46 protein-coding genes and 1 pseudogene (1 of these 47 running past the window's edge) are annotated in these 57671 nt (G+C 59.1%); 31 read left to right on the forward strand and 16 right to left on the reverse strand.

What is annotated here, in order from left to right; genetic code table 11:
• Both IG168_RS20645 and IG168_RS10820 read left to right on the forward strand, forming a co-directional pair.
• Positions 1-299, forward strand: a 299-nt coding sequence (locus IG168_RS20645; protein WP_226876835.1) for a Rossmann-fold NAD(P)-binding domain-containing protein, incomplete at its 5' end; no start/stop codon positions are given.
• A gap of 6 nt (positions 300-305) precedes the next feature.
• Positions 306-560 (forward strand): annotated as a pseudogene (locus IG168_RS10820) (tRNA (uridine(54)-C5)-methyltransferase TrmA); the annotation flags it as partial.
• Positions 561-601: 41 nt separating this feature from the next.
• On the opposite strand, the gene IG168_RS10825 reads toward IG168_RS10820, so the two are convergent.
• The 3 genes from IG168_RS10825 to rmuC are packed head-to-tail and all read right to left on the reverse strand — an operon-like array spanning position 602 to position 3434.
• Positions 602-1066: a DUF2489 domain-containing protein gene (locus tag IG168_RS10825; RefSeq protein WP_193164414.1), complete on the reverse strand. Its 465-nt coding sequence runs from the start codon at positions 1064-1066 to the stop codon at positions 602-604.
• Between the two features lie 7 nt (positions 1067-1073).
• Positions 1074-2009, reverse strand: coding sequence for an AEC family transporter (locus tag IG168_RS10830; RefSeq protein ID WP_193164415.1), 936 nt, complete (start codon positions 2007-2009; stop codon positions 1074-1076).
• A 6-nt stretch (positions 2010-2015) separates the two neighbouring features.
• Positions 2016-3434: a DNA recombination protein RmuC gene (gene rmuC, locus IG168_RS10835; protein ID WP_193164416.1), complete on the reverse strand. Its 1419-nt coding sequence runs from the start codon at positions 3432-3434 to the stop codon at positions 2016-2018.
• A gap of 70 nt (positions 3435-3504) precedes the next feature.
• On the opposite strand from rmuC, the gene murI reads away from it, so the two are divergent.
• The 10 genes from murI to IG168_RS10885 all read left to right on the forward strand — a co-directional run bounded on the left by murI (position 3505) and on the right by IG168_RS10885 (position 17765).
• Entirely contained in the window at positions 3505-4332 is an 828-nt protein-coding gene (gene murI, locus IG168_RS10840; protein ID WP_193164417.1) for a glutamate racemase, read from the forward strand.
• Positions 4333-4420: 88 nt separating this feature from the next.
• Positions 4421-7126, forward strand: coding sequence for a PD-(D/E)XK nuclease family protein (locus IG168_RS10845; protein ID WP_193164418.1), 2706 nt, complete (start codon positions 4421-4423; stop codon positions 7124-7126).
• A gap of 128 nt (positions 7127-7254) precedes the next feature.
• The gene (locus IG168_RS10850) at positions 7255-8259 is read left to right on the forward strand and encodes a lysozyme inhibitor LprI family protein (protein ID WP_193164419.1); all 1005 of its coding nucleotides are present in this window, start codon (positions 7255-7257) and stop codon (positions 8257-8259) included.
• A complete protein-coding gene (locus tag IG168_RS10855; protein ID WP_193164420.1) occupies positions 8256-11732 on the forward strand; it encodes a UvrD-helicase domain-containing protein in 3477 nt (1158 codons plus the stop codon). Before IG168_RS10850 ends, IG168_RS10855 begins: the two co-directional genes overlap by 4 nt.
• A 339-nt stretch (positions 11733-12071) precedes the next feature.
• Entirely contained in the window at positions 12072-13145 is a 1074-nt protein-coding gene (locus tag IG168_RS10860; RefSeq protein ID WP_193164421.1) for a 3-deoxy-7-phosphoheptulonate synthase, read from the forward strand.
• 556 nt (positions 13146-13701) lie between these two features.
• Complete coding sequence (locus IG168_RS10865; RefSeq protein ID WP_193164422.1) at positions 13702-14382, forward strand: hypothetical protein; 681 nt, start codon at positions 13702-13704, stop codon at positions 14380-14382.
• Between the two features lie 292 nt (positions 14383-14674).
• Entirely contained in the window at positions 14675-15214 is a 540-nt protein-coding gene (locus IG168_RS10870) for a demethoxyubiquinone hydroxylase family protein (protein WP_193164423.1), read from the forward strand.
• 126 nt (positions 15215-15340) lie between these two features.
• Complete coding sequence (locus tag IG168_RS10875) at positions 15341-16438, forward strand: serine hydrolase domain-containing protein (protein ID WP_193164424.1); 1098 nt, start codon at positions 15341-15343, stop codon at positions 16436-16438.
• 149 nt (positions 16439-16587) lie between these two features.
• Positions 16588-17055 carry a GFA family protein gene (locus tag IG168_RS10880; RefSeq protein WP_193164425.1) on the forward strand — a complete coding sequence of 156 codons (468 nt, stop codon included), beginning with the start codon at positions 16588-16590 and terminating at the stop codon, positions 17053-17055.
• Between the two features lie 239 nt (positions 17056-17294).
• Entirely contained in the window at positions 17295-17765 is a 471-nt protein-coding gene (locus IG168_RS10885) for a DUF6942 family protein (protein WP_193164426.1), read from the forward strand.
• Between the two features lie 37 nt (positions 17766-17802).
• On the opposite strand, the gene IG168_RS10890 is transcribed toward IG168_RS10885, so the two are convergent.
• The 4 genes from IG168_RS10890 to IG168_RS10905 form a co-directional block, all read right to left on the reverse strand.
• A complete protein-coding gene (locus IG168_RS10890; protein ID WP_226876837.1) occupies positions 17803-18264 on the reverse strand; it encodes a potassium channel family protein in 462 nt (153 codons plus the stop codon).
• Positions 18265-18325: 61 nt separating this feature from the next.
• Complete coding sequence (locus tag IG168_RS10895; protein WP_319024692.1) at positions 18326-19756, reverse strand: TolC family protein; 1431 nt, start codon at positions 19754-19756, stop codon at positions 18326-18328.
• The gene (locus tag IG168_RS10900) at positions 19753-20907 is read right to left on the reverse strand and encodes an HlyD family secretion protein (RefSeq protein ID WP_193164427.1); all 1155 of its coding nucleotides are present in this window, start codon (positions 20905-20907) and stop codon (positions 19753-19755) included. The genes IG168_RS10895 and IG168_RS10900 overlap by 4 nt, the downstream gene beginning before the upstream one ends.
• 12 nt (positions 20908-20919) lie before the next feature.
• Positions 20920-21288 carry a DUF3302 domain-containing protein gene (locus IG168_RS10905; protein WP_226876838.1) on the reverse strand — a complete coding sequence of 123 codons (369 nt, stop codon included), beginning with the start codon at positions 21286-21288 and terminating at the stop codon, positions 20920-20922.
• 242 nt (positions 21289-21530) lie between these two features.
• On the opposite strand from IG168_RS10905, the gene pcp reads away from it, so the two are divergent.
• The 3 genes from pcp to trxC all read left to right on the forward strand — a co-directional run bounded on the left by pcp (position 21531) and on the right by trxC (position 23444).
• Positions 21531-22199: a pyroglutamyl-peptidase I gene (gene pcp, locus IG168_RS10910; protein ID WP_193164428.1), complete on the forward strand. Its 669-nt coding sequence runs from the start codon at positions 21531-21533 to the stop codon at positions 22197-22199.
• Positions 22200-22285: 86 nt separating this feature from the next.
• Positions 22286-22933, forward strand: coding sequence for a thiopurine S-methyltransferase (gene tmpT / locus IG168_RS10915; RefSeq protein ID WP_193164429.1), 648 nt, complete (start codon positions 22286-22288; stop codon positions 22931-22933).
• A 55-nt stretch (positions 22934-22988) separates the two neighbouring features.
• Entirely contained in the window at positions 22989-23444 is a 456-nt protein-coding gene (gene trxC / locus IG168_RS10920; protein ID WP_193164430.1) for a thioredoxin TrxC, read from the forward strand.
• Between the two features lie 53 nt (positions 23445-23497).
• Here the strand turns inward: trxC and IG168_RS10925 are convergent, their stop codons facing one another.
• The 3 genes from IG168_RS10925 to IG168_RS10935 all read right to left on the reverse strand — a co-directional run bounded on the left by IG168_RS10925 (position 23498) and on the right by IG168_RS10935 (position 24996).
• Positions 23498-23641 carry a DUF3096 domain-containing protein gene (locus IG168_RS10925; RefSeq protein ID WP_193164431.1) on the reverse strand — a complete coding sequence of 48 codons (144 nt, stop codon included), beginning with the start codon at positions 23639-23641 and terminating at the stop codon, positions 23498-23500.
• 122 nt (positions 23642-23763) lie between these two features.
• A complete protein-coding gene (locus IG168_RS10930) occupies positions 23764-24513 on the reverse strand; it encodes a siderophore-interacting protein (RefSeq protein WP_193164432.1) in 750 nt (249 codons plus the stop codon).
• Positions 24514-24555: 42 nt separating this feature from the next.
• A complete protein-coding gene (locus IG168_RS10935) occupies positions 24556-24996 on the reverse strand; it encodes a MarR family winged helix-turn-helix transcriptional regulator (protein WP_193164433.1) in 441 nt (146 codons plus the stop codon).
• Positions 24997-25136: 140 nt separating this feature from the next.
• Here IG168_RS10935 and hrpB point away from each other — a divergent pair, with 140 nt between their 5' ends.
• The 4 genes from hrpB to IG168_RS10955 all read left to right on the forward strand — a co-directional run bounded on the left by hrpB (position 25137) and on the right by IG168_RS10955 (position 30082).
• Positions 25137-27692: an ATP-dependent helicase HrpB gene (gene hrpB / locus IG168_RS10940; protein ID WP_193164434.1), complete on the forward strand. Its 2556-nt coding sequence runs from the start codon at positions 25137-25139 to the stop codon at positions 27690-27692.
• Positions 27693-27799: 107 nt separating this feature from the next.
• Positions 27800-28282, forward strand: coding sequence for an HD domain-containing protein (locus IG168_RS10945; RefSeq protein WP_226876840.1), 483 nt, complete (start codon positions 27800-27802; stop codon positions 28280-28282).
• A 13-nt stretch (positions 28283-28295) separates the two neighbouring features.
• The gene (locus IG168_RS10950; RefSeq protein ID WP_193164435.1) at positions 28296-28925 is read left to right on the forward strand and encodes a nucleotidyltransferase domain-containing protein; all 630 of its coding nucleotides are present in this window, start codon (positions 28296-28298) and stop codon (positions 28923-28925) included.
• 155 nt (positions 28926-29080) lie between these two features.
• Positions 29081-30082 carry a hypothetical protein gene (locus IG168_RS10955; RefSeq protein WP_193164436.1) on the forward strand — a complete coding sequence of 334 codons (1002 nt, stop codon included), beginning with the start codon at positions 29081-29083 and terminating at the stop codon, positions 30080-30082.
• Between the two features lie 93 nt (positions 30083-30175).
• Here IG168_RS10955 and nfuA read toward each other — a convergent pair whose 3' ends face one another.
• Positions 30176-30778: a Fe-S biogenesis protein NfuA gene (gene nfuA / locus IG168_RS10960; RefSeq protein WP_193164437.1), complete on the reverse strand. Its 603-nt coding sequence runs from the start codon at positions 30776-30778 to the stop codon at positions 30176-30178.
• A 350-nt stretch (positions 30779-31128) separates the two neighbouring features.
• Between nfuA and metH the strand changes: the two genes are divergently transcribed.
• From metH to IG168_RS10990, 6 genes are all read left to right on the forward strand, one after another.
• Positions 31129-34824, forward strand: a complete 3696-nt coding sequence (gene metH, locus IG168_RS10965) for a methionine synthase (RefSeq protein WP_193164438.1) — start codon at positions 31129-31131, stop codon at positions 34822-34824.
• Positions 34825-34828: 4 nt separating this feature from the next.
• Positions 34829-35056 carry a DUF2970 domain-containing protein gene (locus tag IG168_RS20825; RefSeq protein ID WP_319024693.1) on the forward strand — a complete coding sequence of 76 codons (228 nt, stop codon included), beginning with the start codon at positions 34829-34831 and terminating at the stop codon, positions 35054-35056.
• Between the two features lie 518 nt (positions 35057-35574).
• On the forward strand, positions 35575-37236 hold the full coding sequence (locus tag IG168_RS10975; RefSeq protein WP_193164440.1) for a nitrite/sulfite reductase: 1662 nt from the start codon (positions 35575-35577) through the stop codon (positions 37234-37236).
• Complete coding sequence (locus IG168_RS10980; protein ID WP_193164441.1) at positions 37220-37771, forward strand: DUF934 domain-containing protein; 552 nt, start codon at positions 37220-37222, stop codon at positions 37769-37771. Before IG168_RS10975 ends, IG168_RS10980 begins: the two co-directional genes overlap by 17 nt.
• Before the next feature lie 202 nt (positions 37772-37973).
• The gene (gene asnS, locus IG168_RS10985; protein ID WP_193164442.1) at positions 37974-39374 is read left to right on the forward strand and encodes an asparagine--tRNA ligase; all 1401 of its coding nucleotides are present in this window, start codon (positions 37974-37976) and stop codon (positions 39372-39374) included.
• 383 nt (positions 39375-39757) lie between these two features.
• Positions 39758-42289, forward strand: a complete 2532-nt coding sequence (locus IG168_RS10990; RefSeq protein WP_193164443.1) for an Ig-like domain-containing protein — start codon at positions 39758-39760, stop codon at positions 42287-42289.
• Between the two features lie 203 nt (positions 42290-42492).
• Here IG168_RS10990 and IG168_RS10995 read toward each other — a convergent pair whose 3' ends face one another.
• Positions 42493-43716 (reverse strand): CaiB/BaiF CoA transferase family protein, encoded by a 1224-nt coding sequence (locus IG168_RS10995; protein ID WP_193164444.1) that lies wholly within the window; start codon positions 43714-43716, stop codon positions 42493-42495.
• Positions 43717-43889: 173 nt separating this feature from the next.
• Between IG168_RS10995 and IG168_RS20830 the strand changes: the two genes are divergently transcribed.
• Positions 43890-44216: a DUF962 domain-containing protein gene (locus IG168_RS20830; protein ID WP_319024694.1), complete on the forward strand. Its 327-nt coding sequence runs from the start codon at positions 43890-43892 to the stop codon at positions 44214-44216.
• A 20-nt stretch (positions 44217-44236) separates the two neighbouring features.
• On the opposite strand, the gene IG168_RS11005 is transcribed toward IG168_RS20830, so the two are convergent.
• Positions 44237-45664 carry a TyrR/PhhR family helix-turn-helix DNA-binding protein gene (locus IG168_RS11005; protein ID WP_193164446.1) on the reverse strand — a complete coding sequence of 476 codons (1428 nt, stop codon included), beginning with the start codon at positions 45662-45664 and terminating at the stop codon, positions 44237-44239.
• 245 nt (positions 45665-45909) lie between these two features.
• Here IG168_RS11005 and phhA point away from each other — a divergent pair, with 245 nt between their 5' ends.
• From phhA to IG168_RS11025, 4 genes are all read left to right on the forward strand, one after another.
• On the forward strand, positions 45910-46725 hold the full coding sequence (gene phhA, locus IG168_RS11010) for a phenylalanine 4-monooxygenase (RefSeq protein WP_193164447.1): 816 nt from the start codon (positions 45910-45912) through the stop codon (positions 46723-46725).
• Between the two features lie 337 nt (positions 46726-47062).
• Positions 47063-47539: an Lrp/AsnC family transcriptional regulator gene (locus tag IG168_RS11015; RefSeq protein ID WP_193164448.1), complete on the forward strand. Its 477-nt coding sequence runs from the start codon at positions 47063-47065 to the stop codon at positions 47537-47539.
• Positions 47540-47618: 79 nt separating this feature from the next.
• Positions 47619-49244 (forward strand): aminotransferase class V-fold PLP-dependent enzyme, encoded by a 1626-nt coding sequence (locus IG168_RS11020; RefSeq protein WP_193164449.1) that lies wholly within the window; start codon positions 47619-47621, stop codon positions 49242-49244.
• A 135-nt stretch (positions 49245-49379) separates the two neighbouring features.
• Entirely contained in the window at positions 49380-50582 is a 1203-nt protein-coding gene (locus IG168_RS11025) for a cation:proton antiporter domain-containing protein (RefSeq protein ID WP_193164450.1), read from the forward strand.
• Between the two features lie 79 nt (positions 50583-50661).
• On the opposite strand, the gene IG168_RS11030 is transcribed toward IG168_RS11025, so the two are convergent.
• The 3 genes from IG168_RS11030 to IG168_RS11040 are packed head-to-tail and all read right to left on the reverse strand — an operon-like array spanning position 50662 to position 56506.
• The gene (locus tag IG168_RS11030) at positions 50662-53805 is read right to left on the reverse strand and encodes an efflux RND transporter permease subunit (protein WP_193164451.1); all 3144 of its coding nucleotides are present in this window, start codon (positions 53803-53805) and stop codon (positions 50662-50664) included.
• Entirely contained in the window at positions 53802-55091 is a 1290-nt protein-coding gene (locus tag IG168_RS11035) for an efflux RND transporter periplasmic adaptor subunit (protein ID WP_193164452.1), read from the reverse strand. Before IG168_RS11035 ends, IG168_RS11030 begins: the two co-directional genes overlap by 4 nt.
• Positions 55091-56506 carry an efflux transporter outer membrane subunit gene (locus IG168_RS11040; protein WP_226876841.1) on the reverse strand — a complete coding sequence of 472 codons (1416 nt, stop codon included), beginning with the start codon at positions 56504-56506 and terminating at the stop codon, positions 55091-55093. Before IG168_RS11040 ends, IG168_RS11035 begins: the two co-directional genes overlap by 1 nt.
• A 359-nt stretch (positions 56507-56865) precedes the next feature.
• Between IG168_RS11040 and IG168_RS11045 the strand changes: the two genes are divergently transcribed.
• Positions 56866-57671: the 5' portion of an acyl-CoA dehydrogenase gene (locus IG168_RS11045; protein ID WP_193164454.1), read on the forward strand. Its footprint extends 379 nt past the window's final position; 806 of the gene's 1185 nt are visible here — the first part of the coding sequence; the start codon lies at positions 56866-56868; its stop codon lies beyond the right edge, outside the window.

The raw sequence follows: 57671 nt of genomic DNA on the forward strand, positions 1-57671 counted from the left end.
AACGCTTTATTGCCTCAGCAAATACGGGATCCCCGTTAATCGATCTAGCAAAAACTCTCAAAGATGAGCTCGGTTCACGAGCCTCTAAAGTACCCCGATATCAAATCCCAAACTGGTTACTTACCACCCTATCCGTATTTAACGAGACGCTAAAGGAACCCGCTTCAGAGTCGGGGAAAGTAAAAAACATCGATAACACAAGAGCAAAGAAAATTTTGGGATGGGAGCCACGCTCCGTTAAGGAAACAATTAGAGATAGTGCAGAAAGTTTGTACAAATTCAAACTCGTAAAAGAATAAATACTGGTCAAGGATATCGACCTGGACAGCTATGAGTTTTCCACGGTACTGGTAGACCCGCCCCGCGCCGGCCTCGACGCCGATTCCTGCGCGATGGTCGCGCGCTTCCCGCGCATTCTGTATATCTCCTGCAACCCGGAGACACAGCTGGAAAACCTGGCGGAACTCAGCAAAACCCACCGGGTGGAGCGCTTCGCGCTGTTTGACCAGTTCCCGTATACCGACCATACGGAATCCGGACTGTTACTGGTACGAAAATAGAGTGATCGCAGCCGAGGGCTGCGATCGATCCTTCCCTATTGTTAAAATTCCCGGCCGAGAATCCTTTGCGCCGCGTCCAGCGCAAAATCCTTGTACTCCACCTCGATCTCGGCCATCTCCACTTCAAACTGGAACTGTTTTTTCCGCGGCAGCTTCTTCCATTCCTGCAGGAACGGTATATGGCTGGTCTTGTCGGCAATGGTGTAGAAGGCCACAAACTCCTCGCGCACGCCCTGCTCTACCTGCAGCGCATCCAGCAACACGCGAATGCGAATCGAGGCTTCGGTCAGGCCGATACCGTCGTCAAGCAGTGTTCGAGCGAGAATCTGGATGCTGTCATTAACGCGCTGGCGCTGGTCCTGCGCAGCCTGCTCCAGTTCTCCCAGCTGCCGGGCCTGCTCCTTCTGCGCCAACTGCAGTTTGCGCAGGTAGTAACCGGCAACGACGGCGAGCGCGAAAATGATCAGCGCGGCGACAACCAGCAGCCAGGTGGGAAATACGGTCATGGGACGTCTACCTCTGGAATAGAACTTCAATCATTGCCAGCCCGAGGCTGGCAGTCACAATGGAAAGCAGTGTACTGAGCGCGACGATATTGGCGGCCAGCTGACTGTTGCCGCCGAGCGCGCGCGCCATGATAAAGGAAACCGTGGCGCTGGGCGTGGCTGCGAGCAACAGCAGGATCCCCATGGATTGCGGGGACAGATGCATCATCCAGCCGAAGCCGAGCATGATCGCCGGCACTGCGAGGAGTTTGATCGCCGTCGCGCCGAACGCCGCCAGTGAGCTGCGTTTCAGCAGGCTGAAATCCAAGCTCGCGCCGATACACAACAGGGCCAGCGGTAGAGTAATCGAGGCCAGGTAGTCACCAGTCTGCAGCAGGATGTCTGGCAATTGCAGCCCGATGGCTCTGCCGATCAGTGCGAGCACAATTCCGGCGATCAAAGGATTTTGCGCGATGTCACGGGCGAGCCTGGCCCAGCTGAATTTCACTTCCTGGCTGTAAACCGCGAATAAGGCTACCGCGGCCAGGTTGTACAGAATCGTTACGACAGCCATCAGCAGTGCCGCCTGTGCCAGGCCACTGCTGCCGTAGGCATTGGCCGCCCAGGCGAGCCCGATAATGCCGAGATTGCCGCGGAAAGCGCCCTGGATAAACGCACTGCGATCGCCGCGCACCAGGGGTCTCGCAGCCAGCCAGGCCAGGGGTATCGTCACCAGGGTTCCCAGCAGGCCCGCAGTCAGCAGCGGCAATTGCCGGCCGAGTTCCGCGTCGGCGGTGAAGATCTTGATAAACAGGAGCACCGGCAGCGTGATCATAAACACCAGGCGCGAAGCATCGTCGACAAATGCCTCGCGCAGCAGGCCGATACGTGCCAGCCAGTAGCCGATGATCAGTGTCAGGAAAATCGGGCCGGTGACTGACAGTGCAAAAGCGAAGGTCTCCACGGAAACTTATTCGCCCACATCTTCAGTTTCGGTTTCCGGCTCCCGGTCCGGTTCGGGTAGAGCGGCCTTGCGATCGGAAGCCTCCGCTTTCTCGCGCAGGTCTGCATCGATCTGCTTGCGGGTCTTGGCGCCGAGCTTACGCAGGCTGTCGATCCGCTTCACGGCATTGCCGCGGCCGGTGGCGAGGCGCTTGTAGGTCTGCTGGAATGCGGTATCGGCCTGGCGGATACGATCGCCGAGCTCGTCGAGAGACTCCAGCACCATGGAAAACTGATCGTGCAGCTTGCCCGCCTCAGCGGCGATCTTTTCCGCATTCTTGTTCTGCTTCTCGTAGCGCCAGATATTTTCCACGGTGCGCAGGGTGGCCATCAGGCTCGTAGGGCTGACCAGGACTATCTGCTTCTCATAGGCGAAACGGAACAGCTCCGGATCCGCCTGCATCGCCAGCATATAGGCCGCCTCGATGGGCACGAAGATGAAAACGAAATCCAGCGTGCGCACGCCTTCGAGCTGCTCATAGGCCTTTTTGTTCAGGCCGGTGATATGGGCGCGCAGGGAATTCACGTGCTGTTTCAGTGCCTGGGCGCGCTCCTCGTCGGACTCGGCGGAGTTGTAACGCTCGTAATCGACCAGTGACACTTTCGAGTCGATGATCAGGTCTTTGTTCTCCGGCAACCGCACGATCACATCAGGCTGGCGGCGGCGGCCGTCCGAGGTGATGGTCACCTGGGTCTCATACTCGCGGCCCTTCTGCAGGCCGGACTCCTCCAGCAGCCGCTCCAGGACCACCTCACCCCAGTTACCCTGGATCTTGCGGTCACCCTTGAGCGCCGAGGTCAGGTTCAGGGCTTCATCGCTGATGCGCTGGGTCTGCTCGCGCAGCGCCTTGATCTGCCCCATCAGGCTGTTGCGCTCCGCATTCTCGCGGTCGTAAACGTGCTCGACGCGCTTGCGGAAATCCCCCAGCTGGCGCTCCAGCGGGTCGAGACTCTTGCGCAGGCTGTCCTCGCTGCGGCGCACGAACATCTGCTGTTTTTCTTCGAATATACGGTTGGCGAGGTTCTCGAACTGTTCCGCCATGGCCTTGCGGGTCTGCTCCAGCAACTGGCGCTGTTCCGCCAGTGCCGCCTCGCCCTTTTCCACCAGTACCTGGCTGCGGGTGAGGCGCTGCAGCTTGTCTTCCAGATTGGCCCGCAGGGACTGCACCTCAGCGGCGAGCTGGGTTTCCCGCTCGCGGCTGCTGTCGAGGCGCGCCTCCAGTATCTTCAAATCCGCTCTGGCGGCCTGCAGTTCGCTGCCGGCCCCGTCGAGTTTGCGCCTGGCGCCCGCGCGGGCCAGCCAGAATACGGCCCCGAGGACTATCAGGAGGGAGACGGCGGCCAGGATAGCGTGATCGGCGCTCAGCTGTAGCGGGAACAAGGGCATAGACTCTCAAAAACTCGCTTGGATTTGAGGTATTCTTCTGCAACCAGCAGTCGAATTACCTGAGTTGAACATGCAAACGGAAAGCGCCCATTCTAACAGCTTGCCTCCCAGCGCGCTGATCTTCGATTCCGGCGTGGGCGCCATCAGCATCGCGCGGGAGATTCGCACCCTGTTGCCGGGCCTGACCCTGCATTTCGGTATCGACAATGGCTTCTATCCATACGGCACCAAGACCGAGGGGCAACTGCGGCCGCGTATCGTCGAGCAGGCCACGGCGATGATGGCGGCCACCGCAGCGGATATTCTCGTGGTCGGCTGTAACACTGCCAGCACCCTCGCCCTGCCCCAGCTGCGCGAAGCGCTGACCCAGCCGGTGGTCGGCGTCGTGCCCGCGGTCAAGCCAGCGGCCGCTGCCAGCCGGACCGGCACCATCGCGCTGATCGCCACCGAGGGCACAGTCAACCGCAAGTACACCCGCGAGCTGATCGAACAGTTTGCCGACCGCAGCCGCGTGATCAACGTGCCGGCGCCGGAACTGGTGCGGCTGGCCGAGGCGAAGCTGCGCGGTGAGTCCCTCTCCGCGGCGGATCTGGAACCGGTACTGCACCGTATCTTCGACACTGCCGGCGGCGACAAGGTGGATATCGCGGTGCTCGCCTGTACTCATTTTCCGCTGCTGCGCAACGAGCTGGACCGCTTTGCCCCCAGGTCTATTCAGTGGCTGGATTCCGGCGCCGCCATCGCCCGCCGGGTTCAGTGGTGGCTCGACGAGCTACAGCGCCCGCTGCCCGGCGAGCCCGGCACCAGCCAGCTACTGACCAGTGCGCCCGATACGGACGGGCAGATCGCCCGCGCTTTCGCCGAGTTCGCGCCCAGTATTCGCTGCCTGGCGCCCTGACGACAACCCGCGCAATCCGGTTGACAGTTCCGCCGCAAACCGCGACCGTTAATCCCAATAACCAAGCCCGATTCGGACCCCAGATTTCATGCTGCAACCGGCGTTCCCCGTCCTGGAAATCCTCGCACAGCTCCCTCCGGGAGGCCTGCTGCTGACCCCTAACAACCGCCTGCGCAACCGCTGTCAGCAGGTGTACGCCAGCCAGCAACCCGCCGGCTCCTGCTGGGCACCCCCGCCCGTGGAATCGCTGCAGGGCTGGCTCGACAAACTATGGTTCGGCCTGCAACAGCGCGGCTGGAAACCGGCGCTGAAACAGGTGTTGAACCGCGAGCAGCGCCAGCTGCTGTGGCAGCGTGCCCTCGACGAGGCTCTGGAGCGGGAACTGCTGAACAGCCAGCAGCTGTGCCGCGACGCCGACAGCGCCCTAGCCCAGTTACTGCAATGGCAGCTGGTAACGGATATCGACGACCTCGACAGCGCCATCGAACCGCTGCTGGAACAGTTTGCCCTGACCCTGAACCGGGACGAATATCCGCTGTTTCGCATGATCCGGGCTTTCACCCACCAGTTGCACACGCACAATGCCATCACCCCGGACCAGCGCGACCAGCTGATCCTGCGCGCCCTGCGCGAGGGCGCCATCGATTCCCTGCCGCAGATTGATACCGCCGGCTTCGCCCAGATCTCGCCGCTGGCTGACGCGATCCTGCAGAGCGCAGCTGCCAAGGTCATCGCGCGCCCGGCCACCGGCAACCCTGCGCTCCCGGAGAGTGCGCCCTGCCAGAATCTGGAAGAAGAGCTGTACCAGGCCGCACGCTGGGCCGCCGAAAAGCTGGAGCGCGATCCCCACACCAGTGTCGGTATCGTCGTCAACAACCTGGGGCAGTGCCGCGCACAGGTGGAGTCCATTTTTGCCCGGGTACTGGAACCCCAGTTTCTCGATCCCGGCCAGCACCGCTACACCCTGCCCTTCAACTTTTCTGCCGGTACGCCACTGGCGCAGACACCAGTCGGCGGCGCGGCCCTTCAGCTGCTGGAGCTGCTACAGGAGGAGTGGGACTATTCCCAACTGCGTAACCTGCTGTTCTGTCCTTTCTGGGGCGGCGAGGACGAGATCTGGCTGCGCACTGCCCTGTTCCGTCGCCTGCAGAAAATGGAACTGCGCCGCATCGACGGCGCCACCCTGCGCTACTGGGCCGAACGGACAGCCGAAGGACTGAGCCTGGAGGCACCGCTGCTGCCCCGGCAGCTGGAGCAGATCGGCGATTGGCAGCGGCGCTGGAAACGCGCACCGGCGGAAATCTGGGCCGCGCGCTTTTCCGAAGTGCTGGCGGCCCTGGGCTGGCCCGGCCCGCGCAATCCGGACAGTCAGGAATACCAGCAGTTGATGCACTGGGAGAGCGCGCTGGAAGATCTCGCCGCGCTGTCCGCCTTTGGCGGCAGCCTGACCATCACCCAGGCGTTGCAGCAGCTGCGCCAGATTGCCAGCCGCACGCCCTTCCAGGCCGAGACCCGCGACGGGCCACTGCAGATCCTCGGTGTGCTCGAGGCCGGCGGTCTCGCGTTCGATCACCTGCGCCTGGTCGGTTTCGGCCAGCAGCAGTGGCCCACGGCGCCGGCGCCCAATCCACTGCTGCCGATCCAGTGGCAGAAACACTGGAAAATGCCCCGTGCCAGTGCCGAGCGGGAACTGGAACTGGCGCGCGAGCTGACCGACGACCTGCTCAAAGCCAGCGGCGATATCGTGGTCAGTTACGCGAGCGAGGAAGACGGCGTACAGCAGGGGCTCAGCAACCTGTTCGGCACCCCCGTTCCAGTGGCGCCACTGGAATCCGACGCGCTGCAAGAACACAGTGCGCAGCTCGCCAGCGCCACCCAACTGGAAACCGTTGCCGACAGCCAGTTGCCGCCACTGAAACCTGCAGATTGCGAACGTGTGCGCGGCGGTGCCTCGGTACTGAAGGCGCAGGCGCTGTGTCCATTGAACGCGCAGTTGCGGTACCGGCTCGGCGCCAGCGAATTCATGGCACCCGACATCGGCCTCAGCCCCGCAGAGCGCGGCAATATCGTGCACCAGGTGCTCGCGGAATTCTGGCAACAGTGCGGCGATGTCGCCCATCTGCGAGCCCTCGATGAGAACGCGCGCCGCCAGCAGATCGACGACGCCATTGAAAATTCACTGCGCAACGTGTACAGGAAGCACGCGCACCTGCCCGCCGGATTCTGGGCCATGGAACACCAGCGGTTACTTCGGCTTCTGGACCAGTGGCTCGAGTTGGAAGCGACGCGCCCCGCTTTTGCGGTCGAAAAGATCGAGTGGGAACAACAGGTGGAAATCGGCGGACTGCAGTTCAACCTGCGCCTGGACCGTCTCGACCAGCTCGCCAGCGGAGAGCAACTCGTCATCGACTACAAGACCGGCCAGCCGAGTATCAATGATTGGCTGCAAGACCGCATTCGCGAACCACAACTGCCGCTCTACGCACTCTTCCAGCCCAAGGCCAATGCCATCGCCTTCGGCCAGGTGCGCAACGGCGACTGCAAGTGGCGCGGCTGCGGTGAGCTGGAGCAGCCCATCGACGGCATCAAGGCCGTGACGGACACGCAGAAAGACTCGCCCTTCACCACCTGGCAGGATCTCAGCGATTACTGGCGGCAGGGCCTGCAATTGCTCGCCGAGGAATACCGCACTGGCGTCGCCACACTGAATTTCGACCGCCCACAGGACAACCAGAACCAGAGTGAACTCTGGCCGCTGAATCGCTGGCCGGAGCGGGAGCAGATTCAGGAATGACCTCGGGGATTACGTAGCTGCGACTGCACTGGACAGTGTCAGCCATATTGCGGCGAACAAGTATCAAATTTGAAAACAGGGAACGATCGCTCCGAATAGAGCAGCAGGTCAACGGAATTCAGATAGAGATGAAACAGAAAATCAATATGGTTGCGTCGGCCACAAAATACTTATTTATTATCAGCGCAAGCTTGTTTGCTCACCTGCATGCTCATGCCGTGAGCTTTGACTGCGCGAAGTCATCCACGAACATCGAAAAAGCAATTTGTAGCACGGGATATCTGGGCGAATTGGACGACAAACTCGACCACCTCTACGCCACACTCAGAAACCATCTGGATTCAAACCGTTCAAGTGCGCTCTTAGCAAGCCAGAGGCGCTGGATCAAAGATAGAAATTCACGTTGCGGAGAGGCAAAGGACCAGGCTGTATGTTTAAAAGCTTTATACATGAATCGCATTGACGCTCTGCAAACCCAGATATCAGAGCTTCTCCTGCCACAACAGGTGGTTTTTCTACCACTTTCTGGCAAGAAGAAAGAGGCCATCCTGGCATTACCAAAATCTTACGGGTTTCCACAAGGAGAAGCTGTCCTCAAAAACGCTCTATATTACGAACTTAACGAGAATATAGATCTAATTGACGTTAGCTATGCTCCTCCCATAATCGCGGGCCTATACAAAGTTGACTACAAAATGGGCACCGCCAAGAGAATATCAAGCAACCTCAGTAGCCGGGGAACAGACTCAATTCGACTCGACAAACAAGTGGTGTTCGTAACCGGAAACTCCTTTGTTCGACACGGGCGTGTATCGGAGAGTATTTCATTACTAGTAGTTGGTCCAAACAAGATCTATGAAAGGCTCGTATACTCCGGACAATACATCTACAGTGAAGCCAGCAAAGAGCCACTGTGCACGCGTAAATCAGATCCTGAGATCTCTATAAGCGACAAAATCGCGAAGCAGCTTGTTGACTACAAATTAAGCTCGGACAATGAATTTACTTTTCGCTTAACCTTTGAAGCAACTGACTGTGTCACAGGAAAAACCGAAACAGTAGAGCAGATTCTAAAGAAGTCCGACCTTGATAAGCCTGCATTAAGAGAAGTCCAGAAAACACACCAGTCATGAACGCAGTGCTAGAAAAAACACCCCAACCAGTAGACGCTACCGCGCGCAGCCACGCGCTGGACATCACCCGCAGCTTCGCGGTGTCAGCGCCAGCGGGATCCGGCAAAACCGGCCTGCTCACCCAGCGCGTCCTGAAGCTGCTGGCGAGCTGTCAGCAGCCGGAGGAAGTGCTGGCGATTACCTTTACCCGCAAAGCCGCCGGCGAAATGCGCGAGCGCCTGGTCCACGCGCTGCTATTGGCGCGCGATACCGAGCGCCCGGAAAATCCCCACGACGCCGTGACCTGGGACCTGGCCCGCAAACTGCTCGCCCGCGACCAGGAGCTGAACTGGCAGTTGCTGCAGATGCCGCAGCGCCTGCGTATCCAGACCATCGACGGTCTGTGCCGCAGCCTGGCCAGCCAGCTGCCGATCGAGAGCGGCCTCGGCGCGCCGGGGGAACCGCTGGAGCAGACGCAGGTTGCCTTTGAAATGGCGGTAGTCAATCTGCTCAAGCGTCTCGACGGTGAAACGCCGGACAGCGCCCTGCAGGAATTATTGCTGCACCTGGACAACGACCTGGGCCAGCTCAACAAGCTGCTGCAGATACTGCTGGAAAAACGCGAGCAATGGCTCGGCCCCCTGCTGAGCGTCGGCCAGGAGGGCGCGCAGGACTATTTCCATTTCGCGATCGACGAACTGGTGGCGGAACACCTCGGTGACCTCGCGTCACACCTGCGCGGTTACGCCGGTGAGCTGGTGGAACTGGCCAGCTACGCCGGCCGGAACCTGCAACGGGAAAAACCCGCACACCCGCTGTGCCTCTGCGCTGACATGGACTCCCTGCCAGATCCGGACAACAGCGCCCTGCCCCTTTGGCTCGCGCTGACCGAGCTACTGGTCACCGGCAAGGGGGATATCCGCAAGGCGGTGGACAAGCGCGTGGGCTTTCCGGCCGTCGACAAGAAAGATCCGGAAACGGCGCTGGCCAACGAGTACAAGGCACGGATCAAGGACCTGCTGGCTGAACTCGGCAGCAACGAAGCACTGCTCGCCGCAATCAATGAGGTGCGCAACCTGCCGTCGGGCCTGGCGGAAAGTCAGTGGCAACTGCTGCAGGCGCTGGCACAGGTACTGCCCAATCTGGTCGCCCAATTGAAGCTGGTGTTCCAGCAACTCGGCGCTACCGACTACACCGAGGTTGCCCAGGCCGCCCTGATCGCGCTCGGCAACAGCGATGCACCCACGGATCTGGCGCTTAAACTGGATGTGCAAACCCGACACATTCTCGTCGACGAGTTCCAGGACACGTCGCAGATGCAGCTGCAGTTGCTGGAAAAACTCACTGCCGGCTGGGAGTACGACGATGGCCGCACGCTGTTTATCGTCGGTGACGGTATGCAGTCCTGTTACGGTTTCCGCAATGCCAACGTGGGTATTTTCCTCGATGCCCGCGCCCGCGGTATTGGCCAGGACAACGACAGGGTGCCCCTGCAGCCGCTGGACCTGCAGGTGAACTTCCGCTCGGAGAGCGCTGTGGTCGAATGGGTCAACGAGACCTTCCAGAGCGCTTTCCCGGCCGAGGACAATATCAGTCGCGGGGCCGTGCGCTATCTGCAGTCCCACGCGTTCAAAGGAGACAAGTGGCCCGCCCCGGCGGTGAATTTCTACGGTTGCGTGGATGACGAGGAACGCGATCGCGAAGCCCAGCAGGTGGTGGCCCTGGTAAGGGACCTGCACGCCAAAGATCCCGACGGCCGCATCGCCATTCTGGTGCGCAAGAAAAAACACCTGGGCCGTGTATTGCCGGCCCTCGGCGCCGCCGGCATTCCTTTCCAGGCGCCGGACCTGGCGCCACTGGCCAGCAAAATGGTCGTACTCGACCTGCTCAGCCTGACCCGCGCGCTGCTCGACCCGAGCGATCGCATCAGCTGGCTGGCCCTGCTGCGCGCTCCCTGGTCCGGCCTGCAATTGCCGGATCTGTATACCCTGGCCAATTACGGCAATGGCGACACCGCGCCGACAGATACCAGCGCACGCCCGCTGCTGCTCGCACTCGAAGAAATCGATACGATTCCGCTGCTGAGTGACGACGGCCGCGCCCGACTGCATCGCGCCGCGCAGCCGATCCTGCAGGCCTGGCGGCAGCGCGGACGCAAGCCGCTGCGGGGCTGGATAGAGGGGCTGTGGCTCGCCCTCGGCGGCCCCGCCACCGTCACGCACAAAGGCGAACTCGACAATGTGCAGGATTTCTTCCAGCTCCTGGAAAAATTCGACAGCGGCGGGACCATCGGCGACTGGCAGCAGTTTTACAATGCACTGGAGAAACTGTTCGCCCGGCCCGGCCAGGATACCGGCGTGCAGGTCATGACGATCCACAAATCCAAGGGCCTGGAATTCGAGCATGTGCTGATTCCCGGGCTCGACCAGGGCGGCAAACCCGGTGGCGACCAGCTGCTGCGCTGGGCCGAGTGGTTGAATCACGAGGGTGAAAGCCGCTTCCTGCTCGCGCCGAAGAGCGCCCGCGGTGACAGTGATCCGCTGTTCGATTACCTCAAGCACGACAACAACGAGCGCGAGCGTTTAGAAGGAACGCGCCTGCTCTACGTAGGCTGCACACGCGCCATTCGCTCCCTGCACCTGCTCGCCTGCGTCAAACGGGACGAGAAAAAGCAGACATTGAAATCACCGGGTGCCGCCGCGCTGCTCGCCGGAATCTGGCCGTCGATACTGCAGAATGAAAACAATGAATGGTGTCACTGGCTGGAAGCGCCAGACACTGAATTGGAAGATAGCCAGAACCGCAGCGACAGGGATTACCTGTTGCGCCTGCCGCAGAGCTGGCAGGTGCCTGCCCTGCCGAGACGGGACTGGCTGGCCGAATACCGTACACCGGATTACCAACCGGCGGAATCCGACGAGCCCAATACGCCCCCTAACATTCCTGCAGAGATGGGCCAGGTCGCTCAGCGCTGGCTACGCCACGCCGGTACCGTAGCCCATGAAACCCTCGCAACCATCGCGGAAACCGGCGTGGAGCAGTGGAATTTTGAGCGGGTACAACAACAGCGCCCCCTGTGGCAATTGCGTTTAAGCCAGCTCGGCCTGTATGGAAGTGGCCTGGAAAAAGCCAGGGAGAAAGTCGAGCAGGCGATCACCAATACCCTCGCCAGCAAAGAGGGACGCTGGCTACTCGACGGCAACCACAGCGCATCCGCGTGCGAAATGGAACTGCACAGTGGCGGCCGCCAGCTCCGCCGCTCCATCGTCGACCGGACGTTTATTGACGAAAACGGAGCGCGCTGGATTGTGGACTACAAGACTGCAGAGCCCACAGCAGCGGAAATCGAGGACGAGTTTATCGCCGCCCAGCTGGAGCGCTACCGTGCACAACTGGAGACCTATCGCAAGCTCTTCTATGCCCGCGGTGAGCGCGACATCCGCTGCGCGCTGTATTTCCCGCTGCTACAGAAGCTCGCCGAGCTTCCGCAATAGGGCCGACTTGGGGCGACGGCGGACATCTAACGCCGTCCCCTACCCCGCCCCCTACCCCGCCTCTACCGAAATCGCGCCGGGGCCAAATCGACATTCGTAAGAAGTCACCCGGCGTGCTACTCATCCGCGCCACATTGAAACAGCTCCACATTGGCGAGTGAATTATCCCAAGATTGTGCTCGCCATAGGATGCTTTTGCCCCGCACATCGTAAGGCACTGAATACCAGTTAGTTACAAATGAAACCCTCGCCCTGCCCCAACGGGCTGAGTAGGATAGACGGCCGCCCTGGCGCCAGAGCCACGGCGGCTAAAGGATTACACAGTATTTAGTGAGAGCCATGACCACACAGCAGTTCGACGACCTGAATGTCGTCTCCCAGGAAATCCTGATCAGCCCAGAGCAGCTGAAAGCCGAGCTGCCCGTCAGCGATGCCGCGGAAACCACCGTCGCCGCCGGGCGCGCAGCAGTACGCGATATCCTCGACCGCAAAGACCACCGCTTGATGGTGGTAATCGGCCCCTGCTCCGTACACGATGTCGATGCCGCCATCGACTATGCGCAGCGCCTGAAAAAAGTTGCGGACCAGGTGTCCGACACCCTGCTGATTGTCATGCGCGTCTATTTCGAGAAGCCCCGCACTACCGTGGGCTGGAAAGGCCTGATCAACGACCCCTTCCTGAATGACTCGTTCAAGATTCAGGACGGCCTGCACATCGGTCGCAAACTACTGCTCGATATCGCCGAACTCGGCCTGCCCACGGCCACCGAAGCGCTGGACCCGATTTCGCCACAGTACCTGCAGGACCTGATTTCCTGGTCCGCCATCGGCGCGCGTACCACCGAATCCCAGACCCACCGGGAAATGGCCAGCGGCCTCTCCTCTGCCGTGGGCTTCAAGAACGGCACCGACGGCAGCCTGGATGTGGCGATCAACGCGCTGCAATCCGTCGCCCACCCGCACCGCTTCCTCGGTATCAACAAGGAAGGCCAGGTGGCCATCATCCATACCGCAGGTAACCAGTATGGTCACGTAGTACTGCGCGGCGGCAACGACAAGCCGAACTACGATTCGGTCAGCGTCGCCATGTGCGAGCAGGAACTGCGCAGCGCCGGCATCATGCCGAATATCATGGTTGACTGCAGCCACGCCAACTCCAATAAGAACCACGAGTTACAGCCCCTGGTGGTCGATAACGTTACCCATCAGATTCTGGATGGCAACAAGTCCATTATCGGTATCATGGTGGAAAGCAACCTTAAGGCCGGCAACCAGAAGATTCTGGAAGATCACAGCCAGATGGAATACGGCCTTTCGGTAACGGATAAGTGTATCGACTGGGAAACCACCGAGCAGTTACTGGTGTCGATGGCCGACCAGCTGCGTGATGTACTGAAAACTCGCAATGGCTAACTAAATACACCTGTCCTACTAAAGATAAGGGCCGAGTCATCGGCCTTTATCATCTTTCCGATTCCCGCCCTCCAGCTCACGTCACTTCTTTCTGAATAAAATTGGGAATCTGATAAAAGATTCCTCACTCTGGCGAATATACCGCCATAATCCCGGATCAAGTCGTCCACCCAGGACAAGTACCAGCGCGGCTACAGGTACAATAAGGAAATCCGTCAGGACAAAAGATAAGAATTTGGGTATCAAAGTTTTTGGTGTCGCCTCATGCCACATTAGCGTCAAGGCTCAGATGGCTTAAACGTCAAAACAGGAAAACCGAAATTATTTTGGGAAACTGTTCAACGGATAGGAGAACATTGGTAACGACATGTAAGCTAAAACTGCTTGTGTTCAATAGCCGGCTTTATTTATCTTTATAAAGCGCGCGGCAATATCCAAATGCAACTTAAAGACACCTCCGAATGGCGTTCTTTTAAGAATCAGATTTTTGGCATGGATTTCGACAATCTGATTAATAACCAATGAAATTCGTATAACTTTCAAGGAAGGAAAACTCATGGGGTTTGTAATTCAGGATTCATATACAAAAGGACTTATTGGTACACTTCAAGAAGAAGTGCTCTCCGCGCTATCGGAAGCTGCCAATCGAGTCAGGTCCAGGCAAGCGGACGCTGCCGTAACTCGTTGGTTTGGCGACACATCCGACGCCACGCGAAATCATATTCAAAGATCCCTTTCCAGAATGCGAACCATCCTTAATTGTGAGCAAATCCAATTAGGGTTTACATCACTAAAAAAGGTTACCGCTGGCGGGGCCACCAGCCTGGTCCGGGGTGGAAGTAATGCAGCCGCCCAGCGATCAACCTCCGGTTTGCGACCTCTCAATAGCACCCTTCCTTCCTATGCCGGCGCAGGCTTCCATCAATCTAACATGTGGTTGGACGAGGGATTTAACCGTTTGCCAAAATATCTCCCCTTAGCGGGAGGTGCTATTGACTCGAGTGGCTGGAATCAAAGTAAATTCAATACGATTGTGCATGAGCTTTCACACTTGCTGCTTGGGACCGTAGACTGTGTCGACGGTGCCGGCAATACACAATACGGCGCTCAAAGGGCAGAAGCATTGGCTTTGCACGGAATCACCTACGCTCATTACAACCCGCCCTTTGCAGCGCTCCACAATGCAGAAAACTGGGGTATCTTTGTTGAAGCCGCAGGAAGAAACAAAGGCACCTGAAAGCGATTACGTGTCCAGAGTCAAGCGCTGAAAATAAAACTCCAGAACAATACTTTTCAACTTGTATTTTTCGCACTTTCTCCAGAAGCCGCTGAATTTAAATCATTTCATAGGCGGCTCATAATAATGAGCTGCCTAATGGACGTCGAGATAACAACAAAAGCATCACATTGCGTAAAAAAGGCTTTACGCTCATACCGCAACCTCATTCTCACTGACATACCCCTACGTTTTGCCGAAACAATGTGCAAATATCAATCCACATTCACCGCGATATCCATAGCCAGAAAAGATGGAATACAAAGAAAGCAAAGGCAATGTCGACACTCCCAATAAGATTCTAAAGGTAAATCATGCGGGAGAATTTGGGGCGACAAATATCTATAAGTCTCAGCTGTTTATATCGCAATTTTTCATGAAAGATCTCGTACCTCTTTTAGAATCTTTTTTAGAAGATGAAAAAAGACACCTGAATATTTTCTGGACTGAGATTCGAGCAAGGAACGGTATCAGATGCAAAAGTTACTGGCTTTGCGGCATTGGCGGTTACGTTATGGGCTTTGTTTCATCGATGCTGGGCAGGAAAGGGATAATGGCTTGCACCTGGGCGGTTGAATCCGTCGTAGTTGACCACTTGCAGACACAGCTAAGATATCTGGAACGTAAATCTGACCAACGTGCATACGATACCGTCATTTCAATTCTTGAAGATGAAAAGAATCATAGAGATATAGGCATCGAGCATGGTGGAAGGAATAATATCTGGTACGCTCCCCTGAGATTCTCCATAAAAATGTTTACCGAAGGCGTTATAAGATTCGGAATGCGCTAAACGCTTTTTAAATGCATGCCGAAAATCACAAGCTTCCAAGTAATCAGCATGGCCTATTATCGAGCAACAAACGCCCAGAACTAGCCACAACTGACTGCGGTGCTCAACCGAGGAGATATTGCACCAATGAAGAAACTCATCACTTGTCTGCTTCTACTGACCACACACTCTAGCCTTGCAGCTGAACAGCATCAGCCTTACGCCAGTGCAGAGCCCTATGACATTGCAGCGTTCGTCCAAAAAATAGACGACCTGCGCAAAGATGCCAAGATCCCCGGGCTATCCGTTGCCGTCGTCAAGGATCATGCGATCCTTCTCGCTACGGGATTGGGTTTCGCCGATATGGAACGCAGCATTCCTGCCACCGCCGAGACGCCCTACGATATTGCATCCGTGGCAAAACCGCTCTCTGCCGCTGTTGCTCTGCGGCTCGTCGAGGAGGGACTGCTGGATCTCGATGAACCTCTCGTTAATTACAGCGAATGGAAAGAGTTCTGCAACGGGTTCAGTCAGCAGCCGACGATTCTCGCCAAGGGGCTCCACTGCCAATCTTCAGCCCACACACTGAGACACTTACTGTCCCACACCGCGACGGGCACCCCCGGCACCCACTTCTCGTACAATCCCGTCCTCTATTCCTGGGCATCTCGCCCTATCATGGCCGTCGCTGACGGTTCTTTCTCATCGCTCGTCAAACAGTACGACTTTGCTCCAGCCGATATGACAATGTCGGCACGTAAGTATCGTGATTTGCCGCTACGGGAAGACTTGGCCAAGCAACAAGCCCAGCCCTATCGTATCGACAGTACCGGCACAGCTTTACCCGCAGCCCCGCGCCGCCCGCAGGGCGATGGCGCTGCTGGCGGTGTCGTTTCCACAGTAATAGATCTTGCCAAATTCGATATTGCTCTTGATCAGGGAAAGTTAATCTCAGCAAAGTCACGAAAGGAAATGATGACACCGACGCGACTGCGCGACGGGAAAAAAGCTCCCTATGGATTGGGCTGGTTTATCCAGGAATACAAGGGCAATAAGCTCGTCTGGCACTCGGGATGGTGGGATGACGCCTACTCCGCGCTATATCTCAAGGTTCCCAAGAAGAATCTCAGTTTTATCATCCTGGCGAACAGTGAAGGGGTCTGGTGGGACAATCCGCCAGAACGTGCAGAAGTAGAGCGCTCTCTGTTTGCTCAGGCTTTTCTTTCCGCCTTTGTTGATCGCTAGCTCTGGCCGCATAATAGCCGTCACCGCAAAGGCTAATTCCAGGATGCGGAGAGGGCTCGAAACGCCCATCGATCTGTATGGCCACGTCCTCATCCAGTGCGCAATTTCGACCATAGTCTGCCAACTGAAAATGGCTCAGGAGATAAGCTGTGAAACACCCCCTTCTCGGTGGCTGCGCCTGCAGCAAGGTCCGCTACGAATGCCTGGAAGGGCCACTGGTACAGCTGATCTGCCATTGCCGCGATTGCCAGCAGGCCAGCGGCGGTGCATTTTCAGCCTTTGTTATTGTGCCGCGCGACCGATTGGCCTATAGCGCCGGCAGCTTGCGCTACCATGACGTGACGGCGGAAAGTGGCCGGCTCTTGCGGCGACAGTTTTGCTGCGAGTGTGGATCTCCGGTTTCCGCCCACTGGCCAGACTTCAATAGTGTTGAGCTCCTCACTGTGGCCAGTCTCGACGAGCAGAGTGTCTTCAAGCCAACCCATGAATTATGGGTTTCCCGCGCCGAGGCCTGGCACCCGTTTCACCCGGATACGATTAAGGTACAAGACGGCCCGGGAAGTGAAGTGGTGCGGGATCCGCTGCGGGCCTACTTTGCCGCACGCCGGAACCGATAATTTTGACTTGCGGTAAAGCGCGATTGGGAACAAGCTCCCCGGTTGTTTGCTATCGAGTAACCCTAGGGCCTGTTCACACTAAATTCGCTAGCCGCGTTGCCGCCCCAAAACCGGGCCAGGCAAGGCGCGAGGAGCATGGTTTAGCGAGCTAAATGAGCGACGAGCAACGCTGCATGGCCCGTTTTGGGGCGCAACCCGAAGGGACGCGGCCATCAAATTTAGTGTGAACAGGCCCTAGTATGTCCCTACCCGATTTAATTGGCGCAGTCCAGCCACGCATCGCGCTGTATCTGCCCCACCGCCCGCATGGAATGGAAGAACTGGTGATGGCTCCCAGTGCGCGGACGCTGGTCGCAGCCAATTCCAATCACTGGCGCAAGATCGTCACTTTGCTGGCGAAGGTCGCAAGCCCGGAAGCCGATGACTGGCGGCGCTTCCGGGATGAGGAGCTGTTCCAGCAGACAGCTCTTTGTTTTGCGCCGCAGCTGATCAAATCCCTGTGCTGGCACTGGATCGGCGGCAAAGAAAACCTGCAACGTTTTGGGCACTTGCAACATAGCGCGGTGCCGCTGGCAGGATGCCAGGAAATACTTATTGACCCCGACAAACGTCTACTACTGACGCCCTACCTCGATTACCGGCAACTCAGCAATGCACTGGTCAGTGAGATTCGCTCTGCGCTGTCCGCGCACGGCTTTTACTGCGGCTAGATTGCCACCAAATTCAAGGGCATTCGCCCGAACTTGCCTAAAAGTACTCCCACACCTTCTGCAATACCAGAAACAGAAATGCGGTAGAGCAACCAAACATCAACAAGCCGTTGATGGCCACCAGAGCACCGAGCATTCGCCACGGCGATCTGAGCACGACGTCGCCATAACCCAGCGCGGTGATGGAAGTCGCGGAAAAATAGATGCTCTCAGTCAGGGTCGGCAGTAACCCCTTGCGCCACAAGAAAAGTCCCCAAACTATCGCTTCGATAACATGGGTAATGAAAAGCATCAAAAAACACGCAGGTACCAGGATCCTACCGGCATTATCCGGCCCGAAGTGCTGCAAAAGCCATGCGTGGGCCATGGTCAGCTGGCGGGCAACTTCCAGTAACACAATCGTGTGAAACTCGAAGACAATGGCGGCCAACGCCAGGGCAAGGCCAAACACCCGGCGCCGGTACCGCTTATCCATTACATGGTCGGTTGCCGTCGACATCCCTGCGCCTCAACCGGTTGCAGTTGTTGCAGTTGTTGCAGTTGTTGCAGTTGCAGAAGGATCATTTGCGACTCACCGTTTCGACAACGGCCGGTGCGGCTTCAAAACTGCCGCCGAGCGCAAGATGCAATCGGATCCGGTTGGCGATCTGCGCGTTGCGCAGTTTGATTACATTCGCCTCCACCAGCAATTGTTCCGCCTGCAGCTGCTCGACCCAGAGCAAATCCCTTTTCCCGGCACGGTACTGCTCCGCGGCTATCTTCACTGCTCGGGATCGGTCCGCCAGTGAGCGCTCCGCATACCGCAATTGATTTGCCAGTAGTGTTTCGCTGGCAAGCACATTCTCGACTTCGCGAAATGCATTGAGTACAACGCTGCCATAGTAGGAGACGGCCTGCGCCTGTTGCGCGGTGGCAATTTTAAGGGCGGCACAAAGGGCACCGCCCTCGTAAATGGGAATGGTGGTTCCTATCTGCGCTGAAACAAGCTTCGGACTGAGACCCAGCTGGCTTAGCAGATGATCGCCCACCCGCTCCGCAGTAAGCGCCATGGAAAAAGATGGTAACAGTGCAAGCCGCGCCGCTTCCTGCTGATGGAAGGCCGCCAGCACCTGATATTCTGCGGCCAGAATATCGGGCCGCTGAATCAGCAAATCGACCGGCACCCCAGAGGCGACTGGTGGCGGCAACCGCGGATAGGCCGGGGAAGCGGCGATTTCCGCCGCAGGATAGCGCCCGAGCAGCACTTCCAGGCTGCGCAGAGCATGCCCGTAACTGATACGCGCTTCTTCCTGCGCAGCCTGGGCGGACTCCTGCCGGGCGCGGGCGTCGACAACATCCAGCTCCGAACTCTTGCCGCTGGTGTGGCGTATCCTGGCCAGATCCAGCAGTCGACCGTAGATGCCGACGGCCCGCTCAGCGAGCTGAAGTATCTGCCGCGCCTCTGTGGTGACATACCAGTTCAGTGCAACCGTTGCCGCCAGCGATTGACGCGCGTATGCGAAATCCAGCGTACTGGCTTCGAAATTGTCCGCTGCGGCGGCACGCTGGGCCCGCAGTCGCCCCCAGATGTCCAGCTCCCAGGTCATACTCAGCGCGGCCACCGTGTGATTGAAGGTGTGTTTGAAGTCTTCCTCGTCCCCGAAATCGTGGGTCCGCTTGCCGCTGATCTGCCCGCCCAATTGCGGCAGCAACTGAGCGCCTACCACGGTCACGGTCTGCCGGGCCACTTCCACGCTATCCGCCGCCTGACGTAAATCGAGATTATTGGCCAGCGCCTCGCTGACCAGGGAATCCAATACCGGATCGTTGAAAGTCTGCAGCCAGTTATTGGCCACCGCCGCGGGGTTACCCCCGGCGATCCATTCCGGAGGAATAGCCGTTTCCACAGGCAGGGACTGATCGAATATTTCCATTTGTGTCGGCGGCGCCCGCAGCGCACAGGCGCCCAGGAAAAGGGAGAGAACGATTAGAGCCCCGTTGCCACGCATCATCCGGCGAAGGGATAGAGCCAGTTGGCCCAGGAATAGACCCGGATCCCGACCTTGCGCAGCACCACGAAACCGCTCGAAGGATTTGTGTAGATGGCAGCGCGGCCCTGGGTGCCGATGGGAAATTTTGACTGGTCATCGCCATCGAGACGGATCGCCACGACAAATTGTCCCTGGGGTAACTCCTCTGGCTTGTAGACGAATCTGGGTAATCTGCCGCTGGGCAGCATCTGTCCACGACCACTGCCCTGCCAGATTGCTTCGACCTTGCCAGTGAAAATCTGGCCCGGGTAGAGGTCCAGCGCGATTTCAGCCTCCTGCCCCGGCTTCACATATTTGAGGTTTTCCTGGAAGTAATTGGCCAGTAGATAGCGATCGGAATCGCAAATGAAGGTCGCGATGGCACCAATACGCAACGCGCCGGCGACCATACCCGGGCGCACCTGCAGATTGATGACATAGCCATCTTCCGGCGCGACCATCAGGGTATTGTCGAGATAAAAGCGGGCCAGATCGAGTTTCGCCTGGATGGTGGCGACCGTGGTGTTAATACCGCCGATCTGCGAGTTGTATTCAAGCTCGGCCCGGTCAACCTCCGCTTCCGCCTCGCGAATACTCGCCTCATTGGCCGCGACCCGCGCAGCCCACTTCTGTGCATCCTCCTCAGGACCGGCACCTTTACCCGCCAGACTGGCAGAGAGCTTCTGTTCGTAGCGGGCGTAGACCAGTTCGCTCTCCAGCTGTATGACCTTCTGCGTCGCCACATCAATATCGGCCTTCAGCACCCGCACATTCTGCTTTGCCTTGGCGAGTTCTGCCTCGAGTTCCTTGACCTTGAGTTCGTATGGCCGGCGGTCGAACTGGAACAGAGGCTGCCCCTTCTTAACCGGCGCATTGGGTTCCACCAATACCTGTGTTACCAGCGTCGGTTCATTCAGGCGCGGCGTTAATTGAATGGTGTGTTGAATCAACCTGGCGTCGGTGGAATAAGGCGTAACAAAGCGGAGTCCGATCAGAAAGATGATCAACAGGTGAAGTCCAACGGAGACCGAAACAATGCCCCAGACGATATTGAACTTCATCCATTTGAATTTGAAAAACGTGAGCCAGACGGCGACGATATAGACGAACAGCAGCACAAACCCCAAGAGCATGCGATCGTCTCCTCACTCCTTGGTATTGTCGCCCGGCGGATTTTTCCCGTGTGGCGGGGGCTTGCTTCGCTTTGCCTCGTCCTCCCCACTCAGGCGGGCAATCGACTCTTCCAACGCCCGCGCCTCTTCCGCAGGAAGACGACGGATATCCACGGTATCGGTTGGTTTAAACGCCCAGATAAAAGCGTTGATCCAGGGCACGACCGCCAGAAAACCAGCGTACCCCATAATTTTTACCGCCTCCGCATCCGGGTGCTTGCGCGAAATCGCAATCTTGCCTGGCAGCCCAGCAATCCAGAGCAAGATGATAAGTATTGAAATACCCGCGGCGATGACCGCCAGAAAGGTCAGATAGTCCCAGCCGTTCAGTTTAAAGCCCATCGGCGTACCTCTTCGAACTGCGTGCCTGCCCGCACACAACGAAAAATTCTTTTGCCAACGGGTGATATAGTTCAGTCGCTGGAACACCGCAACGCCGCTGGCGTCGATTTCTGTCAGCCGCGCCGGGCTATATTCTTCTTGCCGATGGTACAGGCTGCTACGCTGATTGCCGGCAACCAGTTTCTACGCCGCTGCCTGGTTTCCGATTCGGACGAACCAGCTGACCGTAATTGCGAGAGACAATGAAAAGGGTCCTAACGACAGGTTTCGAGGCTTTCGGCAATACGCCAATCAATCCCGCAGAGTCCGTTATGCGGGCGCTTGACGGAAGTCAGATCGCTGGCGCGGACATCACCGGAATTGTGGTTCCGAATAATTTTTTTGAGTGCATCGACGTCGTGCGTAGCAGCATCGAGGATATCCGCCCGGAATTAGTCGTGATGATGGGCGAGTACGGCGGCCGGGCCACTATTACAGTCGAACGTATCGCCCAAAATTTCAACGATTCGACGCGTTATCAATTGCGAGACAATCGCGGCGTAGCACTACAGGGCGAACCAACGGTGCCCGGCGGGCCCACAGCCTATCGCAGCACACTCCCCTTGCGTGCGATGGTCCAGGCCATGCGCGCCGCCGGCGTTCCCGCCGATATCTCGGACACAGCCGCCACCTTCTGCTGCAACCACCTGATGTACGGTATCCTGCATTACATCGACAGCAATAGACTGGATATCCGCGCCGGCTGGATTCACCTGCCCCATTTACCCGAGGTCGCCGCCCTCCAGGAGAACCTGGGCGCACCCAGTATGTCCGTCGCCACCGCGGTTCAGGGTGTGACAGCCGCCATAGGTGCCGCACTGCAGCACGCGACGGATATCGACGAACCCAGTTTCTCGCGACTCCAGATTTAGGTAATCTCTGTCAGGCTCAGCGGTAGTGTCTCGCCTGGAGGCCACCACTTTGCCCGTCTGTCAGTATTTTTTTGGAAAAGCGCACTATGGAACACGAATTCTGGAACCAGCGGTGGGAAAACAATGAGATCGGCTTTCACGAGCGGGAGGCCAACCCGGCGCTCGTACAGCATTTCCATGCGCTGGCACTGGCCGAAGAGAGCCGCATATTTTTGCCGCTGTGTGGCAAGACCCTGGATATCGGGTGGCTACTCGAAATGGGCTATCGCGTTGCCGGCGCAGAATTGAGTGAAATTGCGATCAAGCAGTTATTTGAAGAGCTGAGTGTCACACCGGAAGTTTCCGATATCGGTGAGCTAAAGCACTATAGCGCCAGCAATATCGATATATACGGCGGCGATATTTTTAATCTCTCCGCGGAGATACTGGGCCCGGTAGACGCCATCTATGACCGTGCGGCGCTGGTCGCTTTACCGGAGCCAATGCGAACCCGCTACACCACGCACCTGATGGAGATTACCCGGCAGGCACCGCAGCTACTGATTGCCTTTGTTTACGATCAAAGCCTGCTCCCGGGGCCTCCTTTTTCAGTGACCGAGGCGGATGTAAAACGCTATTACGACGATAGCTATCAACTGAACCTTCTGGAGAGCAAAGCGGTTCACGGTGGACTCAAGGGTAAATGCCCTGCAGAGGAGTGCATCTGGCTGCTCAACCGTGAGGAACAGGTTTGATACTCCGCCCAGTGCCGGCATCATCCACACACCATCAAGCTTCTGGGAATATGCCATGACAGAACTGTCCCCACTACAGATCGTTTGCCCAGCCTGCACGGCCGTCAACCGTGTTCCGCCGCACAAGCTCGGCGACAAACCGCTTTGCGGCAAGTGCCGGACCGGGCTGATCTCCGGACAGCCGATCAATGCCAGCGATCAGAATTTCCGCAGATATATCGAAAAGTCTGACCTGCCGCTGGTAGTGGACTTCTGGGCTACATGGTGTGGTCCCTGCCAGCAGTTCGCCCCGGTATTCAGTCAGGTCGCTGCTGAGATGGCAACCCGGGCGATCTTCCTGAAACTCGATACCGAAGCCAACCAGACCACAGCGGCGAACTATCAGATCCGGTCGATACCGACATTGATGATGTTCCACCGCGGACAGGAAGTGGCGCGCCTTTCCGGTGCATTACCAAAAGCACAGTTCCAGCAGTGGCTCAACCAGCAGCTTTCGACTTTGCCCCGGTAAAGCACTGGAAATAGCAAGGTTGCGGATAGCGGTCACAAGGACCGCTTCCCCGACTAGAGATGAATATTCAATATCTGGATCAGGCCGATGGCGATCAGGTAAAACGCCACGATATAGTTCAGCAGCTTCGGCTTGATCAGGATCGCGATACCCGCGATAACGGCCAGCAGCGGTAAAAGCTCCAGGTGCAGAGTCATTCAGTTTCACCTTATATTATCTGGTTAAAAGACAGCAATGACTTTACTGAGACCTCTCGCCTGGCGCAACGAACGGGCTCGAGAAATCAAATCTGATTCTCGGGCCGAATCTCCTGAAACCGTCAGCTCACCTCGCTCACTTCGGCATCCTGCCGCTTCACCTGTTTGTGCTGGTCTTCACTGAGCCCTTTTTTCCAGTAACTGGATACATAGCGATGGCTATTCGGCACAGCCCATTGCTGGCGGAAATACTGGCGCAGTTGCTGCATTTCGCTGAATTCACAGGCAGCCCATACCGAAGGCTGTCCCGACGGGCAAGACAGTGTCTCGATATGCTCTAGCAGGGCCGACTCCCCCTCCTCCTCGGTGGGACAGACAATCCAGTGAATGTCCACTCCTTGTGGATGCGGCAACACTTGTATGTCCGACTCGTCCACGACCGTAATAACCGCGTAACCGCGGGCCGACTCCGGTAACAGGTCTAGATTCACACTGATGGCGGGGAGCGCCGTCATATCCCCCGCGAGCAGAAACCAGTCTGCATCGGGATTGATCAGCTTTCTAGCCCCGGGGCCGCCAACGAGTATGCGATCTCCCGGTTGCGCAGCCCGTGCCCAGGCAGAAGCGGGCCCTGCATGTTCATGGATAACAAAATCAACGTCGATCTCATTGTCACGCTGGTGACGGATCGTGTAGGTACGCATCAGAGGGCGCGCCCCTTCCGGCTGTGGGAACAGTAACTTTACGTAGGCACTTTCCTGTTCCGGGGGAAACGCCAGCATGGCCTCGCCACCCAGGGTAACGCGCAGCATGTGCGGGGTGACATAGACAGAGCGAATGACTTCGAACTCTTTCGGAGTGGGCTTGGGCATTGTATCTACCTCCTATCCCGATGCATTCATCGGGATTCTCGTCTATTGGGTAGCCGAATCACCTGTCAGGTTTTCGGCCATGGCCGCGGCAATACGAACGAAAGCGTCAATTTCTTCCTGACTCAGATTCCGGGTCATGTCCGCGGCGGTTTCCTGCTCCATGCTGCGCAATTCGCGCATGATGTCCCTGCCCTTTGGTGTCGGGTACAGCAACTGGCTGCGTCGGTCAGCGGGGTTGTCCCGCTTCTCAATGAGTTCTTCTTTCAATAGATCGTTCAGCACCCGCGTAATCTGTGCTTTATCGCGTTGCATGCGCTTGGCAATGGAGTGCGCGGTACATTCGGGATTACTGCAGACACCTTTAAGGGCCCGAATATGGGTGATCGGCAGATCGATCTGCCTATCCGCCACTGCCTGGCGCATCGCGGATTTGTAGGCGTGCATCAGGCGATGCAGTGCTTCGCTGATGGATGAGGCCGTCATGGCGACACTCCGCTAAAGTTGACAATATCAACCTTAATCAAACTTGTTGATAATGTCAACAATGCTGGAGATACCCCTTCCGGACTATCGGTCATCTGCTGCCTCGCGGCGCGGCTCGGCAAACCGTTATAATCGCGCCCATGCCAGATTTACCCATTCATGCCGCCCTCCCCGAGTTGCTCGACGCGCTCAGCCAGCACAACAATGCCGTACTCCAGGCGCCACCCGGTGCCGGCAAAACCACCATGGTGCCGCTGGCACTATTGCGCTGCGACTGGCTCGGCGACAGGAACATCATCATGCTGGAGCCGCGGCGCCTGGCCGCTCGGAGTGCAGCTGCACGAATGGCGGATCTATTGGGAGAGACGGTTGGCGAAACGGTCGGCTACCAGATCCGGGGCGAGCGCAAGACGAGCAACAGAACCCGGATTCTTGTCGTTACCGAGGGTATCCTGACCCGGTTGCTGCAATCAGATCCCGAGCTGGCGCGCACCGCGCTGGTCATTTTCGACGAATTTCACGAGCGAAATCTGCAGGGCGATCTCTCCCTGGCCCTGTGCCTGCAATCCCAGGAATACCTGCGCGATGACCTGAAACTACTGGTGATGTCCGCCACGCTGGAAACAGAGGCCGTGGCCGCCCTGCTTGATGATGCACCGGTGATTACCAGTGAGGGCCGCAGCTTTCCTGTAACGATGCACTATCTGCCGCACCAGCAGGTGCCGCAGGACAGCCGCCAATTGCCCGGTGTAATGGCTCGCAAGATCACCGCCTGGATGGATGAAGAGCACGGCAGCCTGCTGGCCTTTTTGCCGGGTGTCGGCGAGATCAGGCAGGTAGAAACGATGCTGCAGGAATCCTTGGGGGACCGTGAAGATGTCACCATTGCCCCGCTCTATGGCGACCTGAGCAAACAACAGCAGGACAGTGCCATCGCACCCTCGCCGCCCGGCAGACGCAAGGTCGTACTCGCCACCAATGTCGCCGAGACCAGCCTGACTATCGACGGGATCCGCATGGTGGTGGACTCGGGCCAGATGCGAGAATCCCGCTTCGATCCAAATACCGGTATGAATCGCCTGGTAACTACGCAGATATCCCAGGCCTCTGCCACCCAGCGCTGCGGACGCGCCGGGCGACTGAGCTCAGGTCTGTGCCTGCGCCTGTGGAGCGAATCACGTCAGCAGGGGCTTGCCCAAAAAAACACACCCGAAATCCTGCAGAGCGATCTGGCCCCTCTTATGCTGGAACTCGCACAGTGGGGTGTGCAGGATGTCGACGAACTGCGCTGGCTCGACCTGCCACCGCCGGGACCGGTGGCACAAGCACAGGATCTACTGCAGCAACTGGGCGCTATCGACGCGCAGCGGCGCATTACCGCTCACGGCAACGCCATGCTCGCACTCGGCACCCATCCGCGCCTCGCCCATATGATGATTCACAGCGTCGACTGGCACCTGACCGGGGAAGCCTGCCTGCTGGCGGCGCTGTTGTCGGAACGGGATATTTTTCGTGGGGAGGCCCGCTGGGATCGGGATATCCAGAAGCGAATTGACGTACTCGAGGGGCGGGCAAGAAACTCAAGCGCCGACCGGGGCGCCATGCAGCGCATCCGGCAGCAGGCGAAAACCTGGCAGAACCAACTGGCAAAAATGGGGCCAAACAAGGCAACCCAGGAAGCGGCAATCGAGGAGCGAGATCGCGTCGGTGCCCTGCTGGGACTCGCCTACCCCGACCGCATTGCGCAAAGCCGGCGCGACCGCGAACGGCGCTTTCTCCTCGCCAGTGGACGCGGTGCGCATTTTTCCCATGACGATGAGCTGGCACAGGAAAATTACCTGGTCATCGCCGAACTGGATGGCCAGGGTCGAGACGCGCGCATCCAACTGGGCGCGCGCATTTCCGAGCCGGCCCTGCGCGAATATTTTTCCGACCTGATCGTCGAGGAGAACTCGGTGCGCTGGGATGACAAGGCCGGCCGCGCCGTGGCCAGCGAGCGCACCCTGCTTGGGCGCATCGTGCTGGACGAGCGGCAGACCCAGGACGCTTCACCGGAGATGCTGAGCCGCGCCCTGCTGGATGCAGTCCGGCAGCGCGGCCTACAGTCCCTGCCCTGGAGCAAAGAAGCGGAAGCCCTGCGTACGCGAGTGCAGTTCCTGCACCGCAACCGGGAGACCTTTCCGCAGCTACTGGAAGAGCTGGCACTGCCAGACTGGACCGATGACGCACTGCTCGCCTCACTCGACAACTGGCTGCTGCCGCACCTGGCGGGCTTGAGCAAGCTCGACCAGTTGAAGCAACTCAACATGCAGTCGATACTGCAAAGCCAGCTGGACTGGAGTATCCAGCAACGACTCGAAGAACTGGTACCCGGTCATTTCGTCGCACCCAGCGGTTCGCGGATCCCGATCAATTACGCGGAAGACGAACCCGTACTCGCGGTACGCCTGCAGGAAATGTTTGGCCTCGGCCAAACGCCGACTATTCTCAACGGCCGATACCCACTGATGGTTCACCTGCTCTCACCCGCGCAGCGCCCGGTACAGGTAACCCGAGACCTGGCCAGCTTCTGGGCCAATACCTACCAGGACGTAAAAAAGGAACTGCGAATCAAGTACCAGAAACACTTCTGGCCGGACGACCCACTGACCGCGCAGGCAACTAGCAAGACGAAAAAACGCATGGGATCGCCGTAATCCCCGCGGTGCATTTGGGCGTCAGTCACTGTGCTATCGATAACGGCAAGATTGAGGGAGCGAGCCCAGTGGACTAAACTGTTTCTGTACTGCGCAATGCAGGCAAATTGAAAAAATCCGGACAGCCAGCTCAGACTGGTTTTTCATTGTACGATTATCTTAGCAGCCTGCTTTACGACCTCGACGGCGTGAAGCAGAGTCCCAAATACCATCCCGAGGGCGATGCCCTCTTCCACTCCCTGCAAGTATTCCAGTTGGCCCGAGAGGCGAGCGACGATCCAATTCTCTGGGCCGCAGCTCTGTTTCACGATGTCGGCAAGGCGGTCGACAGCAAACACCATGCGCGTATCGGTGGTGAGATGCTGAGCGGCGTCTTGAACCCGCAGGTAACCTGGCTGGTAGAACACCACCTGGATCTGATGCATAGCCCGAGGAAAACCCGGAAAAAATATGGCGCCCAACCGCGTTTCGCCCAACTACAGAAATTGCGACGATTCGACGTGAATGGGCGCGATCCGGCAGCACAGGTAATCAGCGTCGCGGCCGCAATCGAGTCTCTGCAACTCCATCACGATCTGATTTCGGCCTGAAGCCGACCGCAGCATGAACAAGCAACAACGAATCCGGCTACTGATTACCCGCGAAGCCGCGCGACTGATGTATGAGGAAGGTGTAAAGCAGTACCTGCACGCCAAACGGACAGCCGCCAAGCGGATTATCGGCAACCAGTACAAATACTCCCCCAAATATCTGCCCTCCAACGGCGAAATATCTGACGCGGTATACGCCCTGAGCCAGCTGAAGGATCCCGATACCCACGAAGAACAGCTTTTCCGAATGCGCTGCCGCGCCGTGGAAATCATGGAAAAGCTGGAGCCCTTCAGTCCCCGCCTGATCGGATCGGTCAGCACCGGGCGCATCCGCGCCGGCAGCGATATTGACCTGCACGTTTTCTGTGACGATATAGAAGAACCGGAAGTCTACCTGGAATCACTGGGGTGGCGCTTCGAGCGGGAAAAGACATCGATCAATGTCAATGGCAAGATCGTGGACTACCAGCATATCCATCTGGATTTCGATTTTCCAGTCGAGCTGTCGGTATACCCACTGCGCGAACTGAGGGTTGTGACCCGCTCAAGCACTGACGGCAAACCGATCAATCGCCTGACTGTCAGCAAAGTGCGCCAGCTGATTATCGATGAACACTGGGCGCTCTATCTTCAATCGGAATAGCAACGGGGACATGATCGGAAAAGGAGACAAACCTGCACGAGTGACGGCGCAGCGCTCTACCGCAAATATGGATGCTCATATCTATAGTCAGTTGCCGGCATTATCCAAGCCTGCTAACGTCGACGGCGTTGTTTATTCGGTCTCGGAGAAGGAATTTGAAACGACCAATTGCAGTTTTCCTGTTGCCCCTGCTGTTTGCAGGATGCGATTTCAACGACGTCCCCTCGTTTGTGCCAGAAAATGGTTCCACCGATTACCCGCAGGAAATGCGCGACCTGGTCGGGGAAGCCGGTAGTTATGCGCGGGGGCTGGACTCCAATTTCATCGTGATCGCCCACGGCGGTATCGAACTCGCCAGCACCACGGAGGGAACCGGCGGCGCTGCCGACAGCGCATACCTGAACAGCATCGACGGTCTCAGCCAGGACTCCGTCTTCTATGGTTACGATGGCATCGACATCGCCACGCCGGCCACCGAACGGCGGCGGCTGCGTACCTATCTGGATCTTGCGCTGGATAACGGCAACACCACGATCATGGTCACGGATTTCGCCTTCAGTCAGGCGAAGATTGACGATTCCTATGAGTTGAACGCCGAAGCCGGCTACATCTCTTATGCCGCCGACCACAACGAGCTGGACAATATTCCCGACTACCCCCTGGAGCCGTTTGACGTCAACCGGCGCGATGTCGACGAATTGTTCGAGGCGGAGAATTTCCTGGTGCTAACCGATACGCGCCTCTACTCCACCCGCCAGGAACTGGCGGATGCGATCGCGGCGACGGATTATGACCTGGTCGTCCTCGACTTTTTCTTTAACGGTCAGGAATATACCGCCGACCAGATCCGGGAGATGCAATTCAAGGCCAATGGCGGCCGGCGCCTGCTGATTGCGACAGTGAACATCGGGGAGGCCGAAGACTTCCGCTATTACTGGCAGAGCCACTGGGTATCCAACCCGCCGGACTGGCTGGATGAGGCGGTGCCCGGAGAAACCGGACACTACTACGTCGACTACTGGCGGCAGGCCTGGCAGAACATCCTCTACGGCAACAACGACTCCTACCTGTACAGGATCGTCAATGCGGGTTTCGATGGCGCCTACCTGTACGGGATCGATGCCTTCGATTATTTCGAGCAGCGAGATACCCTTTAATTCGGATGCGTTTGTCGCGCTAATGGACAATAAAAAAGGGCGAACCGAAATGGCTCGCCCTTTTTTATGATCGCAGCGCGCTTACCCTCGATATCAATAGTAAGCCTGCGACTTGTCGGTATGGTCGGTGATGTCTTTCACCCCGGCCAGTTCCGGCACTTTTTCTTTCAGGGTTTTTTCCACACCCTCTTTCAGCGTCATGTCCACCATGCCGCAGCCCTGGCAGCCGCCGCCAAACTTGAGTACCGCGTAGTGGTCGTCAGTCACTTCCACCAGGCTCACCTGGCCGCCGTGAGCGGCGAGGCCCGGGTTCACCTCGTTGTAGAGCACATAGTTGATGCGGTCTTCAATCGGGCTGTCGTCGGTAATCTTGGGCATGCGCGAGTTGGGCGCGCGGATGGTGAGCTGGCCGCCCATCTTGTCGGACGCGTAGTCGACGCGGGCCTCATCCAGGTACGGAATACTGCGGCCCTCGAAATAGGCCTTGAGGCCATCCATTTCCAGCATCACGTCGCCCTCCTGCTCTTCGCCGGGGCGGCAGTATGCGATGCAAGTCTCCGCATTCGGCGTACCGGGGCTGGAGACGAACATGCGGATGGCGATGCCTTCACAGTCCTGTTTCGCCAGCAGATCGCGCAGGTACTCCTTAGCGGATTCGGTGATGGTGACGTTCAGGTCTGACGGTTGTTGTGACATAGGAACTTCTCAAATAACCGAGTTTCTTTGTCGGGTATTTTACTCCCACTGCCCGACAAATTAAACCGTCGTTCGCGACAGCCTCCGAAGCGGAGGATTCTGCGGGCGAATTCGGGTCGAAAGACACGCACGAATGTGCCGCCACAGGGATACCGGAAGGTCACTATTGCGCCAACCGCCGTATTGGCGGCCATTGATTGCTCGAAAACCGCTAAATAGTGGTTGGCTATACGCCGAAAATGCCCAATAGCAACGCCCTCTCCCGCCCGCCCATGAGGCCGCGGGGAGTGGTAACATAGCCGCCCTTTTTTGACCCATAGACCGACTTCAACTGGCTTAAGGAATCGCCCATGTCCCAGCAGTCCCGCAGCGACCGCCTCCAGCAACTCCACGCCGCGCTCGCCGAGCGCATCCTGATCCTGGACGGCGCCATGGGCACGATGATCCAGCAGGAGAAGCTGGATGAGCGCCAGTACCGGGGCGAACGCTTTGCGGACTTCCACCAGGACCTGAAGGGCAATAACGACCTGCTGAGCCTGACCCAGCCGGAACTGATCGAGCGCCTGCACCGGGAATACATGGAAGCCGGGGCCGATATCATCGAGACCAACACCTTCAACTCGACCCGTCTGTCCCAGGCGGACTACGACATGGAGGATCTGGTACCGGAGCTCAACCGCGCCGCCGCCGAAGTGGCCCGTCGCGCCGCCGACGCCATGGCCACGCCGGACAAGCCGCGCTGGGTGGCCGGCGTTATCGGCCCGACCTCGCGCACTGCCAGTATCTCCCCGGATGTGAACGATCCCGGCGCACGCAACGTAACCTTCCAGCAACTGGTCGACAACTACGTCGAAGCCGCACGCGCCCTGATCGAAGGCGGCAGCGACCTGATCATGATCGAGACCATTTTCGACACGCTGAATGCCAAGGCTGCCATCTATGCGCTGCACCAGCTGTTCGAGGAGCTCGGTTTCGAACTGCCAGTCATGATTTCCGGCACCATTACCGACGCCTCCGGCCGCACCCTGTCCGGCCAGACCACCGAGGCCTTCTACTATTCGGTGGCCCACGCCAAACCACTCTCTGTCGGCCTCAACTGCGCCCTCGGCGCCACCGAGCTGCGCCCCTATGTCGAGGCTTTGTCCGGCGTCTGCGCCGAGTATGTTTCCGCGCACCCGAATGCCGGCCTGCCAAACGAATTCGGCGAGTACGACGAAACGCCGGAGCAAACCGCGGCGATCGTCGCCGAGTTCGCACGCAGCGGCTTCCTCAATATTCTCGGCGGCTGCTGTGGCACCACACCGCAGCACATCCGTGCGATAGCCGATGCAGTAGCCGATATCCCGCCGCGCAAGCTGCCGGAACTGAAGCCGGCCCTGCGCCTGTCTGGCCTGGAGCCCTTTGTCGTCGATGAAAGTTCCCTGTTCGTCAACGTCGGCGAGCGCTGCAACGTGACCGGTTCAGCGGCCTTCAAGCGGCTGATCATGAACGAGGATTACGACACCGCCCTGCAGGTTGCCGCCGCCCAGGTGGAAGACGGCGCGCAGGTGATCGACTTCAACATGGACGAGGCGATGCTGGATTCCGTCGCCGCCATGCGCCGCTTCCTCAACCTGGCCGCCACGGAGCCAGATATCGCCAAAGTGCCGTTTATGGTGGACTCCTCCAAGTGGGAGGTGATCGAGGCCGGGCTGCAGTGCATCCAGGGCAAACCCATCGTCAACTCCATCAGCCTGAAAGAAGGCGAAGAAGATTTTGTCGAGAAGGCGCGCCTGTGCCTGCGCTACGGTGCCGCGGTGGTCGTCATGGCCTTCGACGAACAGGGCCAGGCGGACACTTTCGAGCGCAAGACAGAGATCTGCAAGCGCAGCTACGACGTGCTCGTCGACAAGGTCGGGTTCGCACCGAGCGACATCATCTTTGACCCGAATATCTTTGCCGTCGCCACCGGTATTGAAGAGCACAACAACTACGCGGTGGACTTTATCGAAGCCACGCGCTGGATTCGCCAGAACCTGCCCGGCGCCAATGTCTCCGGCGGTGTATCCAATGTGTCCTTCTCGTTCCGGGGCAATAACCCCGTGCGCGAGGCAATCCACTCGGTCTTCCTGTTCCACGCCATCAAGGCGGGCCTGAATATGGGTATCGTCAACGCCGGCATGCTGGCGGTGTACGACGACCTGCCCGAGGAACTGCGCGAGAAAGTCGAGGACGTGATCCTGAACCGCAATCCGGACGGGACCGAAGCCTTGCTGGAAATCGCGGAAAAATACCGCGGCGACGGCGGCGGCCAGGCGCGCAAGGAAGATCTGTCCTGGCGCGAACTGCCGGTCAACAAGCGCCTCGAGCACGCGCTGGTCAAGGGCATCAACAACTATATCGTCGAGGATACCGAAGCCGCCCGCGCCGCCGCCAAACGACCACTTGATGTCATCGAGGGGCCGCTGATGGATGGCATGAACGTGGTCGGTGATCTCTTCGGCGCCGGCAAGATGTTCCTGCCCCAGGTGGTGAAATCCGCGCGGGTCATGAAACAGGCGGTGGCCTATCTGCAGCCGTATATCGAGGCGGAAAAAACCGAGGACAGCAAGCCCAACGGCCGCATCCTGATGGCCACCGTAAAAGGCGATGTGCACGATATCGGCAAGAACATCGTCGGTGTGGTATTGGCCTGCAACAACTACGAGGTGATCGACCTGGGTGTGATGGTGCCGGCGGAGACCATCCTGCAAACCGCAAAGGAAAAGCAGTGCGACATCATCGGCCTGTCCGGGCTGATTACGCCGTCCCTGGACGAAATGGTCCACGTGGCCGCAGAGATGGAACGCCAGGGTTTCGACATTCCGCTGTTGATCGGCGGCGCCACGACATCCAAGGCGCACACCGCGGTGAAAATCGATCCGCAGTACCACCGCAACCAGACCGTATACGTAGCCGATGCCTCCCGCGCAGTGGGCGTGGCCAGCAACCTGATCTCCGATGAGCTGCGTCCCGCCTTCGTCAAAGGCGTACAGGAAGAGTACGAGAAGGTCCGCCACCGCACCGCCAACCGCCGCCGCAACGACACCCGCCTCAGTTACGAGCAGGCACTGGAGGCCGCACCGCAGTTTGACTGGCAGACATACAATGCGGCGGTCCCGAATAAACTCGGCGTGACCGTAATCGACGATTTCCCGCTGGAAAACCTCGTTGACACCATCGACTGGACGCCCTTCTTCATTTCCTGGGATCTGGCCGGCAAGTATCCGGCCATCCTCAACGACGAGGTCGTCGGTGAAGCGGCGACGGACCTGTTCAAGAATGCGCAGGTAGTGCTGCAGCAGATCATCGACAGGAAACTGCTGCGCGCCAGCGCCGTCTTCGGCCTCTGGCCAGCCAACAGCGAAGGCGACGATGTGATCGTCTACAGGGACGAGAACCGCACCGAGGAACTCGCCCGCCTGCACCATATGCGCCAGCAGGTACAGAAACACGGCGGCGACGGCCTCTGCCGCTCACTCGCCGACTTCGTTGCCCCGGTCGGATCCGGCGTAGCGGACTATGTAGGCGGATTCGCGGTTACCGCTGGCATCGGTGCCGACGAGCTGGCGGCGGAGTATGAAGCCAAGCACGACGATTACAATGCAATCATGGTCAAGGCGCTGGCAGATCGTCTGGCGGAATCCCTTGCCGAAACCCTGCACAAGCAGGTGCGCAAGGAGTACTGGGGTTATGCACCGCACGAGTCCCTGAGCAATGAAGAGCTGATCAAAGAGGCCTACAGCGGTATTCGCCCTGCCCCGGGCTATCCTGCCTGTCCCGACCACTCAGAGAAAAGCACCCTGTTCAAATTACTCGAAGCGGAGCAGAATGCAGGTGTGAGCCTGACGGAACACTTCGCCATGCTGCCGGCGGCTTCCGTCAGCGGCTGGTACTTCGCCCACCCGGAAGCCAAGTACTTCAATGTGGGCAAGATCGGTCGCGATCAGCTCGCAAGCCTTGCCGAGCGCAAGGGTATCAGCGAACAGGAACTGGAGCGCTGGCTGCGTCCCAATCTGGAGGATTAAATCGGTGAATTCTGAGCCGGAAGACAACAACAATAAAAAGCGGCCGTCGTTCGGCCAGGTCGTGCTCAGCACCCTGGCCGCAGCCGTCGGTGTGCAAAGCAATAAAAACCGCGAACGGGATTTCCAGGGCGGTAGCATCAAGACCTATATTGCCGCCGGGATTATCTTTACCACGCTATTCGTATTGACGCTGGTGCTGGTGGTGAAAACGGTGCTCGGCAATATGGGCTGAGAGCCCTTCCCAGTTAACCGCTGTCGGCCAAATTCTGGCGCAACGCCATTCGACGCATGTATTCCAGCGCTGGGGATATAGGGAGGGAATCGGGCCCGGCACCACTCTGCTCCGGGCAACGTTATCGGCTAGGCTAGTGAGAAGCGACCCAGAAAATGCAGGTCGCGACGAAGATTGCCACCAGGGCCACTGCGGCGATGGCATCCACCGCATTATCGCTGTCGTTGGAAACAACTACTTCTTCACTCATCGAAAGACTCCGATTTTGCTGATTATTGTTATTCAAGGTAGCTGCACCGCTTGGGAACGGTAAGTCAAGTAGAGCAAATCCCCGTCTGTGGCGCAAGCGAGCCCACATCTGCAATTCCTCCACCCTTATAACCATTTGTTACTGAGCTAGCGAAAAATATTGTTATTTATCGCATAAGGCCGCTGGTATGTTATGCGCCATCGGAGAATCCGCGGAGCTAATCCCCATTCTCCCTGACCAGCGCAAATGGCAATGGAATCAAGCTGTTATGTATCGATACGACGACCGGGACCGCACCATTATCGGTGAACGCGTCGCCCAGTTTCGCGGCCAGACCGAGCGGTATCTCGCCGGCGAACTGAGCGAGGAACAATTTCTGCCCCTGCGGTTGCAGAACGGCCTCTATATCCAGCGCCTGGCGCCAATGCTGCGTATCGCCGTGCCCTACGGCCTGCTCAACAGCACCCAGCTGCGTCGCCTCGCCCGTGTCAGCCGCGACTACGACAAGGGCTATGCCCACTTCACCACGCGCCAGAACCTGCAGTTCAACTGGCCGGAACTGGAAGACGTGCCGGACATTCTCGCCGAGCTGGCCGAAGTAGAAATGCACGCCGTTCAGACCAGCGGCAACTGCATTCGCAATACCACATCGGATCCCTACGCCGGCGTGGCCCGGGACGAAATCGCCGACCCGCGACCCTACTGCGAGCTGATCCGCCAGTGGTCCACCTTCCACCCGGAATTCGCCTTCCTGCCGCGCAAATTCAAGATCGCCGTCAACGGGGCGACCGCGGACCGCGCCGCCATCCGCGTGCACGACATCGGCGTGCAGATTGTCGAGCGCGACGGGGAAATCGGCTTCCAGGTCTTTGTCGGTGGCGGTCAGGGCCGCACGCCGGTGATCGCCGAGCTGATCCGCGACTTCCTGCCGGAGCGCCACCTGCTCTCCTACCTGGAAGCCATCGTGCGGATCTACAACCAGCTGGGCCGCCGCGACAACAAATACAAGGCGCGCATCAAGATTCTGGTCAAGGCGATGGGCGCCGAGGAATTCGGCCGCCGCGTGGAGCAGGAGTGGCAGCGGATTAAAGACGGCGCCGAAGAACTGACGCCAGAGGCTCTCGCCTGGGCCAAGTCCTTCTTTACCGACCACGCCTATCGCAGCATTGACGCGGTCGCCAGCGAAGGCGCCGTCGAAAAACAGGCGGAGAGCGACAAGGCATTTGCCCGCTGGCTGGAGCGCAACACCTTCGACCACCGCGTGCCCGGCTATCGCGCCGTGCGCCTGTCCACCAAGCCCACAGGCGTACCGCCGGGCGACGTCACCGACCGACAGCTGGAAGCCATCGCCGACCTGGCGGACGAGTTCAGCTTCGGCGAGGCCCGGGTGACCCACGACCAGAATGTCGTGCTGGCCGACGTGGAACAGGAAAAACTGTTCGAATTCTGGCAGGCCGCGCGCAAGCACGGCTTTGCCACGCCGAATATCGGCACCCTGACCGATATGATCTGCTGTCCCGGCGGCGACTACTGCTCGCTGGCCAATGCCAAGTCGATCCCGGTCGCCGAGGCGATCCAGCGTCGCTTCGACGATATGGACTACCTCTACGACCTGGGCGACCTGAACCTGAATATCTCCGGCTGCATGAACGCCTGTGGCCACCACCATGTGGGTCATATCGGCATTCTCGGCGTTGACAAGAAAGGGGAAGAGTTTTACCAGATCCAGCTCGGCGGCAGCTCCTCGGAGAGGGCGAGCCTGGCCAAAGTGCTGGGACCGAGTTTCTCGCGCGCCGAAGTCCCGGACATCATCGGCAAGATCCTCGACGTCTATGTGAATCAGCGCCAGCCGGAAGAGCTGTTTATCGACACCTACAACCGCATCGGCCTGCAGCCCTTCAAGGAGAGTGTTTATGCCAAAGCCAGCTGAACTCGGCCCGCAGCCCGCAAACCCTGAACAGTTAATCGTTGATGGTGCCGTCGCCGACAACGAATGGCGGCTTCTGCCCCGGAGTGACGACGACGCCACAATCAGTGCCGATACCCTCGCCACCGGAAAGGTCATCCTGCCCTACAGTCTCTGGAGCGACCTGCGGGAAGATCTGGCAGGGCGCAAGAACGAAATCGGTGTATGGCTCGACAGTGACGAATCCGCCGACCTGATCGGCGATGCCGCTGCCGAGCTGCCGCTGATCGCCGTCCACTTTCCGGCCTTTGCCGATGGGCGCGGATTCACCGCCGGTCGGCTGCTGCGCGAGCGTTACGGATTTACGGGCGAACTGCGCGCCGTCGGCGCCTATATGCGCGATCAACTGACTTACCTGCACCGCTGTGGATTCAACGCCTTTGCCTATGAGGGCGAACAGCCACTGGCTGGCCTGCTGGATTCCCTCCAGGATTTCAGCGAGTCCTACCAGGCTGCCGTGGACCAGAAACTGCCTCTGTTCCGGCGCCGCGCCCAGTAGCCACCAAGATCGGGGCCGGCCATGCCGGCCCTATGCCTCCCCCCCCCGATTCTCCTCCCCAACCTGACGGCAAATACCCGCTATCCGCGCCGCTGGGGCTGGATTTCCACCCGGCAAAACGTCAATATGCCCGCCGACATTCATCGACCGCGGATTGGCGATTATTTGTGCAATTCGCCGTGAGCTCAGGTAAGCGAGAACAATGCAAGTTGAGTCTGTAGATACCCTTTTGAAATCCAGTGGCCGCGAAGGCAGTGAGACCCGCGTCCAGGGCTGGATCCGTACCCGCCGCGACTCCAAGGCCGGCCTATCTTTCCTGGCCGTACACGACGGTAGCTGTTTCGACCCTATCCAGGTAGTGGTCGAGTCCGGCCTCCACAATTACGAATCCGAAGTGCTGCGCCTGACCACCGGCTGCGCCGTGGATATCACCGGCACCATCAAGGCCTCCGAGGGCAAGGGCCAGTCCATCGAACTGCTGGCCAGCGAAGTGCACGTGGTCGGCTGGGTCGAGGATCCGGACACCTACCCCATGTCACCCAAGCGCCACACCATGGAGCACCTGCGCGAACACGCCCACCTGCGCCCGCGCACCAATGTAAGCGGAGCCGTCGCCCGCGTGCGCAACTGCATCGCCCATGCGATCCACCGCTTCTACTACGAGCGCGGTTTCAACTATGTGCACACGCCGATCATCACCGCCTCCGACTGTGAGGGCGCCGGCGAGATGTTCCGCGTCAGCACCCTGGACCAGGCCAACCTGCCGCTGACCGACAAGGGAGCCGTGGACTACTCCAAGGACTTCTTCGGCGAGGAGAGCTACCTGACCGTATCCGGCCAGCTGAACCTGGAGGCCTACTGCCTGGCGCTGTCCAAGGTGTACACCTTCGGCCCGACATTCCGCGCGGAAAACTCCAACACCACCCGCCACCTGGCGGAGTTCTGGATGGTGGAACCGGAAATCGCCTTTGCCGACCTGGCGGATATCGCCGACCTGTCCGAAGAAATGCTGAAGTATGTCTTCAAGGCAGTGCTGGAAGAGCGCGCCGACGATATGGCCTTCTTCGCCCAGCGTATCGACAAAGAAGCCATCTCTCGCCTGGAAAACATCATCGAGAACGACTTCGCCCGCATCAACTATTCAGAGGCGATCGAAATCCTCGAGAAGTGCAAAGAGAAGTTCGAGTTCCCGGTTTCCTGGGGCATCGACCTGGCCTCCGAGCACGAGCGCTACCTGGCCGAGCAGCACTTCAAGAAGCCGGTTATCGTCATGAACTACCCGAAGGACATCAAGGCCTTCTACATGCGCATGAACGACGACGGCAAAACCGTGGCGGCGATGGACGTACTGGCCCCGGGTATCGGTGAGATCATCGGTGGCGCCCAGCGCGAAGAGCGCCTGGAGAAACTCGACGAGCGCATGGACGAAATGGAAATTTCCAAGGAACACCTCGACTGGTACCGCGACCTGCGCCGCTACGGCACAGTCCCGCACGCCGGCTTCGGCCTGGGCTTCGATCGCATCGTTTCCTATGTCACCGGCATGGGCAATATCCGCGATGTGATTCCCTTCCCGCGTACGCCGAAAAATATTGCCTTCTAAAAAACGAAGCCCCGCATTGCGGGGCTTTTTTTTGAGGTTTTCTGCTCTGTAATACTCTCGCTCTTCCGGCACAGGGACCATCAGCAATTTCCGGATTCCGCTGCGCTACATCCAGGCTACTCCACAACTATTCCCTCGTCATTCCGGCGCAGGCCAGAACCCAGGCACCACAGAGCAGCATCCCCGCCCGCGTAAAAACAACTGGTACGGATATTCCCGTGCTTCCGCAGCGCTCCATCCGGGCTACTCCGCTAATGAATTAAACCGCCCTTCCTGCGTCACACCGCGCCAGCCATTACACGCCATTACATATAGCGCATATTCGACCTTATCTGTGAGCCAGATCACATTTCGATCTTTGTTAGGTTAAAAACCGGCCTGCTATGATGCGGCGGCTTTTTGCAGGCGGCGTATGGACTTCGCGCCCCTTAAATGGATTTATGTACAAGGATCAACTTATGCCCCCTAGATTCCTCGTCCCCGTATTTCTCACATCCTCTCTACTCGCCGCCTGTGGTGGTGGCGGCGGTGGCAGTAGTGACGGAGGAAGTAATAGCGGCGGCACCGCCAACCAGCTCCCTTCATTCACCTCCGGTACTTCCGCTACCACAGCGGAAAACAATACCGATACCGGTTACATCGCAACAGCCTCTGATGCCGACGGCGATACCCTGACTTTCACCCTGTCGGGGGCTGACCAAGCCCTCTTTAAGATTGAAAGTGGTAACGGCGCACTCTCCTTTGTATCAGCCCCGGATTTTGAAAAGCCAGCCGATGTAAACGGGGACAATGACTACGAAGTGGAGATCGAAGTTTCCGATGGAAAGGGCGGCACCGACCAGCGAGCTGTAGTTGTTTCGGTTACCGATCAGACAAAGATCGTCGCCAAGGTCTCCTACCCGACGCCCAACGCCAATCTCGGCGAATCTATCAACAAAACCAGCGTTACCGGTATTCTGATCGACGAAGAGGACAATCAGGTACTGGCCAGCGACGTAAGTACCCTGTCCGTCAACGATATCTTCGCCACCTTCGATGTGAAAGAACCTCATCGATGGCGCACCCAGATTTCTGTCGATCCACGGCTCAGTTCTGAAGAACTCAAGATCGTTTGGGAGGATGCATCGGGAAATACCGGGCAGATTTTACACCAGATTAATTATCAGCCTTTTCTAGAAGACCCATATGACATCGCGCTGGATAGTGACAATAACCGCGCGCTGGTTATAAATAATCAGCTGGCAACACTGGTGGCTGTCGACTTGGATTCTGGCCGACGCACCACCCTCTCCGGCGGCGGTATCGGCGATGGTGCGGCCTTTGACGATCCTCAGGCTGTAGCATTGGACATTGGGAATAACCGGGCGCTGATTGTTGACGCTGGTCTGGACGCTCTGGTAGCAGTGAATCTCGCCAGCGGTGATCGCACCATTCTATCCGACGACAGCACCGGTGCCGGCACGACATTCAGTGTCCCCAACGACCTTGTGCTGGACAGCGCCAATAACCGGGCGCTGGTTATCGACTCTGGATTGGACGCTCTCATGGTAGTCAACCTCGCCAGCGGTGACCGCACCGCTCTATCCAGCGATAGCACTGGCGCCGGCACAGCATTCATTGCCCCCAATGACCTTGCTCTCGACAGCACTAACAATCGAGTGCTAGTTATCGATACCGACCTCGATGCCCTGGTGGCGGTGGACCTAAATACCGGCGACCGTACTATCCTCTCTGACGACAGCACCGGCAGCGGTTCCGGCTTTGATTCCCCCTGGGGTCTGGCACTAGACGGCGCCAATAACCGAGTCCTTGTCCCCGAGTACTATTACGGCAACGGCAGATTAACCGCTGTCGATCTTGCCACCGGCGACCGAGCCATTCTCTCCGACAATGGGACCGGTACCGGTGCGGCGCTTACAAGACCCGTCGCCATAGCATTGGATGCCGCCAACAGCCGCGCGCTGGTTACCGATATCGATAGTGGGCTACTCCTATCGATCAATCTAGATACCGGCAACCGTATTGCTCTCCCTGACGGCAGCGCAGGCAACGGCGCGGCTTTTGAATCCCCGCTCGGGGTTGCTATCGACAGCAGCAATAACCGCGCCCTGGTCACCGGTCAAAAGATCGATGGGGTCGTGACTGTCGATCTCGGCAGCGGTGACCGCAGCCTCTTTTCCGCTGCCAACACTGGATCGACCCCTACGGCCATCAGCAATGTCGCGGTAGACAGTGATAGAAATCGCGTACTGGCTCTCGAGCCCGATTCGAAGGCGCTTCTGATAATAGATTTCGCAACCGGCGACCGCACGATTCTTTCAGATGAAAACACCGGTACCGGGCCAAGATTCAATCTCCCTCTCTTTCTTGCTCTTGACAACGACAACAATCGTGCGCTGGTAACTGATGCCCAGTTGGGCGCACTGGTCTCGGTAGATCTCGCCACCGGTAACCGTACAATCCTCTCTGACAGTAGTAGCGGCTCCGGTGAGGCTTTTAGCACCCCGCTTGGCCTTGCCTTGGACAGCGCCAACAACCGGGTACTGGTTGCCGATAATGAGCTTGACGCACTGATAGCGGTGGATCTCGATACCGGCGACCGCACCATTCTCTCGGGCAAAAGTTCCGGTAGCGGCTCGGCTTTGATCGCCCCCGTCGACGTTGCCCTGGACACCACCAATAACCGGGCGCTGGTCTCTGACAAAGAGCTGCGCGCTCTGGTGGCAGTGGATCTGGACAGCGGCAACCGTACCATTCTCTCCGGCAAAGGCACTAGCACCGGCCCAGACTTCGGAATTCCCTGGGGCTTTGCGCTGGACAACGCTAACAACCGGGTATTGGTCGCCGACGCCGAGCTGAGCGCACTTGTCATCGTTGAACTGCAAACGGGAGAGCGGGCAATCAGCTCCCGATAATCTCCGAGTCTGTGCGAGCACCCTGCCCGCGCATATCAAAATGAACGTCCTATAAAAATGCCCCGCAACGCGGGGCATTTTTATAGCTGACTATGGGCCCAATCAATCAAATAAGTGCCCGAATCCTCGCAAAGAGTTTTCGGATGAAAGTGAAAGTGAAAGTGAAAGTGAAAGTAGCAGAATCCAGGGGCAGCTCTTTTTCATCAAACAATGCCGCCTTGCTTGAGTGCGGCGATATCGTCCGGGCTTTTGTGCAGCAGCTCGCGCAGAACCTCTTCGGTGTGTTCACCCAGCACCGGCGGCCCCTGTTCGTACTCCAGCGCTGATTCAGAAAACAGCACCGGGTTGCGCACGGTTTTGACAGTACCGGCCTGCGGGTGGGGCTGCTCCAGTACCATGCCCCGGGCCTGGACCTGCGGATCGGCGAAGACCTGGTCGAGCGTATTGATCGGGCCGCAGGGCACATGGGCATCGCTCAGCTTTTCCAGCCACCAGGCCGAGTCGTGCCGGCGCGTGGCCTCTTCGACCAGCGGCACCAGCTGGTCCCGCGCCAGTACGCGGGCCGAATTGGTCGCATATGCCGACTGTTCGGCAATACCGTCGAGACCGGCAATGTGGCAGAAGCGCTTGAACTGTTCGTCGTTACCCACTGCCAGCATGAAGTAACCGTCTCTCGAGGGTACCGCCTGGTAGGGGACGATATTCGGGTGGCCGGTACCCTGGCGCTGGGGGCTCTTGCCGGACTGAAGGTAGTTCTGGGCCTGGTTGGCGAGCCAGGCCACCTGGGTATCCAGCAGCGCCAGGTCGATATGTTGCCCCTTGCCGGTTTCATTGCGGTAAACCACTGCAGCCAGCACCGCGGAGACCGCGTACATGCCGGTCATCAGGTCCGCCACCGCCACACCCACTTTCTGCGGCCCTGCGCCCGGCTGTCCTTCAGGCACTCCGGTGATACTCATCAGGCCGCCCATGCCCTGGATCATCGCATCGTAGCCCGCCCGCCTGGCGTAGGGACCCGTCTGGCCGAAACCGGTGATGGAGCAGTAAATGATGCCGGGATTGATCGCCTTGAGGGATTCATAGTCGAGGGCATATTTTTTAAGGCCGCCGACCTTGTAGTTCTCCAGCACGATATCGCACTGGGTCGCCAGCTTGTGAATCAGCGCCTGGCCCTCGGGCCGGGTAATATCGATCGTGATGGATTTTTTGCCGCGATTGGCGCTGAGATAATAGGCGGCATCCGCCGTGTCAGCCCCCTGCTGGTCTTTCAGGTAGGGAGGGCCCCAGTGGCGCGTATCGTCTCCGCGCTCGGGCCGCTCGACCTTGATCACCTCGGCGCCAAAGTCGGCAAATACCTGACTCGCCCAGGGACCGGCGAGAATTCGGCTTAGATCGAGAACCTTCAGATGGGATAGCGGACCTGCCATAACTTCCTCAGCTGTTATCCGGAAAATTTTTGCCGCAGCCTACCAGATTCACACACGCCGCGCCGCACTTGGAGCCCCACGGCTTTCGCCATAGAATGTCCGCAAACAATAACAAGGATCCCAGCATGTCAGCGACGTCCACCGAGCGCGCGAGTGAAAACACCGGAGCCACCGTGAGCAATAAACAAAAGGGAACTGAAAAGCGATTTCACTCCTTCAGCGAGTTTTATCCCTTTTACCTCGAAGAGCACAGCAACCTGACCTGTCGCCGGTTGCACTTTGTCGGCACCACACTGGTGATCGCCTTTATCATCACCGCCCTGATCAGCGGCAACGCTCTCTGGTTCGCGGCGGTACCGTTTGCCGGTTATGGGTTCGCCTGGGTAGGCCACTTTTTTTTCGAGCACAATAGACCCGCCACCTTCAAAAACCCCATATACAGCCTCTGGGGTGACTTCGTGATGTTCAAGGATATGTTGCTCGGCCGCATCAATCGCTGACACTGGCATACCCGCGCCGCTCACTGCGGCACCGGATCTTCTCGGTTTCCCTTCGCCGCGCTCGTCAGGCCGTACTTGCGCAATTTATTCGCCACCGCGGTATGGGAAATCCCCAACCGCTTGGCCAGGGCCCGGGTCGACAGTTGTTCCTCAAGCAGCTCTTCCAGCAGCGCCCGCTCTACCCGCTCCATCACCTCACGGTAACTGAGCCCGCGACTCCATTCCCGCCACGGCAACAGCGAACGTGACTCCAGCGCCGGTAGATCCGCCAGGCCGATCGCACTGCCACCGCGACGATGGCAGCGATCTGCCGCCGCACTTAGGAAGTCGACAAAACCGATGAAATTATCCGGCCAGTCGTGCAGTGCCAGAGCCGCGGCCGCCTCTGCGTCCACTCCGAGAGTCTCCCCATCTTTCGCGCGCTCGCGCAGAACCGCCCCGGCAAAACGCGCCAGTGCTGGTCGCATTGTGCGCAGCGGCGGCAGGTTGAGGACAAGGCTAGAAAAATACTGGGCCAGTGCCGGCGCCAGTTCGGCGCGCTGCTCACAGGTTGCCACCGGCCGCAATTGCGCCGGCAGTGTCTGCAGCCGCCCGGCCAGTTGCTGCTGGGCCTCCGGCCGCAATCGATGCAGATCGTCCAGAACCACGGTACCGCGCTCCGGCCACCGATCCGGCAGCGCCAGCGCGCCGCGGCCGTCTGCCACCGGAAAATGGTAGCAATCCCCACCGACGGCCAGCGGCGAAAGGTAGTGCAATGCGCTGGCGAAGGTACTTTTCCCACTGCCCCGCTCCCCGCGAATCAGCAAAGGCGACTGCAGCGCCGCCATGTCCTGCAACTGCAGGCAGCAGTCGCGCCGGCGATCGAAATCCCACAGAGCCTTGATTGTGGGCGGTTCACTCAACGCCGTCGGTGCATCCGAGGGTTGCATGGTCAGCACGGCCCCGGCCAATGACTCGACCCCGGCAGTGCCCGCCGCTCCAGCGCCCCCCTCCGTCAGTGCGATTGGCAACCATTCGAGCTGGTAGGCCCGCCCGCGCACTGTCACCGGCATGCCGTAGCGCGGCACGGCGAAGTCCCGCAGCAGTTCCGCCACCTGTAACAGCGGTAGAAAGCGCTGCAACTGCAGACCCGGCACACGATCCAGGCTGACGCCAAAGGCGCGAGCGGCGGCAAGGTTGGCAGCGACCACCCGCCCCTCCCGGTCCACCGACAACACCGGCTCGGCCACATGCCGCAACAAGGTATCCAGCTCGAAGTGACGCCGTTCCGACGGAATCAGCGCAATCCGTCGGACCCGCCGGACGCCCGGGACGCGCGCGAGAGACTTTTCGATGGCCCGATATTGGGTGTCCAGCATTGAGGGGGCAGACAGATAGACCTTATCGCCGCTATCACCACCGAGCTCTCCCGAGGTCACGTTTATGCGGTAATCGCCGAAGATCTGCATGATTTCCGAAAGGATGCCAACACGATTAGCGCAAGTAATCTCAACTCTCACAGGCCACCTGTAAACATTTATTTACAGAAAGTGTAGCGCTGGCGCGATACCGAGCTCAAGAGTGCAGTCGGAGCCCTCCCTTTCCGGGCGCCCCCGGCCTAAAAATAGGGAAGCTATAACAACAAATGACGAGGCGAGTCCCCCTCCCCCACGCAATCGCGAGCGAGCGGCGGCACTGCCAGGAGTAGAGTCCTATGAAAAGCGAAACGTCAAAAGGCGGCAAGAAACCCAGCAAATACGTGGCCCGTGAGCCAGATGCCAGCGGCTTTATCGAATACAGCGATATCGAGCACCAGACCTGGCAACGCCTGATCGAGCGCCAACTCGACGTTGTTCCGGGGCGCGCCTGCGACGAGTACCTGAACGGCCTCGAGCTTCTCGACCTGCCCCGGGATCGAATCCCCCAACTGGAAGAAATCAGTGCTGTGCTGCGCCGTGAAACCGGCTGGGAAGTAGCCCGGGTGCCGGCACTGATCGGGTTTGAAACTTTTTTCGGACTGCTGGCAGACCGCAAATTTCCGGTAGCGACGTTTATCCGCACCCCGGAAGAGTTCGACTACCTGCAGGAGCCGGATATCTTCCACGAGATTTTCGGCCATTGCGCCATGCTCACCAACCCCGCCTTCGCCAACTTTACCGAGAAATACGGCCAGCTGGGCCTCAGCGCCAGCCCCAAGGAGCGCGCCTACCTGGCCCGCCTCTACTGGTTTACAGTTGAGTTTGGTCTGCTGCAGACCAGCGATGGCCTGCGCATCTATGGCGGTGGCATTCTGTCCTCGCCCAAGGAAACTCTCTATGCGCTGAGCGGCGAACCGTCGCGCTACGATTTTGATGCGCTGGATGCGCTGCGCACGCCCTACCGGATCGACATAGTCCAGCCGATTTACTATGTGCTGAACGATCTGCAGCAGTTGCAGGAATTGACGGAAATCGACCTGATGGCGAAAGTCCACCAGGCGATGGAACTCGGACTGTTCGAACCGCGCTTCCCCCCGAAAGACGCGGCATAGCGGCATAAAAGCTGTGGCGCCCGCGCGAATCCCGCGGGCGCCCGGTTTCAGCCTCCCCACCACAACCGCGAACTCCCCCACCTTCCCATCAACCCGACCCGCCACTGTCGGTGGAAAATTCCACTACCAGCGCCTGCATTCGGAGCCTATCGTTACATTGGCGTGTGGAGTGGGAGCCCAACTATCCCGCAAGACCCGACAATACAGGGTCTGCGTCGAGGCAAAGTCGGATTACCGCACTCCGCTGAAATCGACAGGGGTATTTTGTTGCCAGTGAAGGCGCCAAATCGTCGCCCAGGGATACACGGCCCCGCATTTTAGGGAGCTTTGTAGAACAATGTCCTCACTAGACGCAATTGATCGACAACTTCTTGCCATCCTGCAATCAGATGTTAGCCTTTCCATCGAGGAGCTGGCCGAGCGCGTGGGGCTGACGAAGACCCCCTGCTGGCGCCGGGTTCAGAAGTTGGAGAAGAGCGGCATTATCCGGCGCAAGGTGGCGCTGCTGAACGCTGAGATTCTGGGACTACCGGTTTCGGTATTCGCCCAGGTAAAGACCGACCAGCACACTCCCGAGTGGGCCGAGGCCTTTGCCGAGCGAATGGCGCAGTTGCCGGAGGTCGTGGACTGTTACCGGATGGCCGGGGACTACGATTACCTGCTGCGTATCGTGGTCAGCGATATTGCCGCGTACGATCGCTTTTACAAGGAGCTGATCCGCCACGTGGGCATCAGCGATATCGTTTCCAACTTCGCCATGGAGCAGATCAAGAGCACGACCGAACTGCCCATTCCGCCTCTCGAACAGCAATGAACTTCGCGGGAGCGCACCGCGCCGCTCTCGCGTAAACTCCGAGTGCAAATCAGAATAACGAAGTACTGTTGAGGTAAGCATGAACCCCACTGAAACCCTGCTCGCGCGGATTCGCGACAGCGTTATCGGCGAGCGACTCCCGCTCGCCACCCCCTTTGGCACCCGCCCGTTGATCTATGCCGATTACACCGCCTCCGGGCGCGGGCTGACTTTTGTTGAAGATACGATCCGCGATCGCGTCATGCCCTGGTATGCCAACACCCATACCGAAACTTCCGCCACCGGCCGCCAGACCACGGCCTATCGCGAGCAGGCGCGCGCGGCCATTCGCAAGTCAGTCAATGCCGGTGAAGAGCACGCGGTAATTTTCTGTGGCGCCGGCGCCACCGCCGCCATCAATCGCCTGGTCGACAGTCTCGGCCTGCGCGCGGCCCGCTACGAGCGCTTCGGCGCCGACGCGGGCAAGATTCCCCAGGACCAGCGGCCGGTCGTATTTATCGGCCCCTACGAGCACCATTCCAATGACCTGCCGTGGCGTGAGTCCATCGCCGATGTCGTGACCATCCCCCAGAACGCCGAAGGCGGCGTGGACCTGCAGGCGCTGGAAGAGGCTCTCGATCTCTACAGCGCGCGCCCGCTGAAAATCGGCAGCTTCTCTGCGGCCTCCAACGTGACCGGGATCCGCACCGATGTGGACGCCGTCACCCGACTGCTGCGCAGTCGCGGCGCCCTGTCATTCTGGGACTACGCTGCCGCCGCCCCCTACGTGGACATCGACGTACAGGGTAAAGGTGAAGATTGCAGTAAAGACGCCCTGTTTATTTCCCCGCACAAATTTGTCGGCGGCCCGGGTACACCCGGCCTGCTGATCGTCAGGCGTTCACTGTTGCCGCAGGAGCAACCCGCAGTACCCGGTGGTGGCACCGTCTCCTGGGTCGGCCCGGAAAAGCACACCTACCTGCCCGCCGGCGAGCGTCGCGAAGAGGCCGGCACTCCGGCCATTGTCGAATCGGTACGCGCGGGGCTGGTCTTCGCGCTCAAGGACCAGGTTGGCGCAGAGGTGATTGAGGCGCGGGAAGCCAAGTGGCTGGATCGCGCCTTCACCCGTTGGAATGACAACGCCAATATCGAAATTCTCGGCGGCACGCACCTGCCGCGGGTCAGCATTGTCTCCATGCACATACTGAAAGACGGCAAGCCCCTGCACCACGGTTTTATCGTCGCGCTGCTCAACGACCTGTTCGGTATCCAGGTGCGTGGCGGCTGCTCCTGTGCCGGGCCCTACGGGCACTCCCTGTTGCACCTGACCCCGGAGCAGAGCGAGGCGCTCGAGCAGGTGGTCAGCGAAGGCGAAAGCCTGTTGAAGCCGGGCTGGGTGCGCCTGAACTTCAATTACTTCCTCGACGAGGAAACCGTCGACTACCTGATCGAGGCCGTGGAGATCATTGCCGAGCAGGGCCATAAGCTGCTGCCCTATTATCAATACGATGCCCAGGCGGGTGTCTGGCGCTACCAGGGCCAGGCCGGTGAGCCGGTACTGCAACTGAGCCTGGATCCGGTAGATAGCCGCCCGGCAAAAGTCGAGACTCCACTGGGTGACTACCTGCAGCAGGCGCGGGAAATTCTGCAGAGCCCCGCAGGCGAAATCTGCGAACAACCCATCCTGTCGTCAAAAGCCGAGAATCTGCGCTGGTTTAATCTCTGAGAAAAACCTGCCCGCAGAAACCCCGTCGCGGACACACCTGTGAATCCCCTGCCGGGATCGCAACAACGGTCTGTGTGCCGCGGCGGTCACTTCTGCCGCCCTCCATGGTTTCCGCCGCGCGGCCAACCATGGATAATGGAGGAAAGGCCCACAACCCAAGGACGAGCAGTGGCAGAGACTTCGCTATTCCAGTCGTTTTTCCTGATCTTCAGTGGTGCGGCCCTGCTGGCGTCGCTGGCACTGTTCGGGCGCCAGCCGCTGCTGGTCGCTTACATCGCGCTTGGGGTGCTGCTCGGCCCCTCCGGTTTCGCTGTAATCAACAATGTGCAGCTGCTGGCCGACATGTCCAATGTCGGCATCATCTTCCTGCTGTTCCTGCTCGGCCTCGATATGCAACCACAGGCACTCATGTCCGTGCTGCGCAAAGCCACTTTCGTGGGCATAGTGAGTTGCGGCCTGTTCCTCGGACTGGGTTTCGGCATCGGGCACCTGTTCGGGTTTACCGGCATCGAGTCCTGGGTGATCGGCATGGCGATGATGTTTTCCAGCACCATCATCGGCATCAAATTACTGCCGACCACGGTGTTGCACCACAAGCATCTCGGCGAACTGATGGTGGGCCTGTTGTTGTTCCAGGACTTTGTCGCCATTGCCTGCCTGATGATCCTGCTCAGCGGCAGTACCGGCCATGTGGACGTGGCCCAGCTCGGCCTGTCGTTTGCCGCGCTACCTCTGCTGGCCCTGTTCGCCTGGGCAATCGTTAAATACCTGCTGCTGCCCCTGTTCACCCGCTTCGACCGCTTCCACGAATACGTATTCCTGCTGGCGGTGGGCTGGTGCATGGGGATGGCGGAACTGGCAGAAGTACTCGGGCTATCGCGGGAAATTGGCGCCTTTATCGGGGGTATCACTCTCGCCACCAGTCCGATCTCCCAGTACATCGCCCTGAGCCTCAAACCGTTGCGGGACTTTTTCCTGATCCTGTTCTTTTTCAGTATCGGGGCGCAGTTCAACTTGGCCATGGTTCCGATCATCGCCGTGCCCGCGCTGATTGCCGCGCTGGCGGTACTGGTGATCAAGCCGGTGGTGTTCCGCTACCTGCTCGGCAACCAGAGCGAACACAAGGTACTCGCCTGGGATATCGGGTTCCGGCTCGGCCAGATCAGTGAGTTCTCCCTGCTGATCGCCTTCCTGTCATTGCACCACAAGCTGATCGGCAGCGAGGCGGCACACCTGATCCAGGCCACCGCCATTCTGACCTTCCTGGTTTCGTCCTATATCGTGGTGATGAATTTTCCCAACCCGATTGCCGTCAAGGACCACCTGCGGCGAGACTGAGCTGGGAGTTATTACAAAAAAGGGGCCAAGCGGCCCCTTTTCTAATTTGAATGTGTTTAAAACCTGATACGAGCCGTAGTCAGGGGTTTTCCACCGCGACCTTGCCGTTGCGCCGTAACATGCCAAACCAGGTAGGCGCATCCTTGGCAAACATCATATACAGACAGGGCACCAGCAGCAGTGAAATGGCGGTGGCGGCAAGGATCCCGTAGCCCAGTGAAATTGCCATCGGAATCATAAAGCGGGCCTGTACCGAGGTTTCAAAAATCATCGGCATCAGACCGCAAAATGTCGTCACGGTCGTGAGGATAATCGGCCGGAAACGGCGCAGCGCTGCTTGGCGGATCGACTCACCAATATCGGCCCCCTCTTCCCGCAGCCGATTGCTGTACTCGATCATCACCAGTGTATCGTTGATCACCACACCCGCCAGCGCCACAATTCCCAGCAAGCTGACCATGCTGAGTCCGTAACCCATAATCAGGTGACCGAGTAGCGCACCGATTACGCCGAATGGAATGGCCACCATCACCACCAGCGGCTGAATGTAGCTCTTCAGTGGAATGGCCAGTAACAGATAGAGCGCCGCCATGGTCAGGGAAAAAGTGAGTCCCAGCGATGTCAGCCCTTCGCGCTCGTCGGCCTGCCGCCCCTCATAGGAAACCGTCAGCCCGGCGTATTCCGCGCGCATTTGCGGCATCACACTCTGATTGAGCGAGTTGATGACTAGCGCCGCCTGGTCCGGCGGATCCACATTCGCGGTTACCGTCATGACACGGCGGCCGGCACGGCGATTGATGGTCGCGTAGGCACGGCCTTTGTCGATATGCACCAGATCCGGCAGTGGCAGCCACAGGCCATTGCCCGCGCGGATCATGATGTCGGAGACATCATCCAGCGTCACCCGCTCGTCTTCCGGCAACCGCACCATGACCTTGACCTGGTCGCGGCCGCGCTGCTGACGCATGGCTTCGGCGCCATAGAGGGACGCGCGCAGCTGGCGACCGATCTCCTCCGCAGACAAACCGAGACTCTTTGCCCTGTCCGTCAGGGTCAGGTCGAGCTGTTGCTTGCCGAGAGAAATACCGGAATCAATATCGCTGACGGCAGGGAATTTCTCCAGCTCCGCCGCCAGCCGCTTGGCCGCGTCTTCCAGCACTTCCGTATCCGTGTGGCGCAATTCCACTGTCAGCGCCGCGCCGGCACCGGGACCGCCCCGGTCTGCGGCAAAACTGGAACTCATGGCCCCCGGCACTGCGCCGACCTGCCGGCGCCAGTCGCGCACAAACTCGCCGGTGGTAAAGGGCCGCTGGTCGGCAGGTACCAGATAGACATCGACCTGCACTGAATTGTCGCGCACCAGACCGCGCATCCCGAGAAAGACTTTGTCTTTGTCGACATCCGCAAGTACGCGGTTCGCGGCATCCATGATCTGTGTGCGCGCGGCTTCGAGGCGCTGCTCGGCAGTGCCCGGAGGGAATGTCACCTGGACGCGGCCCGAGTCCCGTTCCACTTTCGGCATCAGGGTAAAGCCCATGCGGCCACTAGCCGCATAACCACCGACGATCAGCAGAATCGCGATCGCAGTGGCAATGGTGATGTAGCGGTGTTTGATGCAACGGTCGAGTAACGGCCGGAAACGCACGTCGACAAAGCGGTCGAAGCCTTTTGCCAGCCGTTCCTGGCGCGCTGCAAAACGCTTCGCCCAGCCATTTTTGTAGCCGCGCCGCGAGTACGCCAGGTGCGCGGGCAGAATGAACAGGGCTTCAACCCAGGAAATGATAAAAACCGATCCCACGACAAACGGAATAATGCCGAAAATCTTGCCCATAAAGCCGGGCAGTTCCATCAATGGGATAAAGGCAACGATATTGGTGAGAATCGCAAACGTCAGCGGCACCGCCACCTGTCGCGCGCCAGCAATGGCGGCCTCCAGGTTCGAGTAACCGCGGTTGCGCCACTCGTGAATGTTCTCCCCCGCAATGATCGCGTCATCCACCACGATACCCAGCGCGATGATGAACGCGAACATACTGACCATGTTTACCGAAATATCCAGGGCCGGCAGGAACAGCAGTGCGCCGAGGAAACTGGTAGGAATACCGAGCGTGACCCAAAACGCCAGGCGCAGCTCTAGGAACGCTCCCAGGACGACAAACACCAGCAGCAGGCCGAAGAACCCGTTCTTCAACAGTAGGGTCAGGCGTTCCTTGAAGATTTCTGAATCGTCATCGCGGATATTGACGTGCACGCCCGGTGGCAGCGTCGGCTCTATTTCCGCCAGCACTTTGCGGGCCGCCTCGCTCACGCTCATGGGCGTCTGGTCGCCGATACGGTAGATGCCAACGCCCACCGCCGGTTCGCCGTTGTACACCATGTTGCGGGGCTCATCGACCAGCGCATCGCGAATCGTGGCAATATCGCGCAGGTGTACCGCACCCCCGCCGCTGCCCTGTTGCACGACAATATTGCCGAATTGGCGCGCCCAATCCCGGCGTTCGGTTACCCGTACCAGGATTTCTCCGGCCTTCGACTTGACGCCGCCGGCCGGGACATCGACCGCCGCGTTGCGGATCAACTGGGCCACTTCCGGCAGTGACAGGCCGTAGCGGCGCAGGTTATCGCGATCCACTTCAATCGCAACTTCAAAATCGCGAATGCCGGACGTGGACAGCTGGGTAATATCCGGACTCGCTTCCAGCTTGTCGTAGATCTGCATGGCAATATCTCGCAGGGTGCGGTCATCCAGCTTGCCGTGAATCACCAGGTCCATCACGTCGCGCTGGCGATCCGCCAGACTCACCTGCGGGCGCTCGATATCCGAGGGAAATGTAGTGACCCGGTCGATCGCCTGCTGTACGTCCTGGTAGACCTGGTTGGCATTGGCGTCTTCCTCCAGTTCCAGCGACAGGGATGCACTGCCCTCCCCGGCGGAACCGCGCATCTCCTTGATGCCCTCGATGCCCTGTACCGCCTGCTCCGCCGCCACCAGAACACCGCGCTCAACCTCTGCCGGACTGGCACCGGGATAGGAAATATTCACCGAAATCATGTCGAGACTGAAATCGGGGAAAACTTCTTTTTTAATTGTCAGGGAAAAAATCAGGCCACCGACGATAAACACCAGCATCAGCAGGTTGGCGGTGACATGGTTATGCGTCATCCACGCGATGGCGCCGCCACGGGTTTCCACCGGAGGCTGTATTTCGTGCTGCTGGCTCATCCGCGCTCTCCCGGAGCTGCCGCAGCCTTCCCGCCGCTGCCGGGTTCAGTGGATTTGCGCTCACCGCGGGGCTTTCCACCGGGTGCTCCCGGCTTTGCCGGGCGCCCGCTGTCGCCATCGGTATTTGGTCCGGCTTTTTCTGCAGGCGCGCTGCCTGCCAGGCGGACGGGCATGCCGTTGGTCACCGTAATAAGGCGAGTCGTCACGAGTTGTTCGCCGCCCCGCAGGCCACTTTTCACAATGGCGTAATCACCGCTGAGGTAATCGATATCCACGGGGCGGATTTCAATCGTGCCGTTTTCGACAATCCACACGCGATCGCCATCCTGTACCGCCGTCAGGGGGACGCGCACGCGCTGATTGGCGGTCTGCCCGGTAAGCTGCACCTGCGCCAGGTCGTTGAGCAGAAGCTGCGGCTGTGCTGGATCTTTCAGGCCCAGAGGATCCGGAAGCTCCACCATGACCTTGGCGAGGCGGCCCTGCTCTTCCAGCACCGGAATCAGGCGCACAAATTTACCCGTGCGATACACGTCTTTGGGCCACTGGCTGCCGTGGACACGGACATCCAGATTCGCGCTATCGAGCCGCGCCAGCTGTGTGGCGGTCACTTCTACCTCAATCTGGAAGCGATCCGCCCCGGCCAGGGTATACAGGACGGTCCCCGGCGCAATACGGTCACCGATGTCGACACTGCGACTCACCAGCAGCGCGGTGAACGGCGATACGATTTTGGTCAGGCGCAGATCGCGTTGGGCCAGCCCAACCTGAGCCTCGGCGGAATCCACCCGTGCCTGCGCCGCGGCGAGCTGCGGTTCCCGCAACACCAGTGCCTTGTCTGCATCCGGCAGGGATGTGCCAAGCAATTTGTACTCTTCTTTGGCGACTTCGCGCTGGCCGCGCTCCTGCTGCAATTCAGCCCGGCGCTCGGCCAGGGTGCTGCGCGCGGTCTGCAGTGCCAGCTGATAGGGCTCCTGTTCGATCCGCAGCAGTGGCTGGTTTTTCTCCAGCGTGGATCCCGGTCCCAGGTCGTAGTCGAGCCATTCCACGCGCCCCTCGACCTGCGGCTGCAGTTCGACAAATTCCCGCGCACTGACTTTTCCCAGCGCCGTTACCGTCACCGGAAACTGGCCCCGTTCCGCCACGGCCACTTCGACCGTGGGCGGCGGGGCCGCGTGCACACCCCGGTGCAGGGTCGGCTTTTCCCGTAGCAGCCAGCTGGAAATCATTACCGCCAGCACAAGCAGGCCGACCGGCACCGCGAAATTCCAGTTTAATCGTTTGAACATCAGCCGTTCCCCTCCCGGTACAACTCAAGCTCCACCGGTTGCACATCCGGCAGGTCTCCCTGCGGCAGTCCCCCGGACAGGGCCCGGTAAAGAGTGACGCGGTTTTCCAGTAGTTCACGCCGCGCGGTCAGGATCTGCCGCTCCAGGCTCTGTTGGTTATCAGTGGCAGACAGCACATTGAGAAAGTCGACGGTACCGCGGGTATAGGCACGCCGCTGGCGCACAACGATCTCGTCCGCGAGACGCACCCGCTCACGCAGGTGACCCAGACGGTCGCGCACCGACTTCTCCTGGATCAGCGCCTGTTCCACCTCCGAGAGTGCCTGGTTGACTGTACTCCGGTAGGCCGCCCAGCGCTCCTGCAAAACGGCATCCTGCTGGCCCTGGGCGGAGGCCAGCTGGCCACCATCAAACAGAACCCCTTCCACCGCGGCAGTCAGGGTCAGCAGCCAGTCCTTGGTGATGTCGGAAATCGACCCACCGCCGCCGCTGACCACCGCAGACAGGCTGATAACCGGCAGGCGATCCGCCCAGGCCTGATCCGCCAGATAGTAGCCCTGTAGCAGCGTCCGCTGTGCCTCCTGTACATCGGGCCGACGCAACAGCAAATTGGAAGGCACACCGGTATCCGGCAGGGCCGGTAACGCCGGCAACCCCTCTCCCCGCTTCAGCAGCGGTGACAGGCGCCGGGTATTGATACCCAGCAGTGCCGCCAGTTGCACCTTGGATAACTCGATATTCTGCTCGGCGGTCTGGAGCTCCTGTTCCGACTGCTGCACCAGCTGCCGCTGCTGGAGAACATCGGCCGCCGTAGTGACACCGCCGCCAAAACGCAGTTCGAGCACCCGCAGGGTCTTGCGGTTGATATTCAGCTGCTCGGATAACAGCGCCCGCTGCCCCCACTGTTCGCGCAGCTGCAGCCAGGTCGCCGACACCTCCGCGGCGAGACTGAGGGCCGCCGTTTGCAGGTTCTGCTCCTGTGCCAACCTGCCCGCTTCCGCGGCGCGCGCGCCGGCGCGTACGCGGCCCCACAGGTCCACCTCGTAACTGGCGGCCAGTCGACCACTCCAGCTGTTGCCTTCGTTTTCACCACCGGAGAAATCGAAGCCGTCACTGGACGAACGGCGCTGCTCCGTGTTCTCCAGCCCGGCAGTCAGGCGCGGCCAGAAGCCGGCCCGCGCCCCGCGGGCGGCCGCATCCGCCTGTTGCAGTCGCCACAGCGTGGCCTGCAGGTCAGGGTTGTCTTTCAATGCGAATTGGACCAGCTGGTCGAGCTCAGGATCACCGAAACTCCGCCACCAGCGTACATCCATGGCGAGATCGCCGGACGCGCGGAATTCGTCCGGCAGCCCCAGGCTTTCCTGGGGAAGATTGGGTGGCAGTGTCTGGGTGGCGCAAGCGGTCAGCAGCGGCAAACAGATTGCTAAGGCGCGGGGAAAAGACAATGAATACCCACCGGAATGTCAATTTTCAGTTCAAAGTTGGAATTTTATTGCGTCTATTATGGAAAGCCGCCTTTTTCCTGCAAGGTCATTTACGCTTGTTTACCCTTGAATTGAGCCAAATGGATCAGAACGGATCGAATATCGCGAGACTCGGGAGTGCCCCGCGGCGGCGACTTCGGTATGATGCGACACACTTTAAACCCCTCGGTCACCGCCCACTGCCGGCCCTCGCGGTCAGCCCGGCTGGGACGCGGCGGGTATGCGAGCAGTCGACGGGCGGCGGGAACAGCCGTCCGCATCTATAACGGAAGAAGTAGACGAGAGAAATCATGAGCAAACATCAGCCTCTGGCCCACTGGGATGACATACTGCTGCTGGATCGCCAGTTGAGCGACGAAGAGCGTATGGTGCGCGACACCGCGCGCGAATACTGTCAGTCAAAACTGATGCCGCGCATCCTGGAAGCGAATCGCCACGAAATTTTCGACCGCAACATCATGAACGAGATGGGCGAACTCGGCCTGCTCGGCTCCACCATTGAAGGCTATGGCTGCGCCGGATTGAATTACGTTTCCTACGGTCTGGTCGCGCGCGAAGTGGAGCGGGTCGACTCCGGTTACCGCTCGGCCATGAGCGTGCAGTCCAGCCTGGTGATGTACCCGATTTCCGCCTACGGCAGCGAAGCGCAGAAGGAAAAGTACCTGCCGAAACTGGCCACTGGCGAGTGGATCGGCTGCTTCGGACTGACCGAGCCGGATGCCGGTTCCGATCCCGGCGGCATGAAGACCCGCGCGAAGAAAGTCGACGGCGGCTACCGGATTTCCGGTTCCAAAATGTGGATCACCAACAGCCCCATCGCCGACGTATTCGTTGTCTGGGCGAAGGACGACGAGGATGTGATTCGCGGGTTTATTCTCGATAAGGGTATGGAAGGACTGTCCGCACCGAAAATCGAGGGCAAGTTCTCCCTGCGCGCCTCCATCACCGGCGAAATCGTCATGGATAACGTGTTCGTGCCGGAAGAAAACAAGTTTCCCGATATCGGTGGCCTGCGCGGTCCCTTCGGCTGTCTGAACCGCGCCCGTTACGGTATTTCCTGGGGCGCCGTCGGTGCAGCGGAGTTCTGCTGGCACGC

It is taken from the genome of Microbulbifer hainanensis (genome assembly GCF_014904735.1).
GTDB lineage: Bacteria > Pseudomonadota > Gammaproteobacteria > Pseudomonadales > Cellvibrionaceae > Microbulbifer > Microbulbifer hainanensis.

Coding starts and splice junctions, on each gene's coding strand:
- IG168_RS10825 (WP_193164414.1), bottom strand. CDS start 1,066: ATGACCGTATTTCCCACCTGGCTGCTGGTTGTCGCCGCGCTGATCATT.
- rmuC (WP_193164416.1), bottom strand. CDS start 3,434: ATGCCCTTGTTCCCGCTACAGCTGAGCGCCGATCACGCTATCCTGGCC.
- murI (WP_193164417.1), top strand. CDS start 3,505: ATGCAAACGGAAAGCGCCCATTCTAACAGCTTGCCTCCCAGCGCGCTG.
- IG168_RS10845 (WP_193164418.1), top strand. CDS start 4,421: ATGCTGCAACCGGCGTTCCCCGTCCTGGAAATCCTCGCACAGCTCCCT.
- IG168_RS10850 (WP_193164419.1), top strand. CDS start 7,255: ATGAAACAGAAAATCAATATGGTTGCGTCGGCCACAAAATACTTATTT.
- IG168_RS10855 (WP_193164420.1), top strand. CDS start 8,256: ATGAACGCAGTGCTAGAAAAAACACCCCAACCAGTAGACGCTACCGCG.
- IG168_RS10860 (WP_193164421.1), top strand. CDS start 12,072: ATGACCACACAGCAGTTCGACGACCTGAATGTCGTCTCCCAGGAAATC.
- IG168_RS10865 (WP_193164422.1), top strand. CDS start 13,702: ATGGGGTTTGTAATTCAGGATTCATATACAAAAGGACTTATTGGTACA.
- IG168_RS10870 (WP_193164423.1), top strand. CDS start 14,675: ATGGAATACAAAGAAAGCAAAGGCAATGTCGACACTCCCAATAAGATT.
- IG168_RS10875 (WP_193164424.1), top strand. CDS start 15,341: ATGAAGAAACTCATCACTTGTCTGCTTCTACTGACCACACACTCTAGC.
- IG168_RS10885 (WP_193164426.1), top strand. CDS start 17,295: ATGTCCCTACCCGATTTAATTGGCGCAGTCCAGCCACGCATCGCGCTG.
- IG168_RS10890 (WP_226876837.1), bottom strand. CDS start 18,264: ATGTCGACGGCAACCGACCATGTAATGGATAAGCGGTACCGGCGCCGG.
- IG168_RS10895 (WP_319024692.1), bottom strand. CDS start 19,756: ATGATGCGTGGCAACGGGGCTCTAATCGTTCTCTCCCTTTTCCTGGGC.
- IG168_RS10900 (WP_193164427.1), bottom strand. CDS start 20,907: ATGCTCTTGGGGTTTGTGCTGCTGTTCGTCTATATCGTCGCCGTCTGG.
- IG168_RS10905 (WP_226876838.1), bottom strand. CDS start 21,288: ATGGGCTTTAAACTGAACGGCTGGGACTATCTGACCTTTCTGGCGGTC.
- pcp (WP_193164428.1), top strand. CDS start 21,531: ATGAAAAGGGTCCTAACGACAGGTTTCGAGGCTTTCGGCAATACGCCA.
- tmpT (WP_193164429.1), top strand. CDS start 22,286: ATGGAACACGAATTCTGGAACCAGCGGTGGGAAAACAATGAGATCGGC.
- trxC (WP_193164430.1), top strand. CDS start 22,989: ATGACAGAACTGTCCCCACTACAGATCGTTTGCCCAGCCTGCACGGCC.
- IG168_RS10925 (WP_193164431.1), bottom strand. CDS start 23,641: ATGACTCTGCACCTGGAGCTTTTACCGCTGCTGGCCGTTATCGCGGGT.
- IG168_RS10930 (WP_193164432.1), bottom strand. CDS start 24,513: ATGCCCAAGCCCACTCCGAAAGAGTTCGAAGTCATTCGCTCTGTCTAT.
- IG168_RS10935 (WP_193164433.1), bottom strand. CDS start 24,996: ATGACGGCCTCATCCATCAGCGAAGCACTGCATCGCCTGATGCACGCC.
- hrpB (WP_193164434.1), top strand. CDS start 25,137: ATGCCAGATTTACCCATTCATGCCGCCCTCCCCGAGTTGCTCGACGCG.
- IG168_RS10950 (WP_193164435.1), top strand. CDS start 28,296: ATGAACAAGCAACAACGAATCCGGCTACTGATTACCCGCGAAGCCGCG.
- nfuA (WP_193164437.1), bottom strand. CDS start 30,778: ATGTCACAACAACCGTCAGACCTGAACGTCACCATCACCGAATCCGCT.
- metH (WP_193164438.1), top strand. CDS start 31,129: ATGTCCCAGCAGTCCCGCAGCGACCGCCTCCAGCAACTCCACGCCGCG.
- IG168_RS10975 (WP_193164440.1), top strand. CDS start 35,575: ATGTATCGATACGACGACCGGGACCGCACCATTATCGGTGAACGCGTC.
- IG168_RS10980 (WP_193164441.1), top strand. CDS start 37,220: ATGCCAAAGCCAGCTGAACTCGGCCCGCAGCCCGCAAACCCTGAACAG.
- asnS (WP_193164442.1), top strand. CDS start 37,974: ATGCAAGTTGAGTCTGTAGATACCCTTTTGAAATCCAGTGGCCGCGAA.
- IG168_RS10990 (WP_193164443.1), top strand. CDS start 39,758: ATGATGCGGCGGCTTTTTGCAGGCGGCGTATGGACTTCGCGCCCCTTA.
- IG168_RS10995 (WP_193164444.1), bottom strand. CDS start 43,716: ATGGCAGGTCCGCTATCCCATCTGAAGGTTCTCGATCTAAGCCGAATT.
- IG168_RS11005 (WP_193164446.1), bottom strand. CDS start 45,664: ATGCAGATCTTCGGCGATTACCGCATAAACGTGACCTCGGGAGAGCTC.
- phhA (WP_193164447.1), top strand. CDS start 45,910: ATGAAAAGCGAAACGTCAAAAGGCGGCAAGAAACCCAGCAAATACGTG.
- IG168_RS11015 (WP_193164448.1), top strand. CDS start 47,063: ATGTCCTCACTAGACGCAATTGATCGACAACTTCTTGCCATCCTGCAA.
- IG168_RS11020 (WP_193164449.1), top strand. CDS start 47,619: ATGAACCCCACTGAAACCCTGCTCGCGCGGATTCGCGACAGCGTTATC.
- IG168_RS11025 (WP_193164450.1), top strand. CDS start 49,380: ATGGAGGAAAGGCCCACAACCCAAGGACGAGCAGTGGCAGAGACTTCG.
- IG168_RS11030 (WP_193164451.1), bottom strand. CDS start 53,805: ATGAGCCAGCAGCACGAAATACAGCCTCCGGTGGAAACCCGTGGCGGC.
- IG168_RS11035 (WP_193164452.1), bottom strand. CDS start 55,091: ATGTTCAAACGATTAAACTGGAATTTCGCGGTGCCGGTCGGCCTGCTT.